Origin of the sequence: Acinetobacter sp. YH16044 (genome assembly GCF_013417145.1) — a bacterium.
Classification (GTDB): Bacteria; Pseudomonadota; Gammaproteobacteria; order Pseudomonadales; family Moraxellaceae; genus Acinetobacter; species Acinetobacter amyesii.
This window is the reverse complement of record NZ_VPEK01000011.1, coordinates 57672-98199: the sequence shown is the minus strand read 5'-3', so window position 1 is coordinate 98199 and position 40528 is coordinate 57672. Positions and strand designations below refer to the sequence as shown.

The 40528-nt window shown below is 37.7% G+C and carries 39 protein-coding genes and 4 pseudogenes (1 of these 43 running past the window's edge); 27 read left to right on the top strand and 16 right to left on the bottom strand.

Features of this window, described 5'->3' with window-relative positions:
- Positions 1–129: 129 nt before the first annotated feature.
- Both FTV38_RS08835 and FTV38_RS08830 read right to left on the bottom strand, forming a co-directional pair.
- The gene (locus FTV38_RS08835) at positions 130–615 is read right to left on the bottom strand and encodes an IS630 family transposase (protein WP_104441633.1); all 486 of its coding nucleotides are present in this window, start codon (positions 613–615) and stop codon (positions 130–132) included.
- Positions 616–662: 47 nt separating this feature from the next.
- Positions 663–968 carry an IS630 transposase-related protein gene (locus tag FTV38_RS08830; RefSeq protein WP_087547287.1) on the bottom strand — a complete coding sequence of 102 codons (306 nt, stop codon included), beginning with the start codon at positions 966–968 and terminating at the stop codon, positions 663–665.
- A 40-nt stretch (positions 969–1008) separates the two neighbouring features.
- On the opposite strand from FTV38_RS08830, the pseudogene FTV38_RS08825 reads away from it, so the two are divergent.
- A pseudogene (locus tag FTV38_RS08825) lies at positions 1009–1125 on the top strand (IS5/IS1182 family transposase); the annotation flags it as partial.
- A 93-nt stretch (positions 1126–1218) separates the two neighbouring features.
- Here FTV38_RS08825 and FTV38_RS08820 read toward each other — a convergent pair.
- On the bottom strand, positions 1219–1389 hold the full coding sequence (locus tag FTV38_RS08820) for a hypothetical protein (RefSeq protein ID WP_171262568.1): 171 nt from the start codon (positions 1387–1389) through the stop codon (positions 1219–1221).
- Between the two features lie 317 nt (positions 1390–1706).
- Entirely contained in the window at positions 1707–2081 is a 375-nt protein-coding gene (locus tag FTV38_RS08815) for a hypothetical protein (RefSeq protein ID WP_233944257.1), read from the bottom strand.
- Between the two features lie 564 nt (positions 2082–2645).
- Here FTV38_RS08815 and FTV38_RS08810 point away from each other — a divergent pair.
- Positions 2646–2993 (top strand): hypothetical protein, encoded by a 348-nt coding sequence (locus FTV38_RS08810; protein ID WP_168377460.1) that lies wholly within the window; start codon positions 2646–2648, stop codon positions 2991–2993.
- Between the two features lie 16 nt (positions 2994–3009).
- On the opposite strand, the pseudogene FTV38_RS18070 reads toward FTV38_RS08810, so the two are convergent.
- Positions 3010–3365 (bottom strand): annotated as a pseudogene (locus FTV38_RS18070) (site-specific integrase); the annotation flags it as partial.
- 103 nt (positions 3366–3468) lie between these two features.
- Here FTV38_RS18070 and dusB point away from each other — a divergent pair.
- Positions 3469–4515, top strand: coding sequence for a tRNA dihydrouridine synthase DusB (dusB, locus tag FTV38_RS08805; RefSeq protein WP_180022264.1), 1047 nt, complete (start codon positions 3469–3471; stop codon positions 4513–4515).
- Positions 4516–4735: 220 nt separating this feature from the next.
- Here dusB and FTV38_RS08800 read toward each other — a convergent pair whose 3' ends face one another.
- Positions 4736–5779 (bottom strand): nitronate monooxygenase family protein, encoded by a 1044-nt coding sequence (locus FTV38_RS08800; RefSeq protein WP_111883795.1) that lies wholly within the window; start codon positions 5777–5779, stop codon positions 4736–4738.
- 215 nt (positions 5780–5994) lie between these two features.
- Between FTV38_RS08800 and FTV38_RS08795 the strand changes: the two genes are divergently transcribed.
- The 3 genes from FTV38_RS08795 to FTV38_RS08785 all read left to right on the top strand — a co-directional run bounded on the left by FTV38_RS08795 (position 5995) and on the right by FTV38_RS08785 (position 8630).
- Positions 5995–7254, top strand: coding sequence for a putative DNA modification/repair radical SAM protein (locus FTV38_RS08795; RefSeq protein ID WP_180022263.1), 1260 nt, complete (start codon positions 5995–5997; stop codon positions 7252–7254).
- 9 nt (positions 7255–7263) lie between these two features.
- Positions 7264–8043 carry a TIGR03915 family putative DNA repair protein gene (locus FTV38_RS08790; protein WP_180022262.1) on the top strand — a complete coding sequence of 260 codons (780 nt, stop codon included), beginning with the start codon at positions 7264–7266 and terminating at the stop codon, positions 8041–8043.
- Between the two features lie 65 nt (positions 8044–8108).
- Positions 8109–8630: a hypothetical protein gene (locus FTV38_RS08785; RefSeq protein WP_180022261.1), complete on the top strand. Its 522-nt coding sequence runs from the start codon at positions 8109–8111 to the stop codon at positions 8628–8630.
- Between the two features lie 39 nt (positions 8631–8669).
- Here the strand turns inward: FTV38_RS08785 and FTV38_RS08780 are convergent, their stop codons facing one another.
- From FTV38_RS08780 to metK, 5 genes are all read right to left on the bottom strand, one after another.
- Entirely contained in the window at positions 8670–9881 is a 1212-nt protein-coding gene (locus FTV38_RS08780; RefSeq protein WP_180022260.1) for a YeeE/YedE family protein, read from the bottom strand.
- 135 nt (positions 9882–10016) lie between these two features.
- Positions 10017–10718, bottom strand: a complete 702-nt coding sequence (locus FTV38_RS08775) for a VIT family protein (protein ID WP_168377647.1) — start codon at positions 10716–10718, stop codon at positions 10017–10019.
- A gap of 146 nt (positions 10719–10864) precedes the next feature.
- The gene (locus FTV38_RS08770; RefSeq protein WP_078188782.1) at positions 10865–11209 is read right to left on the bottom strand and encodes a hypothetical protein; all 345 of its coding nucleotides are present in this window, start codon (positions 11207–11209) and stop codon (positions 10865–10867) included.
- A gap of 151 nt (positions 11210–11360) precedes the next feature.
- Entirely contained in the window at positions 11361–11801 is a 441-nt protein-coding gene (locus tag FTV38_RS08765) for an SMI1/KNR4 family protein (RefSeq protein WP_180022259.1), read from the bottom strand.
- Positions 11802–11970: 169 nt separating this feature from the next.
- Positions 11971–13137, bottom strand: coding sequence for a methionine adenosyltransferase (gene metK, locus FTV38_RS08760; RefSeq protein ID WP_078188779.1), 1167 nt, complete (start codon positions 13135–13137; stop codon positions 11971–11973).
- A 444-nt stretch (positions 13138–13581) separates the two neighbouring features.
- Here metK and FTV38_RS18395 point away from each other — a divergent pair.
- The 5 genes and pseudogenes from FTV38_RS18395 to FTV38_RS08740 all read left to right on the top strand — a co-directional run.
- Positions 13582–13678: pseudogene (locus FTV38_RS18395) on the top strand (prepilin-type N-terminal cleavage/methylation domain-containing protein); the annotation flags it as partial.
- Positions 13651–14007: a pilin gene (locus FTV38_RS08755; protein WP_373887010.1), complete on the top strand. Its 357-nt coding sequence runs from the start codon at positions 13651–13653 to the stop codon at positions 14005–14007. The pseudogene FTV38_RS18395 and the gene FTV38_RS08755, both read left to right, overlap by 28 nt.
- Before the next feature lie 482 nt (positions 14008–14489).
- Complete coding sequence (gene tkt / locus FTV38_RS08750; RefSeq protein ID WP_180022257.1) at positions 14490–16478, top strand: transketolase; 1989 nt, start codon at positions 14490–14492, stop codon at positions 16476–16478.
- A 182-nt stretch (positions 16479–16660) separates the two neighbouring features.
- Positions 16661–16876 (top strand): hypothetical protein, encoded by a 216-nt coding sequence (locus tag FTV38_RS08745; RefSeq protein WP_078188774.1) that lies wholly within the window; start codon positions 16661–16663, stop codon positions 16874–16876.
- Positions 16877–17053: 177 nt separating this feature from the next.
- Positions 17054–17506 carry a GNAT family N-acetyltransferase gene (locus FTV38_RS08740; RefSeq protein WP_180022265.1) on the top strand — a complete coding sequence of 151 codons (453 nt, stop codon included), beginning with the start codon at positions 17054–17056 and terminating at the stop codon, positions 17504–17506.
- A 52-nt stretch (positions 17507–17558) separates the two neighbouring features.
- Here FTV38_RS08740 and FTV38_RS18060 read toward each other — a convergent pair whose 3' ends face one another.
- The gene (locus tag FTV38_RS18060) at positions 17559–18074 is read right to left on the bottom strand and encodes a nuclear transport factor 2 family protein (protein ID WP_252725773.1); all 516 of its coding nucleotides are present in this window, start codon (positions 18072–18074) and stop codon (positions 17559–17561) included.
- A gap of 293 nt (positions 18075–18367) precedes the next feature.
- Between FTV38_RS18060 and FTV38_RS08730 the strand changes: the two genes are divergently transcribed.
- Positions 18368–18964 carry a YceI family protein gene (locus FTV38_RS08730; RefSeq protein WP_078188771.1) on the top strand — a complete coding sequence of 199 codons (597 nt, stop codon included), beginning with the start codon at positions 18368–18370 and terminating at the stop codon, positions 18962–18964.
- Between the two features lie 79 nt (positions 18965–19043).
- Here FTV38_RS08730 and FTV38_RS08725 read toward each other — a convergent pair whose 3' ends face one another.
- Positions 19044–19673 carry a LysE family transporter gene (locus FTV38_RS08725; RefSeq protein WP_180022256.1) on the bottom strand — a complete coding sequence of 210 codons (630 nt, stop codon included), beginning with the start codon at positions 19671–19673 and terminating at the stop codon, positions 19044–19046.
- 66 nt (positions 19674–19739) lie between these two features.
- The gene (locus FTV38_RS08720) at positions 19740–20447 is read right to left on the bottom strand and encodes a glutamine amidotransferase (protein ID WP_180022255.1); all 708 of its coding nucleotides are present in this window, start codon (positions 20445–20447) and stop codon (positions 19740–19742) included.
- Between the two features lie 419 nt (positions 20448–20866).
- On the opposite strand from FTV38_RS08720, the gene FTV38_RS08715 reads away from it, so the two are divergent.
- On the top strand, positions 20867–21142 hold the full coding sequence (locus FTV38_RS08715) for a hypothetical protein (protein ID WP_078193570.1): 276 nt from the start codon (positions 20867–20869) through the stop codon (positions 21140–21142).
- A gap of 86 nt (positions 21143–21228) precedes the next feature.
- Here the strand turns inward: FTV38_RS08715 and FTV38_RS08710 are convergent, their stop codons facing one another.
- Positions 21229–23322: a TonB-dependent siderophore receptor gene (locus tag FTV38_RS08710; RefSeq protein WP_180022254.1), complete on the bottom strand. Its 2094-nt coding sequence runs from the start codon at positions 23320–23322 to the stop codon at positions 21229–21231.
- Positions 23323–24488: 1166 nt separating this feature from the next.
- Here FTV38_RS08710 and FTV38_RS08705 point away from each other — a divergent pair.
- The 14 genes and pseudogenes from FTV38_RS08705 (at position 24489) to FTV38_RS18385 (ending at position 38996) form a co-directional block, all read left to right on the top strand.
- Positions 24489–24884 (top strand): transposase, encoded by a 396-nt coding sequence (locus FTV38_RS08705; protein ID WP_180022253.1) that lies wholly within the window; start codon positions 24489–24491, stop codon positions 24882–24884.
- A gap of 52 nt (positions 24885–24936) precedes the next feature.
- Positions 24937–25248 (top strand): IS66 family insertion sequence element accessory protein TnpB, encoded by a 312-nt coding sequence (gene tnpB, locus FTV38_RS08700; protein ID WP_257228754.1) that lies wholly within the window; start codon positions 24937–24939, stop codon positions 25246–25248.
- Positions 25249–25322: 74 nt separating this feature from the next.
- Positions 25323–25813 (top strand): annotated as a pseudogene (locus FTV38_RS08695) (IS66 family transposase); the annotation flags it as partial.
- A gap of 247 nt (positions 25814–26060) precedes the next feature.
- Positions 26061–26672, top strand: coding sequence for a hypothetical protein (locus tag FTV38_RS08690; RefSeq protein WP_180022251.1), 612 nt, complete (start codon positions 26061–26063; stop codon positions 26670–26672).
- A 20-nt stretch (positions 26673–26692) separates the two neighbouring features.
- Positions 26693–28336 (top strand): dynamin family protein, encoded by a 1644-nt coding sequence (locus tag FTV38_RS08685; protein WP_180022250.1) that lies wholly within the window; start codon positions 26693–26695, stop codon positions 28334–28336.
- Positions 28337–28345: 9 nt separating this feature from the next.
- Positions 28346–29995, top strand: coding sequence for a dynamin family protein (locus FTV38_RS08680; RefSeq protein ID WP_180022249.1), 1650 nt, complete (start codon positions 28346–28348; stop codon positions 29993–29995).
- A gap of 2 nt (positions 29996–29997) precedes the next feature.
- Positions 29998–31413, top strand: coding sequence for a dynamin family protein (locus tag FTV38_RS08675; protein ID WP_180022248.1), 1416 nt, complete (start codon positions 29998–30000; stop codon positions 31411–31413).
- 11 nt (positions 31414–31424) lie between these two features.
- Complete coding sequence (locus tag FTV38_RS08670) at positions 31425–32936, top strand: hypothetical protein (protein ID WP_180022247.1); 1512 nt, start codon at positions 31425–31427, stop codon at positions 32934–32936.
- 129 nt (positions 32937–33065) lie between these two features.
- Entirely contained in the window at positions 33066–35198 is a 2133-nt protein-coding gene (locus FTV38_RS08665) for a dynamin family protein (RefSeq protein WP_180022246.1), read from the top strand.
- 63 nt (positions 35199–35261) lie between these two features.
- Positions 35262–36227, top strand: a complete 966-nt coding sequence (locus FTV38_RS08660; protein ID WP_180022245.1) for an AAA family ATPase — start codon at positions 35262–35264, stop codon at positions 36225–36227.
- A 28-nt stretch (positions 36228–36255) separates the two neighbouring features.
- Entirely contained in the window at positions 36256–36855 is a 600-nt protein-coding gene (locus FTV38_RS08655; RefSeq protein WP_180022244.1) for a hypothetical protein, read from the top strand.
- A gap of 9 nt (positions 36856–36864) precedes the next feature.
- The gene (locus FTV38_RS08650; protein ID WP_180022243.1) at positions 36865–38289 is read left to right on the top strand and encodes a VWA domain-containing protein; all 1425 of its coding nucleotides are present in this window, start codon (positions 36865–36867) and stop codon (positions 38287–38289) included.
- Between the two features lie 117 nt (positions 38290–38406).
- A complete protein-coding gene (locus FTV38_RS18390) occupies positions 38407–38793 on the top strand; it encodes a transposase (protein ID WP_180022242.1) in 387 nt (128 codons plus the stop codon).
- Between the two features lie 14 nt (positions 38794–38807).
- Positions 38808–38996, top strand: a complete 189-nt coding sequence (locus FTV38_RS18385; RefSeq protein ID WP_180022241.1) for a hypothetical protein — start codon at positions 38808–38810, stop codon at positions 38994–38996.
- A gap of 36 nt (positions 38997–39032) precedes the next feature.
- Here FTV38_RS18385 and FTV38_RS08635 read toward each other — a convergent pair whose 3' ends face one another.
- Positions 39033–40528, bottom strand: partial view of a tyrosine-type recombinase/integrase gene (locus tag FTV38_RS08635; RefSeq protein ID WP_180022240.1) — the 3' portion only. The gene runs 1489 nt beyond the window's last position; 1496 of the gene's 2985 nt are visible here — the last part of the coding sequence; its start codon lies beyond the right edge, outside the window — the gene reads right to left on this strand; it ends in the stop codon at positions 39033–39035.

Below are 40528 nucleotides of genomic sequence, written 5' to 3'. Positions count from 1 at the left end.
GGAATTTATACAGTGTATCCAAATAGCTTGTTGCCATTAAAAGCAAAGAAGCGCTGTAAACTGGATTCCGAACTAAAAATCTATAATCAGGAAATCAATAAAAGAAGAATTGGAATTGAGCATGTATAGCTAAATACCAAATAAATCATTACAGTAATCTTTAAATAATTTATCAATATCTTTAACTCTAAACTTAGTTCGAATCGCCTTGACTCGTGACCACATATTTTCTATTGGATTTAAATCTGGACTATATTTAGGAAGCCACACAATGTAATGGCCTGCACAACGTATCAACTCCTGAAGTCTTTTCCCTTTGTGAAAGGTCGCATTGTCCATAATCAAAACACTGCTTTCTTTCAACTTAGGTAATAAATCCTGTTCAATCCAACATTCAAATACTTCTGTATTCACAGAACAATTAAACACACCAACTGTCAACAATCTATTTTCAATGATTGCACCGATCGCATTACTCCAATTCTTCAACTGCCAGTTAAATTCACCTTCAGCACGTGTTCCTTGAAGGCTATAACTATGAGTTCTGGTACTTTCACTTTGAAAACCACTTTCATCTATGTAAATCAGAGGCAATTTCCCTTCTAAACACTCTATGAGATTTTGAAATTGCTGACGTTGATTTTGATCTGCTTTAGGATGCTTTAACGTCTTTTTTTACGCGATATTCCTGCGGCATGTAACGCATTAAATACCGCATGAGTGCTTACTCCTAAACGTTCAGCTCGCTCATACTGATAATCATCAGGATATTGTTCAACATCCTTCAATATTTGCTCTCTGCTAATTTTAGCTGGACGGCCAGGAATAGGTTTGTTTGTAGTGGACTTTTTCCAGTTCTGAATCGTCTGTATACAGATGTTAAAATGCTGTGCTGCTTTTCGCACAGACATTTCGTCTCGAATCATAATTTCTATGACTTTATCTTTAAAATCTTTTGAATATCCCATATCTCTATTGTTCTATAGTTTTTAGGATTTGGCTATATTTGGCAGTTTGAAAACCTTCAAAATTCTTGCTGAGCGATATCGCAATCGAGGCAAAAGACTAGCATTAAGATTCAATCTAATTGCTGGAATTTATAACTTGGAGCTGAGTGAAAAATGACTTATGAAAGAAATCTATTGAAAGCTGCGACAGATCTAAAATGTCTGTGAATTTAAAAACCCACAATCTGTGGGCTTTTAAATTTTTGCTCAATTATTTTGCAACAGCTTCAGAAGCAGGAGCCGCTTCAGTTGCATCTTGAGCAACTTCAGTTGTTTGAGCTTCAGATGCAGCAGCTTCAACTTTTTGTTCTTCAGCAGCAAATGTAGTTGCAGCAGCAGCAGAGATAAGTGTAGCGAAAAGTACTTTGTTTAAAGTTTTCATGATTCAATCTTCAGTCTATTTTTTTGGAAAAAACAACTTAATGTATTAATCATGATAAAAGTGTAATTAAAATGAGTTGTTATGTGTCTAGATTGTGAACATTTGCGAAAAACTTATCAAAATAAATCAATAGTTTGAAATCCATTACAAAATAATATGTGTCATTCAAATATCGTTTAATATTTTAAAGACTTTAAAAAAAGAAAAACCCGAATAAATCGGGAAGTGTATTTTACGTTGTTATTACAGCGAAACTTACACACTTTTCGCTTAATAACAATTTATCGCACAATTATGACGCCATGATGAAAGGGAGATTATTCAGCAGGGCATGCAATTTTGAGTTTTTCTTTGTAATAGTCCTGTGCGATCTTCAAATCATTTAACATTTTATCTTGAGTATAGTCTTTGGCTGCGAGTTTGAGCATGGCAGGCATGTAGTTAGTTTTATATTCATGAGGGTAGTCATGACATAAGACTTGGGTTTTTTCCTTGATTGATGTGCTTGGAGCATCTAAAACATCAAGGTATTGACTGATTTGCGCATCTGACTGCTCAAATTGTTGAGTCGCTTGTTCCGTTGTTAAATCAGCGTTTTGGCTTTCAGCTGCAGCCACCTCGTCATTCGGTTGTTGGCAGGCAGTCAGAAAAGTAGCGAAAAATATAAAAGAGAGAATTTTCAATTTTTTCATAAAGTTTAACTCACTGATGTGAATTTATAGATTTAAGTTTTCAATGATTTTAGCAGTATCCCTCTATAGTAACACCTGTACAGGCATATCTGCTGAAAGTCTGATGTTGAATCGATAGTGTGTTAACTACATGGCTGATGCATAAGTTTCAACGACTCTTAAGCAAAAGCGTAGAAATTTTTGTTTGGAATTACTAAACTATCGCATTGCAAATTTTCCGTCCAATTCCGAAGCTTCAAATTCCTCAATTCAATCGTTGAACGATGTTGATATTCATTGTCATCATTCAATTGCATAATCATTGCCATGAAACGTTTTTACGCTCAACTGATTTTGCGAACATAGATTTGAATTTAGCATTGTTGAATGTGGCTTCGAAGATTTCGAATCTGGTTCAGGCATCATTTGCTAAATATAGCTAGAGGTTAAAACATTGAGTCAACATCCTGTCATTCAAGAATTATTCGATCGTCCCATCGAGAGAAAACTGTGGGTGGCACCTATGGCAGGTGGGTTAGATTACGTTACTATTTACAATAACATCCAATTTAACGAGCATCAAAAGTGCATTATCTAACCAAAATTATTAACGGAATAACAATTTGCTTCCTAGCATCAGTGAACTGCTATGCTAAAGATGAACCATCAAATGCTCATAATGTAATTGAATTTAAATGGTACGAAGCCAAAAATAATTACAACAGAATAATCAGAGAGTCTAGAGAAGCCAAAAGGAATGATAGTGATTGTGAGGAAAAACTGGATAGCTGTGATAAAGATATGAAAAGCTATCTTTATTACCGGAAACCATTAGCTGCCGCAAAAGCTCGCTTAGATGCAGCTGAAAGCAAGCTATATGAGAAAATGTCATTAGAATTTGATGCAGATAATGTTGGTGTTCAGAAAGATTAATACTTTTATAAGAAGCGGCGTAATCAGAAAAGTCTTGTCGCGTTAAATAATAGATATTCTTTTCAGAAATATCTAAACTAGCGATATGCTGTAGTGCTCCTGTTTTTGTCCTAGCAAAACTGTCCGCCTCATCCAAATACTGAAATATGAATTCTCTGAGTGTTTTTGCTTAAGTTGCACCTCAGGGTTCAACATTTTTTCAGGGTGCAATTCAATTTCTGCCTCTGCGCGTTTAATCCACTCATCAGCCAAAGACTTTTAGCTAAATGTTTTGGATTGCTTGAATTCTGGGTAGCCTTGAAGTTGTACGCGGACTTGAGCTCTATACCGAGTTGTACCGTCTTTTGTTTGTCGCTTAGTGACTGTACCTATAAATTTGCAACATTGAAATTTCGTGGTGCAAATAGGTTGCAACTAAAGAGCATTAAAAGTCAATACGAAGCGACTAAACGAAGTTAAACGAGGTTAAAAGATTTTGAGTAAAAACAATGTCATTCAAGAATTATTCGATCGTCCCATCGAGAGAAAACTGTGGGTGGCACCTATGGCAGGGGTTACAGATCGCCCATTTCGTACACTTTGCAAATACTTTGGCGCAGGTCATGCTGTCAGTGAAATGATGACGGCAGATAAGACCTTACGCATGAGTAAAAAGAGTCTTTATCGTGCCAATTTTGATGGTGAGATAGCACCTATCTCAGCTCAAATTGCAGGATCAGATCCAGCTGAACTGGCTGAAGCCGCTCGCTATCAAGTGGCAAATGGTGCACAAATTGTCGACATTAATATGGGATGTCCGGCGAAGAAAGTCTGTAATAAATTGGCAGGTTCCGCGCTGCTCAAAGATGAAGACTTGGTGGCTCGCATTTTAGATGCTGTGGTTGATGCAGTTGATGTGCCCGTGACCTTAAAAACCCGTTTGGGCTATCTCAATGGTCATGAAAACATTATGCGCGTTGCGAAACGCGCCGAAGAAGCTGGCATTGCTGCATTGGCACTTCATGGTCGTACACGTGAAGATATGTATCTGAATACGGCGCGTTATAGCTTAATTAAAGATGTGAAATCGTTGATCAATATTCCTGTGATTGCCAATGGTGATATTGATACACCTGAAAAAGCCAAATATGTATTGGATTATACTGGTGCCGATGCAGTCATGATTGGCCGTGCAGCTCAAGGTCGCCCATGGATATTCCGTGAAATAGGACATTACCTGACGACGGGTGAGCATATGGCGGCACCAAGTATTATGGAAGTCCGTGACGTATTGCTCGGACATTTATCTGAGTTATATGGTTTTTATGGTGAATATTCAGGTTGTCGAATTTCACGTAAACATATTGCTTGGTATACCAAAGGTTTACGCTCTAGTAATGAGTTCCGCCAAAATATGTATAAAGTTGAATCTACAGCAGATCAATATAAAGTCGTCGAGAACTATTTTAATCACTTACTCGATCATGGTCAGATCATGAGTGATGTTCAAGTTGATCAGGTCAATTTGCTTGAAACCAAGTAACTTAAAGTCAAACGAAATAGATCTGTGCAATGTGATACAAAGTAAGTCGATTTAAGCTAGTTAGATTTATTTGAAATAGATTTAACTAACTTTATTCAAATGATCTAAAACAAATATTTAAATTGTGCATCGATGACAGCCTAAATTGCACATAAAAAGCCCTCAATGTTGAGGGCTTTTTATTAGGCATTCATGTTTGAATGACCCGTTGAGCGAGGTCTTAGTTAAAGCGCATTTCTAAAACCAATTGATTGATCAAGTCGGGTGCTTCCAATTCACGTATTTGAGAGACATTAGTTCCTGCCCAAAATGCACCATATTCATGTACGCCATGCTTGCTGGCTGCTGCATGTAATTGTTTGCCTAAATCATAGCTATATGGGTAAGCCGGAACGGTTGGGCGAGTCGGCGTATCAATATCTGTGTGCCAGTTATTGATAATGCCACGTGCAGGCCGGCCTGAAATACTTGATGTAATCTGCGTGATGGGCGCATCAAATAGTGCTTTGCGATAAGCCTCATTTGCATTTGATGTTTTGCATTGCACAAAAGCAGTGCCCAGTTGAACAGCATCTGCACCCAACTCCATAATTTGATAGGCCTGATGTCCATTCATAATGCCACCAGCTGCAACAACGGGGCATTGAATATGGCGTTTCAAGAGCTGAACTAAGTCACGAGTTTTAACGCTGCTATCGAAGTTTTCATTGAAAATGCCACGGTGACCACCAGCTTCAATACCTTGAGCAATCACGATATCAATACCCGCAGCTTCAATCAGTTTAGCTTCTGCTAAATTGGTTGCAGAAACTAGAGTCAAAATACCCGCTTGTTTTAAGGCCTGAATTTGATGTGGGTGCGGAATGCCAAAATGAAAACTCACCGCTTTGGGGCGCGTTTCCAGTAAGAGGTTTAGAAAATGGTCATTATCTTTAAAGCTTGGATAAATACAGTTCAGTGCTTCTGGAGCTTCTGCATTATATTGAGCAAAGCGTGATTTAAATTGCATGATCCATTTGGCAGCAACTTGTTCATCGAGTTCTACTGTGTCATGACAAAAAAAATTGACCTGAAAAGGTTGTTCAGTAAGTTCTTGAGTTTGTAATATTTGCTGACGTGCATTCTCAACACTGCTTGCACCTAAACCCAGTGAACCAAGTCCACCTTGATTTGACACCTCTGCAGCAAGCTCAGGTGTAGAAACACCTGCCATCGGGGCAAGAAATATAGGGTGTTTGATGCCAAGTTTTTCTAATAAAGTCATGTGCATACTCCAATCACTCTAATTACTTTGCCCAAGCGAGTGAAATTAAGCAAATAATATTCGTTATTTCATATCGAAATGGCCTGGAGCCTGCACCAATGCTGTGCTTAAAATTAAGCGACACCTCATGTCGTATTGATGATGTATGACCCGACTTTTGAGGTTGATCCTATTAAAATTAATGCTCTGATCATTTTAAGTTTTAAAACTCTCCCATGTCTGAACGTATCCGTGAAAAACTGCAAATTTTAGCCGATGCTGCCAAATATGATGTCTCATGTTCTTCGAGTGGTAGCAAGCGCCAAAATAAAGACAAAGGTTTAGGTAATACTGGAAACGGTATTTGCCATAGCTATACCGAAGATGGCCGCTGCGTATCATTGTTAAAAATTCTATTTTCCAATGTCTGTATTTTTGACTGTGCATATTGTGTGTCCCGTCGGAGTAACGACGTAAAGCGTGCAGCATTTACGGTACAGGAAGTGGTCGATTTGACCATGAATTTTTATCGTCGGAACTATATTGAGGGGCTGTTTTTAAGTTCGGGGATTTTTAAATCGGCGGATTACACCATGGAACGCATGTTGCAAGTGGTGAAAAAGCTGCGTCTAGAAGAAAATTTTAATGGTTATATTCATCTGAAGACCATTCCGGGGGCATCTCAGGAAATCATCACCGAAGCAGGTTTATATGTCGACCGTATGAGCATTAATTTGGAAATGCCGACAGAAGATGGTTTAAAAAAATTTGCACCTGAAAAAAGCCATGTTGAAGTTCAAAAGGATTTAGGTATCGTTCGAGATCGTTTGATTCAATTCAAAGATGAACGAAAAATAATACGCACAGTACCTAAATTTGTACCCGCTGGACAAACGACGCAAATGGTGGTGGGCGCACATCAAGAGTCTGACCGTGATGTCATACTGATGGCAGACCGTCATTACAAAGAGTTTAAGCTCAAGCGTGTGTATTATTCAGGTTATATTCCAATTAACGAAGCGGAGCGTGCGCTGCCAGCTGTGGGATCAGCACCTCCTTTATTACGAGAAAATCGGTTGTATCAAAGTGATTGGTTGATGCGTTTTTATGGGTTTGAAGCGACGGAATTGGTCGATGAAGAGCATCCAAATTTAGAATTGGATATTGACCCTAAATTAGCGTGGGCACTGCGTCATCCCGAGCAATTTCCCGTGGATATCAATCGTGCTGAATATCAAATGATCTTACGTGTGCCGGGTATTGGTGTACGTTCTGCTCAAAAAATTGTTCAAGCACGACGTTTTGGGAAAATCCATATCGACCAATTAAAACGTATGGGTATTTCCTACAACAGAGCACAACATTTTATACGCTGTGAAGATTCTCCAAAATTTATTCGAGATCAACAGCCACATCAAATACGTCAGCAGATCTTGCAAAGTGGCCAGTCGAAATATACGCAGCAAATTTCTCCACAATTGAACTTAGGTTTTTAGGATACAGTCGTGAGTATTTATGTCTTTGATGGCACGATGACAGGATTGTTAAGTTGTGTTTTTCGGGCCTTTCAATTTAAGCAATTTGACATTCAGATTTGTACAGATGGGCAAGTGCAGGCAGGTCTTTTCGCCGAAGTCATTGATGTGGCTAGTCACGATGAACAAGCACAGCGGGTATGGCAAGGATTAAAGCTTAAAGCATCTGAAAGTGCTTTGAAGCAGTTTTATTATGCGTTTTTATCCGAGCAGCAGCAGGCTTTTCAACATTGTTTTAATTTTGCGATTTATGCGTTCCAGCAACAGCGTGATGTGTCTAAAAACTATGGTCATGCTGATGTATTAGGGATGAGTCAGTGGGCGAAGCAAGTGGGGCGTGAAAAGCACCGAATGGAAGCTTTTGTGCGTTTTAAAAAATGTCAGGATGGCTTGTTTATCAGTTTAGTCTCACCTGACTTTAATGTATTGCCTTTGATCGAACGGCATTTCAAATCACGCTATCAAGATCAACGTTGGTTGATTTACGATGAAAAACGCAGCTACGGCATTTACTATGATCTACAGCAGGTGCATCAAGCGGATATGGATGCCACAACCATAGATGGGCAAATACAGTCAGGCCATAGTCAATCTTTCAATATCGAACTGGATGATGAGGAAGTTTTATATGATCAGCTTTGGAAAGATTATTTTAGAAGTGTCAATATTGAAGCCCGACGTAATATGAAATTACATGTGCAGTATGTGCCACGTCGTTATTGGCGTTATCTGAATGAAAAAGCGATTTAGGTGCGAATCATCTAGTTGTTTTCGGGCATAATGATCGAGCTTTTGATTGTTTAAGTGAGACTTTGATGAAATTATTTCTTGTTACAACCGTTCTGACGGCAATGACGCTCACGGCGTGTTCTGCAAATGAACAAGAAAAGAAAACATTCAATCCGCAAAGTTATCAAGTTGCCGATACAGCGGGATTACAACAACGCTTTGAACAATTAAATCAGACTCTAGCAGCTGATTTTAGCCAACTAAAAAAAGTAGAAAGTATGGCTTTTTCAGATCAATCCGCTTTAGATGTTCAGAACTTAAAAACTTTAAATCAGCATTTTGTTGCCAATACCGCTTTAAAAAGCTCCAAAATTGCCTATTGCGAAGTAATGAATCATTATTTTTCTGAAATGTATCATCTCGGACATGTGAACTTAGCCTTGGTGAAAGACGTTAAACTGCCAAATGCCGCAAACGAAGATTTGAGTCAGGTATTTGCGAATACAGACCAATTTTATGATTTTATTATCAACCGCTATACCACATACAAGCATGCACAAGAAACCATGCAATATGGTTGTAATCTAAAAGCTGCACTAGCAGATTAAAAAAAGCCCCTCATTTGAGGGGCTTTTTATTTACAGAAATTAGCAGCCTGTTAATTTTTCAGGTTGTGGACGTTCGCCAGGGAAGAAGATTGGGCGTAATTTGACGCCGATACCGTTCCCAATGAAGGCAAATACTAACCATAACCAGCCATGCAAACTACCTGAAGCAATACCGCTGAAATACGCTCCAATGTTACAGCCGTATGCTAAACGTGCGCCATAACCTAACATCAAACCACCGATAACCGCCGCTAGCAGTGAGCGTTTTGGGATATTAAAGTTCGGTGCAAATTTGCCTGCTAGGCTCGCTGCGAGTAATGCACCGAGCATGATGCCGAAATTCATCATCGACGTGATATCAAACCATAATGATTCGGTCAGTGCTTTGGCATTCGCAGGTTGCTGCCAATATGCCCAAGATGCAACATCGATCCCCATGATACTTGCTGATTTTGCTGCCCAAACAGCTAAGGCAGAGGTCACGCCCCAAGGACGGCCTGCAAGTGCGAGTGTGGCAAAGTTTAGTAAAGTCAGGATAATTCCGCCCCAAACCAATGGCCATGGACCACGTAGAAAGCGTTTCCAGCCGTGTTGGTTAGCTTGCGGCTCAACTTCAAGCTGACCATGGCGTTTCTTTTCAAAGTAAACTGTTGCTGCTGCAATGATTGCAAAAACTACAAAGTTTAATGCCAGTGCAGGAACTACACCAAAGCTTTTGACTAAAGAAATCGGCTCAAAGTGGGGAAGGTCAAACCACCATTGAATATGTGAAGTTGCAATCAGTGAACCTGTACAGAAAAAGATCAACGTTACAATCATACGTGCGCTACCAGCGCCCACAGTGTACAGTGTACCTGATGCACAGCCTCCGCCGACTTGCATACCAATACCAAAAATAAAGGCACCGATCATCACGGACATTGAAACAGGATTAACGTTACCTTTGACTGGGTTGCCAAATAATTCACCCGCACCTAAGGCAGGGAAAAAAAGTAATACAGCCAAAGCCAACATGATCATTTGTGCACGCAAGCCACGACCACGACGCTCTTTAATAAAGACACGCCAACTCGAGGTAAAACCAAAAGAAGCATGATAAAGCGTCATACCCAAAGCACCACCAATTAAAAATAGCAATGCTTGGTTAACGCCCACAACCAGATAAGCACCAAGGGTGCCTAAAATTAATAAAACAAAAGCCACCCAAATCGATACATTGGATCGATTGGCTGGCGCAGCAATTACAGACATGGAGAAAAAAGCTTAAAAAATGTAGCTCTATTTTACGGTTTTTATATATTGTAAAAATGAATATTGTTGAAAAATCACACAATCATTGCTGCGTATAAATGATTTAACATATATGAAAAACTGATAAAGCGAGCGTTAAACTGGATTTACATTAAATAAAGAACCAATCCAACTAGAAAAAAGCATGGCTGCAATGCCCCAAAGCGCAACACGTAGACTGCCTTTCAACATAGAAGTGCCTGCTGCATAACTGGCTAAGGCACCGAGGAGTGCTAGGGAAATCACGCCAACGGCCATAACGGTTTTTTCAATATGCATGTTAGCACTGATCAAAATCGCAACCATCGGAAATAGTGCACCAATTGAAAATGCTAAAGCCGATGAGAGTGCTGCTTGAACGGGTTTTGCTGCGGTATTGTCATGGATTCCAATTTCATCTCGCGCATGGGCTTCTAGTGCATCATGGGCAGTTAATTGGACTGCAACTTCATGGGCTAGGGTTGGCTCTAACCCACGATTTACATAAATTTGAGTCAGCTCTTTAAGCTCCATTTCTGGGTTACGTTGTAATTCTTTATGCTCCATGTGAAGATCTGCTTTTTCGACGTCTTCTTGAGATTTCACAGAGATATATTCGCCCGCAGCCATAGAGGTTGCACCAGAGATGAGTCCTGCAATACAGGTAATGAGTAAGGTATGGCTAGAAGCACCACTTGCGGCCATGCCCATAATTAAACTGGTGACGGAAATAATGCCATCATTTGCACCGAGTACAGATGCACGTAGCCAACCAGTACGTTCCATAAAATGTTTTTCGGTATGATGTGAATAAGACATTCTTTTCTCTAAATTTGTTATATATATGACGTCATAAGATTGACCTGACGTCAGTTAAATTTCAAGTTAAAAATGGATTGAAACAACACGCTGAACAAAAGACAAATATAAAAAAAGCACCCGAAGGTGCTTTTTTTATAAAATGCTTATTGTTGAGCTTTTTCTTTCACGTTTGCTGCACCTTGCTCAACAGCACCTGCTGTTGCAGCAGTCGCGTCTTTAGCTGCTTCTTTTGCATTGTGTGCAGCAGCTTCAGCATTTTCTGCTGCATTATCAGCTGCTGTCGCAGTTGCAGTTGCAGCATTATCAACAGCAGTAGCTGTCGCAGTTGCTGCTTCTGAAGTTGCATCAGCAATGTCATGGCCTGCTTGGTCAGCAGCGTTTTCTAGGTGTTCACCAGTTGTTGCACCTGTTTCTGGCGCTTTGTCTTTATTACAGCCAACAAGTGCAACAGTTGCAGCCAAACCTAAAGCAACAAGTAATTTATTCATTTTGATCTTTCCTTTTTTTGTTATGCCCGTAGCATGGGCTGAATTTATATTAGCTGAAAAAATATTCAAAAATCGATCAAAAATTGTTGATTTAGTGTAATTTTATCCAGCATATTTTGTAGTTTAAAAGCCTTTATATCTACTTATAGCGTTAAGGGTTTTGTCTAAATAATTCTTCAATTGAAGTCACAAGTAGATAGATAAATTCACTGTCTTCATGGCGCCATAAATATATTTCTTCCCCCAATTGTGTATCGTCTACCGTACGCATCAATAAATAATCGCCATCGCCGTTATGTGCAATGGCAATGCTGTTTTCAGGGAAGTCTTCAATTTTACTTATAGTTTGATGTTCTGCGGCTAGATGGTTCGTTGTGCGTTTTATTCTTTTCACATCGCTGGTGTCCTGGAAGGGGAAGAGCCACCATGCTTCGATATCATCACCATCTTCAAATTCATCCGCACTAGAAAAGCTAATGCCGAATTCGCCACCATTTTCAATTTGCATTTTGGCTTTATATTTTTCTGGAAACTTAAATCCTAATTGTTCTTCAGTTGCAGTAATAAATTTTAAGTCTAATGGAAAGGGCATGATATTGTTCTTAAATTATTTTGGTGTTTTATGAAGAAGCTAGGCGTAAATTTTAGTCAATATTTTTTACACTCGTTATTTTTATCCTAGATGTTTTAGTTATGGACATATGGGGCATAAAAAAGCCTGCAATTAATGCAGGCTTTTTTGAGAAATTAATCTATTAAGATTAAAGACCAGCAGATGCTTTAAGCGCTTCCACTTTGTCAGTTTTTTCCCATGTGAATGCGGTATCAGAACCTTCACGACCAAAGTGACCATACGCAGCAGTTTGTTGGTACATCGGTTGGATCAAGTTCAACATACGAGTAATACCGTATGGACGTAAGTCAAAGTGTTCACGTACAAGTGCAATAATCAAATCTTCAGATACTTTTGCAGTATTGAATGTGTTGATCGAGATAGATGTTGGTTCTGCAACACCAATCGCATAAGACACTTGAATTTCACATTTGTCAGCTAGACCAGCAGCCACAATGTTTTTAGCAACATAACGACCTGCATAAGCAGCAGAACGGTCAACTTTTGATGGATCTTTACCAGAGAACGCACCACCACCGTGACGAGCCATACCACCGTAAGTATCTACAATGATTTTACGGCCTGTTAAACCACAGTCACCTACAGGGCCGCCAATCACGAACATACCTGTTGGGTTGATATGGAATTTAGTGTCTGCATGGAACATTTCAGCAGGAATCACTTTTTTCACAATTTCTTCAATTACCGCTTCTTTCAATTGAGCTTGAGTAATTTTTGGATCGTGCTGAGTTGAAAGTACAACTGCGTCTAAGCGAACTGGCATGCCATTTTCATAAGCAAATGTTACTTGGCTTTTTGCATCAGGACGTAACCAAGCAAGTTTGCCTTGTTTACGTAGTTCAGCTTGTTTTTCCATTAAGCGATGCGCATATGAAATAGGTGCTGGCATAAGCACATCAGTTTCACGGCTTGCATAACCAAACATTAAACCTTGGTCGCCCGCACCTTGATCTTCTGGTTTTTGACGGTCAACACCCTGAGCAATTTCAGGTGATTGCTTACCGATCATGTTGATCACGGCACAAGTTGAACCATCAAAGCCAAGATCTGAATGATGGTATCCGATACCATTTACGGTATTACGAACAATCGCTTCAAAGTCAACATTTGCAGTTGTTGTGATTTCACCGGCAAGTACAACCGCACCCGTTTTTACAAGCGTTTCACAAGCAACCCGTGCATATGGGTCTTCTTTTAAGATTGCATCCAAAATAGCATCACTGATTTGGTCAGCCATTTTATCCGGATGGCCTTCGCTTACAGATTCCGAGGTAAATACAGCGTACTCGCGCATAAGTCCTATCACAGTTAAATTTAAAGACGCAATATGTTACATCGAGAAAGCGTTTAGGACTAGCTCAACATGACCAAATTGGATGAAATTAATTCATTTCAATGACTTTTTAATTGATATAGGCATCTAAAAAATTGATATGAGCTATGGATTTCTCAATTTAATTTTTTATGATGAGATAAAACAGAGATATTGGGCATTGGCGCAAGCAACAATGTGATTAGGCGTTAAAATGCCTAAATTGTTTTTTTAAGTGAATCAATTATAAGAAAAAATCAAATCCGTATCCCGAGATTTATCAATGATGAATGTCATGAACTGTCAGAATATGACTGTTCATGACAATTAATCGTTTAATTTGAAAAATAAAACACAATAAATGCGGGCTTTTGAGACTTGGTATGCAAATTGCCTATTTGTCATTACGTTGAATGGGGAAACGTAATGAAACAGTCTGGTTTTACACTCATTGAAATTATGATCGTGGTGGCAATCATCGGTATTTTGGCTGCAATTGCTACTGTATCTTACAATGGCTATGTCGCTCGGGCGCAAGTAGCTGAAGTATTAACAATGATTTCACGCTATAAAATTAAATTGATGGAAAATTATTCAGAGGAACAAAGCTGTGTAGATTTGAATACAGCGCTGAATGAAAGTATCAGTACCAAATATATTGCGAGTAGTGACATTACTGATGTGGCAGGAACGTGTTCAGTGGTTTTTACGTTTAAATCAACAGATGTCAATTTTGCTCTTCGCTCAAAGCAGATCTATTTTAGTATTCCAGATGGTTTAAATGGTGCTTGGAATTGTCAATCGGATGATATTTCGCAGCGAAATTTACCTGCTACATGTCGTAGTATATAAATATTGGTCGTGGTATATAAATATTGAATGTGAAACCGTGAGTATATTGGATAAGTGCTGATTTTACAGGGATGATTACGACGTTTGAGTTACCCAAACCATAGTGGGTTTAATTATTGAAAGTATTTCATATTTCAAATGGTCATTTATTTAGACAAGCTTTGACTACTACTTTTATTTGCAATTGCCTTTCGATGTAGCGGACTTTTATCAGTTATGAAGCGGTTGCTTTCTCTGCCAAACTCTAAATATGCATTGCGCTGTCATTGACTCGCCATATAAAAGCATCACTGTATACAAAATAAACGACATGCATAGGCTTGAAATTGAGCAATAAGCGCCCAAAATACAGGTGGTGCAGGAATAATTAGCGAAAATTTGCCCCTGAGGCTTTACCCATTCCGCTTTTTTTAAGACAATATGCGCATCTTTGAATTCTTATTCATCTTACTCTTTTAAACCATTTGTTTGGACTCTGACCTATGACAACCCCGCTTAACGAACGTCGTATTGCAAACGCAATTCGTGTATTGGCAATGGATGCTGTGCAAAAAGCAAATTCAGGACATCCAGGTGCTCCAATGGGGATGGCAGATATTGCTGATGTGGTATGGCGTGAATTCCTCAACCACAACCCTGCAAACCCACAATGGGCAAACCGTGACCGTTTCGTATTGTCAAACGGCCATGGCTCTATGTTGCAATATGCGTTATTGCACTTAACAGGTTATGACCTGTCTATTGAAGATTTAAAATCTTTCCGTCAATTGCATTCTAAAACTCCAGGCCACCCAGAATTGGGCTATGCACCGGGTATCGAAACAACCACAGGTCCATTGGGTCAAGGTATTGCAAACGCTGTAGGTTTTGCACTAGCTGAAAAAACTTTAGCGGCTCAATTCAACAAAGAAGACATCACAGTTGTAGATCACAACACTTACTGTTTCTTAGGTGATGGCTGTTTAATGGAAGGTGTTTCTCACGAAGCATGTTCATTGGCTGGTACTTTGGGTCTAGGTAAATTAGTTGTTTACTACGATGACAACGGCATCTCGATTGACGGTGAAGTAGAAGGCTGGTTCTCTGACGACACAGAACAGCGTTTCTTGGCATACGGTTGGCAAGTACTGAAAGTTGACGGTCATGATGCAGATGCAATCCGTGCGGCAACTGTTGAAGCAAAAGCTGAAACTGCGAAACCAACCTTAATTATCTGTAAAACCATTATTGGTTTAGGTTCACCAAACAAACAAGGTAAAGAAGATTGCCACGGTGCGCCGCTTGGTAATGATGAAATCGCTTTAACTCGTGAAGCTTTGGGCTGGACAGAAGGTCCATTTGAAATTCCTGCTGATGTTTATGCAGCTTGGGATGCAAAAGCCAAAGGTACTGCTTCTGAATCTGCTTGGAACGACACATTTGCTGCTTATGCTGCTAAATATCCAACAGAAGCGGCTGAACTCAAACGTCGTCTTTCTGGTGAATTACCTGCTGACTTTGCTGCAAAAGCGGATGCTTATATTGCAGAAGTAAATGCAAAAGCTGAAACCATTGCAACTCGTAAAGCTAGCCAAAATGCCATTCAAGCATTTGCACCACAGCTTCCAGAAATTCTAGGTGGTTCTGCTGACCTTGCAGGTTCTAACCTGACTTTATGGAAAGGCGCAGAAGGCGTTGAATCTAACCCAGCGGGTAACTACGTTCATTACGGTGTACGTGAATTCGGTATGACTGCAATTGCGAACGGTGTAGCGCTGCATGGCGGTTTCGTTCCTTATGTAGCAACATTCCTGATGTTCATGGAATATGCACGTAATGCAGTACGCATGTCTGCATTGATGAAACAGCGTGTGATTCATGTGTATACACATGACTCAATTGGTCTAGGTGAAGATGGTCCTACACACCAACCTGTAGAGCAAATTGCATCTTTACGTGGTACACCAAATCTAAACACTTGGCGTCCATGTGACACTGTTGAAGCGTCTATTTCTTGGAAATCTGCATTGTTACGTAGCGAAGGCCCTACAGCGTTAATCTTCTCTCGTCAAAACTTGCCATTCCAAACTCGTACAGCAGATCAAATTGCTGACGTAGCGAAAGGCGGTTATGTACTTGCAAAAGAAAAAGGTGAGTTGAAAGCAATCATCATTGCAACAGGTTCAGAAGTTTCATTGGCAATGGATGCTTACGCACAGTTAGAAGGCGTACGTGTGGTTTCTATGCCATGTGCTGAAGAATTCGTAAAACAAGACGCTGCTTACCGTGAAGCGGTTCTTCCAGCTGCGATCCGCGCTCGTGTTGCGGTTGAAGCTGCGCATGTGGATTACTGGTGGAAATTTGTAGGTCTTGACGGCCGTGTAATCGGTATGACGACTTACGGTGAATCTGCTCCAGCAAAAGACTTGTACAAACACTTCGGTATCACAGCTGATGCTGTTGTTGCTGCAGTGAAAGAAATTACCGCTTAATCTGTAAAGATTAACCGTAAAAAAGACGCCCCAGAGAAGGGGCGTTTTTTATTGCAGAGATTAAATTTATTTTTAATTGTGAAATAACGATTTGTAACGAATGAATTAAAGCATTGGTTTAAAATTAATTCATTCATGCAGTATTCAGCCACGGGTGCAATGTTGCCCCAAGTGAGGAAACGATGAGCCTTTACGATCAGATAAATGATGAAATTGTACTGATGGATGCTGGTGAACAGAAATGGATAGGCACGGACTTAGAGCTTGAAGCCATGGTTGCAGTAGAATTGATGCTGCAAGATTTGCAAGAAGACAAAGTGATTAAGATTCGCCGTAAGAACCATGAAAAGCATACAGGCTTGAAGCAGGTTGACCGCATTTTGGTTGAGAAGCTATAAGCTAAATGGTTAAAAAGTCCGATTGTTCGGGCTTTTTATTTGCCTATCGTATTTATAAAACGGATAAGAAAAAGTCCATCCAATACTTATCAAGACTAAAAAAGAGCGCATTAAATACAGTGTTTTCAACACATGAAGCTTTATTTCAGTTATAAAAATCCAGTGCTCATTTAAAAGATATCGAACGTGCAAATACAGATTAAAAATTTAACAGAAATATCAAAAAACCAATGGCAGCCGCTTTGGGAGCTGTATTTAAAATTTTATAAAAGTCAGGTGGTAGATGCAATGACCGAGCGAACGTGGCACAGGTTACATGCTGCTGACTGCGAACATATGTATGGCTTTGCAGCTGTGATTGATCATCAAGTGGTTGGGATCGTGCATGTCATTGAACATGAGAGCTGCTGGACATTGCAGCCTTATGCCTATTTGCAGGACTTATATACCCTTGAGGATTATCGCGGGCAGGGCATTGGCAAGGCGCTGATCGCGAAAGTGAAAGAATATTGTGATCAGCGGCAGTGTGACCGTGTGTATTGGCTTACGCATCAGGACAATGAAACTGCGCAAAAGCTGTATGATCAAATCGCGAGAAAAACCGGATTTATCCAATACCGCTGTCATTAACTCAATGTAAAAGGCCATTCCAAATCAACAGCAGCTTTTGCGCATCTCAGTATTAAGCTGAAACTTTAAAGTTTTTAGCCGGGTCAGCATCTTGCTGAATGATCCATTCTCCACCTACGCGGAACGATGAGGCTGAGGCATAGGTATCTTCCATAAATTGGAAAAAGCTGATTAAACCGTTTTGAACTTTGGCTTTAATTGAAAAAGGCGAGGTGAAAGTATTTTTTGCATAGACTGAGGTGTAGGTGAATTGACCAAATACAGCTACAGTTTCATCCTCAGCGATCATATCGGTGATTTGAAAGTCGTCGATATTCCAGTAAGTGCCTACGTTGGCAAAGGTATAAATATAGATGGCTCTGCCTGTGCCAGACCCAGCCCATGGCTCAATTTGTTTCAGTTCTGGGTTGCTGAAGTTTAGGGAAACATACGCTGCGTCTTCGGCTACCAGTAGCTGAGTTGCATTTTCGACGAGTTCTTTTGAAGTATTCATAAGAAATGCCAAAACGACATCTTTGGGCGTTTTAGTATTTAAGGCTTTTTCAATAGCCAGCGATTGTTCTGTCATTTTTGGGTACTCAGATTTTTATGATGTCTAAAAATCTTAAGTGGATTTGTTTAGAAAACCTACGACTCAGATAGGTTGATGTTTCCTAAATTTAGGATAAATAACTCATGGATCAATTAAATTATTAATTATTTGAAATATATGGGAAATTTAATAATTGAGAGTGGTTGTAGATGCTGCTACAGATTTTACAAAACTATCGTTCTAAACATGCAACAAAACGTTTTATCTTTAAAGCTGTAATACGGTTAAAAACCTATAGACTTAATAGTATTCGATAGTGAGATAAAAACATGAACTTTAAAGCATTAACAATCGGTTTGGCGGTAGCATCAGTTACAACAATTTCTATGGCAAAACCTGTTGCCTATCAAATTGATCCTACTCATACAGCAACAGTATTTACTTGGAATCATTTTGGTTTCTCAACGCCTTCTGCAAACTTTAGTGACATTCAAGGGACAATTAATGTCGATAATGCAAAACCTGCAAATTCGTCTGTGAATGTGACGATTCCATTATCGAGCTTAAATACCAATGTCAAAGCATTAGATGATCATTTAAAAACAGCTGATTTCTTTGATGCTGAAAAATATCCAAATATCACGTTTAAAAGTACAAAAGTTCAAGCCATCAGCAAAACTAAATACAAAATTACGGGTGATTTAACAGTTAAAAATGTGACTAAACCAGTGGTATTGGATGCTGTATTGAACAAGCAAGCCGTTCACCCAATGACTAAGGCGGAAACGATTGGTTTCAATGCAACGACTTCTTTTGATCGTTCAGCATTTGGTGTCGGTGCATATGTACCAAATGTAGGCGACAAAATTACGGTAAATATTACGACTGAAGCGGCTGTGTCTACAGCAAAGGCAGCAGCGAAATAAGATTTAGCTCCCTCAGTTAAGTTAGGAAAGCACCCATTTGGGTGCTTTTTTATGTCTTGAAGATATTTAACTGGTGTGATCAATCGCTATTGAGCAGCAATAGGCAGCCAAAACTGATGAAGATTCCACCGGTAATTGCGTCAATTTTTTTACTAAATTTTTGATAGTAATGCGTAATTTTAGGTGCTGAGAATAAGACCGCAACCAATGCAAACCAAATCAGACTTTCAATAAAGACTAAAGCCAATAAAGAGCTCTGTTCGAAAATACTAACGTTTGCACTGATCCCAATGGAAAATACACTACTGAAATAAACCAATGCTTTAGGATTGGCCATATTGGTCAAGAAACCTTGAAATAACAGCGTCAAAGGCGATTTTTTCTGTACGGCTTGCTCGGTTGGTTTTGTTATTGTGCCGAGGTCTTTACTCCATGCAGACTTTAATAACTGAGAGCCTAAATATAAAAGATATAGGCCTCCCAAAATCATGAGGCATTGTTGTAACCAAGCCATTTTTTGAAATAGAAAATGTAAGCCAATTATTGCACAAATTGACCAAACTAAAATACTAAGTGAAATACCTAATGCGGCAAATAATGCATGTGATCTGGATTGTCGAATAGCACTTTGAGTGACAAAAAAGAAGTCTGGGCCTGGGCTGATGAGAGCAAAAAAGTGGATGAGCGCAATGCTGAGTAAGGGAGTCATTCTAATGGCTTATACGTTTTGAAGTGCAACCGTTATAAGCCATTTAGCTTTAAATTAATAGCTGTTTTAAAGCACAAGCTGTTGTAAGAATTGTTGCAAAATAAGGGGAGCAACACGTTCTAAATGAGGTGCATGTTGTTGGCTTTCCATGCGTAAATTTGGGATGTTAATTTGTGCTTTATGCAGTTCACATGTATGCCCAATTAGCCATTTTTCCATGGCCTGTGTTTCTGCTTCAATATGAAACTGTAGGGCTAAAATATTGGGCCCATAGCTAAACGCTTGATTTGGGTAAATTGCTGAGCTGGCGAGTAACTGTGCATTTGTAGGTAAATCAAAGGTATCACCATGCCAATGCAGTACAGGCACTTGATCTAATGGCGCTAAAATATTGTTAGTAATGGCATCAAGCTCCAAGGCACTCCAACCGATTTCTTTGCTATGACCTGCATAGACTTTCGCTCCCAATGCATGCGCAATGAGCTGAGCACCTAAGCAAATGCCTAAAGTCGGTAAATTACTCTCTAAACGTACTTTAAGTAAGTCTAGTTCTTTTTGTAGGAAAGGGTAGTCATTAGTTTCATAAACTCCGATCGGGCCGCCCAAAATGATGGTAAGCCCTGTATGTTGCATAGCTTTACTCAGGTCATCGACACCAGCTTCGAAGTATCTCACCCGATAACCCAATTGGTAAAATACATCTTCCAATGAACCCAAATCTTCAAATGCAAGGTGTTGAATGACGTAAATGGTTTCGTTTAATGCAGTACTCATAGGGATTTTTCAGGATTAAAATTTCAAAATAGAATGTAGCTTGAATTGTCGGAGATTAAAAAGGAAAACTGTAAATTTTTCACAATTGCGAAAAGAGATAAATATAGAAGTTGGCTGAAGCATATTGTTTTTTTCTTTGAATGATTAGGTTCGTTCGTTGAACTTAGCATTTAAAACCTTTGTACTGTGAAGTAAGGGATTCTCGAAAGGCTTTATTGGCAAAATTTATGAGAAAAAGTGCATGATATTTTGATAAAGCTTTGGTTTAGTATAAAAAAAAGATGAAAAACCAATGGAAAAGCGTTTAGAGATGCGTATGATGAAATCTTCGACAAACAACAGTTCATTTTTCTTTTAATATCATCACATAATTAGATAACTGATTTTAAAAGTAAAAAAATATAAGCCAGGGAACTTGTATGCAGTCAAAACATAATCGAGATGCCAGTCTCTTGCATGCGATACATAAAATTTTATTGAAGGAATGGGACCCGTTAGGGATTCGCCGTATTCCTGCTTTACGTGATGAATATGATGATTATTTGCCCAATATTTTTAAATTAATTCAAGAGGATTCTAGTGAATCAGAAATTTTTGAATATTTATGGTGGGTTGAGCAAAAGGTCTTAGAGAAAAAAGGGCAGAAGGAACATACCCTAAAAATTGCGAAAATGTTGAAGGCAATTGAGCGCTAGTTTGCGGTCGTGTACGCATAAAAAACCGATTCGTTGTCCGTATCGGTTTTTTATTTTAAATCTCTTAGAAGTCTCTTAGAAACGGTTTAGAATTTCTTTTCTAAGGTAAATATAAAGCTTGGAATTGCTTCATTGATACGAGATTGGTATAGCGCGCCAGAACTTTGTTCTTTTAACACTTCTTTATAATCTGAGCTGAGAATATTACGTGCATTCACCGATGCAGACCAATTTTGATCAAAGCGTTTAGTAAAACTCACATCCATATTGACGCGTTCATTGCTGGTGCGATTGTACGGTTCGTTACTCAGCGCACGTGTATATTCAGGGGTATAATTGAGGTTCACACTTGTTGCAATACGCCACGGTTGATAGTTATAAGATAAACCAGCACTTGCGGTATAAGGTGCAACATCACTTGCCAAACGATCAGAGCCGTCAGTTTCTTCAATTTTTGCACGTACAGTTGAAAGTTGAGCATTCAACATAAATGAATGACCATTCTCCGTTTGCTTCAGTGCATAACGTCCAGCAATTTCTATACCATAAGTAGTTGCACTGTCTTGGTTATAAGGACGTTCGACAAAACGGCAATCGGTATTTCCTGTTTCACAACGACCGCCTGTAGCATTTTCTGACAGGATCGATTTTTCGATATAGTCATTAATTTCTCGATAATAGGCAGTGATATTTACACCGCCAGCAGGGGTGTTATAGCCTAAGGTTGTTTCGTAAGCATTAATAGTTTCAGGTCGTAAGTCTGGATTACCACCACGATTAGGGTTGTTTAGTGTCCCAGCATCACTATCTGTAGAAACTGAAACCGTCGGCATCAATTGATTGCTACGTGGATTTTTAAAAGCCTGACTCAAATTGGTTTGGAGTGACCATTGGTCATTAAAGTCAAAACGGTGTGCTAATACAGGACTCAAATGCTGATTTTGATAATCCACTAAACCTGAACGATCAATCCACTCTTGGCGTACACCTAGAGTTAAGGTTTGGCGCGGCGTATATTTCCAACTTCCTTCAACATAAGCACCATACAATTGTTCATCTAAGGTGTCTGCAATATTGCTTTTAAGTTCATTACTACGTAGATCGGTACCAAATTTTATTTGGCGTTTTGAGTCGAACTTTCGGACACCGTCGTAGCCCAAGCCATATTCATTAATTTGTTCATCAATATACGATTGAGAATTTCTATACTCTGTTAATTCGGTTTCATTTTGCTGCTCGATTGATAAGCGAATTTTGTCTGAATTTCCTTGGTCTTTACGCTCATATCGCGTGTTGAGTCGAATGCTGTCATTTTTATCTTTTTGGACTTGGGAGCCACTTGTGCCTTCGCTTTCATTGTTGCGATAAAACATTTCAGCGACCAATTTTTGTTGATCATCAAGTTGATATTCAACACGTGGGGTGAGCATTTGCGACGTACGATTGGTGATGCGTTTTTGAGTTTTCGTTCCTGTTGCATCTTGTGTACGGGTGAGTGTATCTGAATCATTCCACATTTGGCTCCCAGATAAACTATAGATCCAAGGGTCTGATCGACCATCCATTTGAAAGTTTAAATTGGTGCGTTCTTCTTCACGTGTATTTGACTTTGTTAGACCATAACCAGCACGTACAGATCCACTCAAACGCGTGCCATTCAATGGTTCTTTTAAAATAATATTGATGACTGCAGATGAAGCAACAGAGCCTTGAGCGACGCTGGGTTGTTTTGTAATTTCAAGGCGTTCGATCATTTCCGGTGTAATGCTATCAACAACTGACATGCCACCACGAGGACCACCTTGTACAGGTTCACCATTGATTAAGAACACGGGTGCGCCACCACCACGAAAACGCATACCACCTGCACCACCACGTGGACCACCGCCAGCACCGGGAAGTTGAAATCCTGCAGCACGACGCAGCGCATCATTGATGGACTGATCGCCAAATTTCAACATTTCATCACGGCTTATGATGGTTTTTGCGACAGCACTGATATCTGGGTCTTTGGGCTTAGAGCTTACTGTTGGAACTTCAAATGTTAAAGCTTCCATTTGCTGAACTGCTGCAGATTCTTGGGGATTTTGGACTGTATCTGCGGCCCAAATTGATGTTGAGATTGTAAGTAATGCGTAACTTAAGCTGGTCAGTTTGAGTGTGGTGTACGCGCCGTGCATTATTTGGTTGTCCAAATGTAATTTTGGCAAAGAATAACGGAAAATTATGGAGAAAAATTGAGGAAAATAGCCGAGATGAGCATTTCATCAGATTATTTTTTAACAGGTAGGTGAAAGGTCGTGTGGCAATAGGGGAAGCCTTATTCGTTGGGGGAAAATTAAGGCCTATTAACGTCGCTACAATATAATAAATAACTGAGGTGACGCAGTAGCATCAGAAGCGTACTTTGCTTCAAATAATAAAGATACGCGGTAATGTCATGCGCAATTGTTTGAGACAGGACGACTTCTAATCAAAAATGTTTTTGCGATACGTTGAATAATTTGACGGTAGTGAACGAGTTTTGTTGGTGAGGTGCATTGCACCGCAAGATGGTTTCCTTGCGAAGCTTCGCATCTCATTTTGCCGAATGAAAAACAACGTTTCGTAAGAGTACCTCCAGCCGAAGGCTAATCTCTTTATTCAATCCCTAAATGTAAGACTTCGTCGAATAGACGTAAATATTATTTTAAAAATGCGAAATGACTTTTATGTGCATAACATGAGTAAATAAATCTAAAAATAAGCCTTTGAAGAAAAATTTAAACATAAAAAAACCCTCATCTTTCGATGAGGGTTTTTCGTATTCTGGAGCGGGAAAGGAGACTCGAACTCCCACCCCAACCTTGGCAAGGTCGCCGATATTCTTAATGTTAACTTACATTAAATGCAAGTATATGATATTATTTAATTTAATTATTTAGATGTAAGTACAAAATTGAGGTCAATATTGATGATATGAGATCAAGTTGGTCACAATTTTTCGATATTTTTTTTAAAACAAGCTACAGATATTTAGTATTTGATCAATTTTATTTAAAATGAAAGTTTACCAAGTGTTTAATAATTCATATTAAATTTTGTCTCAGCTTATAAAAAACGACAATCTAATTTTAATATATCATTTTAATTGATCATTCTCTTATAGTCTGTATAAGACATATATACTTTGATACTAGATCTCTTTCATAAATCAACAAACGATCTATCTCTTGCTGAATATTTGTACCGAAGAATTTTAAATATTCATGCCTAATTTGCGGTGCAAGTATCCGCTGCCCCCCACTTTTTCTAACTCATTAATACCGCGATAGTGTCCATTATCTATTAAATGGACATCATGTTTATGGCCTTAGGCACGCTTATAGATACTGAACAAACAACCAAGCTAACGCGTAGAATTTTTGCACCTGAGTTTAAACAACACTTGGGCGAGCTTTGCCAACAACCAGACACATTAGTGTCCAAAGTGGCAATGCAACATCAGATCAATGCAAATTTGTTGCATAAATGGATTCGCCAGTCCATATCAATGTCCCCAGTTCTAAAAAGCCTACCTCATCCTCAAACCGACTTTCTTCCCGTCATTCTTCACTCGACTCCAGTCAGACGAGAAGTACCTCCACCACCTGTACCAGAGAAGAAAGCTCTCGCTCATATCAGAATTCCACTGCATCAACAACAAGAATCCGCACAGGATCAGATGATTGAGATCGATTGGTCTATGGAATCAATCACTTAATTACTGGTGCTGATAGGGGGGTGACTCAATAATCCATATCGATGAAATCTGGTTGTGTACTCAACCGATGGATATGCGTGCAGGGATGGATACTGCCATGGCTCAGGTATTGAAAGCCTTTGGTTCGATCAAACCTCATTGTGCTTACCTGTTCTGTCATAAACGTGGTCATCGCATGAAAGAACTGGTACATGATGGACTGGGCATCTGGCTGTGTGTTCAGCGTCTAGAACAGGGTAAATTCCACTGGTTCCAGGTTCATCAAGGTGAAACCATCTCACTCAGTTCGGAACAATTACAAGCATTAATACAAGGCTTGCCTTGGCAGAGAATTGGACAAGTTCAAGTGGTCTCCATGCTCTAAACCAAGCCACTTGGTTCTGCTATTCTCCAAAGGTTCTATAGCATCGTATTTATGACTTCAGCCATACTATGCTCATGAATACGATGCCTGACTTAAGCCAACTGACCCATGAACAACTACTGAAATTCACCAGACAGTTGGCGATGCAGCATCAACAATTAGAAAAATCAAATCAGCAATTAGATGCCAAAGTTCAACATCTTGAAGTCACCAATCAACATCTATCCATTCTCAATCAAAAATACGAGCATCAGCTGGCACTGTTTAAAAACACAAATTCGGCAGTAAAAATGAACATCTCACCGCCAAACAAATCCATCTGTGGGATGAAGCGGTTGAAGAAGATATCGCAGCAGTCGAGCTGGAACTGGAACGGCTGAATGCAGATAAAACCGATGTAACGACACAGAAAGCCAAAGCTAATAAACCTAAACGTCGCTCATTGCCAACTCACTTACCTACGATTCGCATCGAGCATGAACCTGCATCAACGCAATGTGCTTGTGGATGCCAACTGTGTCGTATCGGTGAAGATGTCAGTGAAAAGTTGAATTTCAGACTGGCACATACGATGTTTGGAACTCATCTCGTTTAAAAGTAATAAGAGAAGTTCAGACCTATTTAAGCGAATCTGTAAATAAGTTTAGGTAATTGCTTTTCATAAATTAAAATTGATCGGTTTGGTAGTCACCAAGCTCAATATCAAAATTGCAAACACTTCGTCAAACTGTGACGCACTCGATAAAAGTCTCAGTTAAAAATATAGATAAAAAATATATACTTGAAATATAAAATTAAGATCTGAGATCGGAATGAGCCAAGAATCTTCTAAGGTCATCACTCGTCAATGGATGATTATTCAGTTTTTATTGAATAGTAAATATGTGAGTACCAATGAAATTGAAAAGCATCTACTCACTAAAGGTGTAGTTACAACCCAGCGTACTATTCAAAGGGATCTTAATCTATTGGAAACATTATTCCCTTTGGAGTGTCGCCGTGATTGTATGCCTTATAGTTGGCGATGGAAAAAAGTGGAACAGTCAGTCAAGGGGCTGAGTTTATCCCAAGCTTTGATTTTAATGCTTGTAGATGATCAGTTGAGTGATATTTTACCTGAGCATACACAGCAAGAATTATTGCCATTATTCCAAAAAGCAAGATTGATTACCTCTAATGCTGTTTATGACGAGGATGAAGCAAGCCTACTTGATATTTTAACTAAAGACCGAAAACGAACTCTTGGATTGGTGCAGTCTTCGATCACTCAGGAATTGGCTTTAGGGGTTACTCATAAAGTCACAAAAATTTATAAAGATATTTTTAATACTGAAGATCGTGAAATCAAGAAGTACTTAAAAACATTATGTACATTACTTGAATCACATGAAATGCCAGAATTGGCAAATGCTTTAAAAAATTAATTTTACTAGAGTTAAAAAAGATGTTTAAAACACAGCAAAATATACAAGCACATATTCCAGAACTTGAAACATTATTTCAAAAATATGATTTATCTGTTGAGCCACTTATTCAGCTAAAATCAAATGTTGAAAATTTTAAAGTTCGTGTGCCATTGATTGGGGCATTTAGTGCTGGCAAATCATCGTTAATTAATACCTTGATTCAGAAGAAGCTACTTTGTGTCGAAATCGACCCTGCTAGTAATTTAGCGACTGAAATTAGTTTTTCAGAAGATGAAGTTATTAAAGGCTTTAAAGCGAATAACTTTGTTAAAAATTTGACAGCACAAGAATTAAAAGACCAAGAGTTCTTAGATCTGATGCCTGATGGGCATATTGAAGTACAGCTCAACCAAGCATTTTTGCAATCTCTTCCTCATTTATGTTTAGCAGATTTACCAGGCTTAGACTCAAAATCTGATGCTCATATGCAAGCAATTCATCATTATTTAGGGCGTAGCCTGGCATATGTAATCACCGTAAGTAGTGAAGAAGGAACGTTAAAAGATAGTATTAAAAAGTTTCTACAAGAATTAGCACTGCATAAAGCACCTGTCGTAGTGATTATTACCAAAAATGATAAAAAAACACCTGAAGAAATAGTCGCGATTAAATCGCAAATTACTGAACAAGTAAGATCATTATTACCTGAAGGCAATTATTTAGATGTTGTGTCTGTATCTTCGAAAAAGAAAGATATCGCTGAAGCGGTTGAAACATTCCAAAAATTAGAGAACTTAAGTGAAACGAGATTTAAGGAGACGGTTGTACCGCAGTTCAATCGAATCCTTGATGATATCGCATCACATTTGACTATTCTTTTAAACCAAGAAGATCTGGATACAGAAGAATTGAAAGAAAAAAAACAGCAACTAATTGATGAGACAGAAAATTTTAAGCAAAAACTTTCTATTGAATATCAAAAGATGAAAGAGCAGGTTCCTTCAGTTTTAAATAATGTAGTTGATCATATTCGTAATCGTCTTTTAGGTGAGACAGATCAATATGCAACAGCGCTAATAGGTCAGAATAATATTGAGAGTGATTTAAGTTACAGTGTAAGAATGGCTTTAACTGAAGGTATGGATCGCTACTTCAAACCTTTGGTTGATAAATATATCCATCGTATAGAGACAGATTTACCTAGTCTTATCGTTAATCAAAATTTTCATTTTGAGCAAGAAAATACTGGTAGTGCTGTGTTTGATCTTGGGCTGACTGGAATTACAGGAATATTAACCTTTGTACTAAAGCGTTTTCCGTTAGCAGCGATGATCCTTCCTGTTGTTACATCTATATTTAAAGCATTTGTGTCTGACCATAATCGTGACCAACAAAGAGCAGAACAGAAAGAAGCAGCACGTGATCACGTGCGAGGAAAAATTATTCCGCAAGTGGTTGAGCAAGTGAAAAGCAATTTGGATTCTATTTTGCAAGAACAGCTTCATATCTTTAATCAGCAGGTAGAAGATCAAATCAATAATAAAGTCACGCAAGCTCAACATTCGATTTCTGTGTTAGAAGAACAACTTAAGAAAAATACTGAAGAAAGAGCGGTGCTACATGCAACATATCAAAGTGATTTAACAATCATTCAAAATATGCAACAACAATTAGAATCTTAAGGAATAAACATGAATAAGCATGTAGAAATTACTCAAATGTATGAAGATTTGAAGCAATATTTTAATAATAACTTAGGGCTTTTGAAAAAAGAGAATGTTTTAGCTCATGGTCAAATAGGTCTAGATTTTATCCATGAAATGGAGAATTTTTATAAGTTCTGTATGTTACCTGAACTTGCAGATAAGGTGATTGTTGGCGTTGGTGGCGCATTTAGTGCAGGAAAATCTAGTTTCTTAAATGGTATCTTAGGTCGAAAAGTTTTGAGCGTCGCGATTGATCCAACGACATCTATTCCAACTTATTTGATACATGGTGAGCAACAAAAAATTGAGGCTGTGCTTAAAAATTCGCAGCAATTAGATTTGAGTCTGGAACAATTCAAAAACTTAACGCACCATGCTGAACAAGAGTTACATGAATTAGCAGCAAATATTGATTTAATCTTGTTAACTCAACCTGAGCAGAGATGGCCAAATTTAGCATTTTTAGATACCCCAGGTTACAGTAATCATGAAGATATTGAGCAAGGTTTGTGTGATGCACATATCGCTAAAGTTCAGCTTAATGATGCACAGTGTTTAATTTGGTTGGTCTCAGCCGATCAAGGTGTTATTTCTCAAAGTGATATAAATTTTTTAAAAACAATTCGCTCAGATATTCCTAAATTAATTGTGATGAGTCGGGCTGATAAGAAATCACCTGAAGATTTAACAGAAATTAAAAAACTGACTCAATATACTTTAGCTCAGCATCAGATCGAGGCCATTGATGTATTGGTACTTTCTGCAAGGCAACCTGAAAAATTTGATCGTAAGTTACTGGATGGTTATCTCACTCAATGGAGCTTAAATAGCCAAGAATCTCGTATTATCGAAAACTTTAATCAGTATTTCGATGCAATGAAAAAGCATCTTGAAAATAAGGAGGGAGAAGTAGAGATAGAGCGATTTCAGAGAAAATTATTTGAAAAAATTTATCAATTGGCGGTTTATGCAAATATTGATCTTGAAGCGCAATGGCAAAAATACTTAGCTGTACAAGCCAAAATTGAGCAAGACAGGCAAGATAAGTTGATTGCATATCAGGCTGAACTGGAACGTGAAGCGTTAAAAATAGAAGAAGAGAAACGTCTACAACAAGCTAAGCTTGAGAAAGAAAGGGAAATACTAAAAGCCCAAGACCTGATGGCTAGAGCAGAGCAAATTAAGCAACAAGTACAAAAAACCGAGCGTCGTAGTTTGGAGCAAATTTTAGAAGATGCTCAAGATGAGATTAGTCGCCCTAGTGCTGGTATTTATGTCATTGATGATGTCTACAGTATCCGTAAAAAAACTGAAAAAGCCATTAAATCTTATGCTTATGAAGGTGATGGCGAGTATGGTAAATATAATGATGATCCTCTTGTACTCGTTGATACCACAACATTATTTAAAAATGCAGAGAATGGTCTGTATCTGACTTATTCCGAATTGTATTGTAAAGATATGCTGTCGAAACGCTTTGTGATTCGTTTAAGTGATATTCGAAGTATTCGTTTCGATAAGAGTGACTCTAAGCTCAGTATTAATGGTAAAGAAGTATTGTATGTGCCTCAAGATAATTTAAAAGCACCGATGGTAAATTTGGTAAAAGCATTAAAAACTTATATTGAGCAGTAATTATGACACTACAAAATTATAATTTCGATTTAGCTCAAAGATATCAATTGTTGGCTCAAGCATCTTATACAAAGACAAGTGATGCAGAGCATGTGCAATGGGTGAAAGAGTTAAAAAACTTGATTGAACGAGATTTAGTGCAATTGGCACTAGAGGGTTGTCCACCAAACTTCCCTGAAATATTAAAAATGTTCCAACTTGAATTGGATCGTTTCGAAGCATTTTGTACATTTCCCTATTTAGCACAGAAGAATGTAGTCGGTGTTGGTGGTGCATTTAGTGCTGGAAAGTCTAGTTTCCTGAATACATTACTAGGACGTAAAAAGTTGGTCGTACAAGTTGATCCGACAACATCTGTGCCAACCTATTTAATGTTAGGTGATCAAGATAAAAGTACAGCAATAAATATTTTCAATAGAGAAATTGATTTAAAAGAAGAAGATTTTCTTTCGTTAACGCATGAGGAATATGAGCAGTTTGGAAGTGAGATATCAGCCCTTCTGAAATCTGTAGTTATTCAGGATACTTCATTTAAATGGGGTGATTTAGCCTTATTGGATACGCCAGGATATAGTAATAGCGATGCAGGATTTAATTCTGAAAGGACAGATACCAAAGTAGCATTTAGCCAATTGAATACTGCACACTTTATTATTTGGGTGGTTTCAGCAGCTAATGGAACCATCAGCCATGAGGATCTAAATTTCCTAGGTGAACTTAATCCCTCAATACCGAAATTAATTGTGCTTAGCCGAGCAGATTTAAAAGTAAAAGAAGATTTAGAATCAATCAAAAGTTTAATTTTAGAGCTTACGCAAAAACGAGGAATTGAGATTATAGATGTGATCTTCAGTTCTTCTCGTAAAAAAAGGGAATTTCCTTTGGAGCAGGTTGAATATCTGTTGGATGAATGGAATAAAGTAAAACGTCCTATACTTTTTGCTCAACACTTTAAAAAGCTGTTTCTACAATATGAACGTTTTTTAGATGAACAACTACGTATTGCACAGATGCAAATCAATAGAATTCATCGAATAGAAACGCTCTCGGATCTTCCTGAAATACTCAATGATGTTGATTCACTTAAAATGATGATTCAGGAAAAATTCAAACAAATTTTATCGTCTAAGGAAACTTTAAGTGCGTTGCAGACGCATTTTTTTGATCAACTTAGCTGTATTGGTCAAAAAGTAGGTATACCTCTATTAGAGCCAGATGAGCTTGAATTAATAGAGGTTAGAGAGGTGGATTTAGTACCTATGCTAAAGGAAGTTTTAGTTGAGCAGGATATTGACCTTACTTTATGGCAGTCAAAATGGGACTTGCTTTCTATTGATATGTCTATCCCAAATATTAAGAAACTATTACGTCAAACACCAAAGAATACAAAACCAATTTGGTCTAATTTAATGGCTTAAGGAAAAATGAAATGAACTTGAATACGTATTTGCAACAGTTGGACTTAGCCAAATTAGATTTACAACCATTAAATGATCATTTCATTGCAGAGAGGTTAAACGAGCAAGAGAAAGAACTTTATCTAACAATGATTAGTTCGTTTATACTTTTAGATGAGCTAACAGAACCTAGAACACGCTTATTTCAACTGTATTTACATGCCTGTAAAACCGAACATCAACAAGGTAAAATTTTCAATCTGGCACAGAATATCTCTAAAGACCAAATCAAGGAGTTTATTCAGTTATGCTCTACTCAAGATTTAGTTAAATCTTTTCTTATTGATGCTTTTATTTTTTTGAGGTTGGATAGACCGCTTAATGATCAAAAAAATATTTTACTGAATGAATGGATAAGTTTATTTGAGTTGAAAGAAAGTGATTTAACCCAAATTCTTTATGTGGTTTGTCAAATATTAGGAATACAGCATAGCTATGAGATTCATTCTACATTTAGCCTAGACCATGCCAATTTATGGAAGGAATATCTGCTCCAAGAACTGACAAAAGACAAGTTGAAACAAGGTATTTCTCAAGGTTTTTGGATTGTAAAGCAGACGATTGATATTAATTTTAATTGTCAAATTAGTAATGCAAATTTATATTTTGAGAATGATTCGATCTTAAAATTTAATGAGGGTGTTAAAGTCGAATTCATCAAATCAAATTTTGAAAATCCGCTATTCAACTTTTATAAAGTTGATCACTTAAAAATTCATGAATGTAAAGTTATTGGCCAATATGATTCTGAGAAAAAATTAACAGTATTAAAAATCAATCAATTTGAAGATAACGATTCTTTTTGTGAAATAAAAAAATGTTATTTTGAAACACACAATTCTCAAACTTTATCCGTAATTAATAAATACAATTCTCTATTTTTTTTAAGAACAGGAAATAGAAATAAAAAGAAATTATTTATTGAAAAGTGTACTTTTGATAAGTGTGGTAATGAAAAATTAGTAGGTGGTGCATTATTTTTAAAAAATATTAATTTTAAGGTCAAAAAGACCGATATTTTTAATTGTAAAGCATTAGTTTCGGGTGGAATATATACATCTGACTTGTATCAGGACTCTTTGGAGGAGGTTCACTTCAAAAATTGTTTATCTTGCCTTTATCAAGATTCAACATCTTTAAAGAAATTAAATGAAATAGGTTTTAATGGTAGTGGTATTTTAATTGAAGATAGAGAAAGTTATAGCTCAGGTGAATTTATCCGCCTAATAAAGGGCTGTACATTTGAGAAATCAAACTTATTTATAGCATGTTATTCTTCTGGTAGAACATTTGAAAGATGTAATTTTATTGATAGCATTTTGGGGCTTAAAGATTATTATGATCAAGATCATGAAACAAAGCCATGTGAATTTCTAGTTATAAATAAAGAAATCGAGAGTGGATTTAAATATTTACCTAATTTTAAATTTGATCCATTACATGAAAAAACATTGGAGTTTCAGTTAGCGGATTTAAACAGCTAAGTAAAATTATAGTTGGCTAATTAATTACTACGTCAAACTATGACCTAGTCACCTTTTGTCTAGGTCTTTTTTTTATAAAATTAAGCTACAATTTTTTCCATAACTAATTGATATTAAAAAGAGCAGGGTATGTCAATTCAACAGCATTTAGAACAACTTTCTAACTTGTGTCAGAACTTACAGGTTTGGGAAAAAAGATTTGATAACAACGAAATTTCAAATGTTTTTCGTTTAAAAGAAACCTTACAACAAGATATTCAACGTTTTGAACAAGAGCAACAAACTTTAAACATTGCAATTATGGGGCAAGTGAAGGCTGGAAAAAGCAGTTTTTTAAATGCGTTGTTGTTTGATGGTAAGCCTGTTTTACCAACGGCTGCTACACCTAAAACAGCCAATCTCACCCGTATTAGCTATGGTGCTACACCTGCTTTAGAAATCGAATATTATTCGAAAGAAGAGTGGGCTGATTTAGATAATCTGGCTCAAGAAACTTATGAATCTGAGTCTGTCAAAGTAGCCAAAGAACTGGTTGAAATGGTTGATAAAGCAGGGCTTGATGTGAGTGTTGCTTTAGAACAACAACATCAACGCATTGAAGCCACTTCACTTGATGAGTTAATGCATATATTAAATCAGTATGCAGGCAATGATGGTCAATACACAGCATTAGTAAAAATGACGCGTCTGTATCTGCCTAATGAAGAATTGAAGGGTTTTGATGTTATTGATACTCCCGGAATGAATGATCCTGTCATTAGTCGAACACAAAAGACCAAAGAAGAAATGGCACGTTGTGATGTCGTATTCTTTTTATCACGAGCAAGTCAGTTTTTAGATCAGTCAGATATTGATTTATTGACTGAACAATTACCTCAGGGTGGTGTCGAACGCCTTTTCTTGATTGCAGGACAATATGACTCAGCGATTCTAGATGATGGTTTCAATCAAGAGAGCTTAGCGGATTGTGAAAGTAATTTGCAACGACGTTTAAATAAACGCGCAGTAAAAGAATTAGGCGATTTAGCTGACAAAAAGCGAAAAGCAGGTCATGAACATTTAGCAAATTTGCTAGAAAACTTAGTTAGTCCAATTGTTTCGAGTACTTTTGCACATGGTTTTGCTTCATGGGATTCTTCGACATGGGATGCTGCCATGCAACATGTATATAAGGAATTAAAAGAAACTGCAGAAAATGACTGGGACGGATATCAATTTACACAGCAGGATTGGCAACGTATTGCTAACTTTGAAACTTTAAAAGAAAAGTACCAAATAGCACGTATTGAAAAAAATCAGATTTTGGAATCAAAGAAACAAAGTCTGTTGCCTAAAGCGCAAGAAAAGCTTGATGAAACCTTAACTGATCTAAGAGAAACTGTTGAGAGTCGTATCATCCGTTTAAATACTCAAGATATTTCCCAACTGACTGAATTAGAGAGGCAGTTAGAACAACGTATACGAGCGATTTCATCTAAGCTTGAGCAACATATTGGTACTGAACTAATATCAATTCAAAAAGCGAGTAATAGCATTGCTCAGGAATTGCAAAAATCAATTCAGCAATATACTCAACTCACTACACGTACTGGTTCTGAAACACATGAAGAGGCTTATGAAGTCAGTACATCAAAATGGTATAACCCATTTAGTTGGGGTAGTTCAGAAACTCGCTATCGGACATACACAACAAATTATGAATATTTGTCTGCATCAGATGCGGTAGAGCAAATTGCACAATACGCTAGAAATTGTAAGGTTGATATCCAATATCACTTTAATGATTTAATTCGTCCTAGCCAATTAAAGCTAAATTTACGCCGAGCTTTGGTCAATGAGTTAAATACAGCTCAGGCAGATTTTGATGCCAACCAATTTAAAAATGTGTTAGATGCTGTTATCCGCCAGTTAGATTTACCTGAGTTAAAATTAGAGATTGGCGATCCGACGCGAAAAATTAGCCAAAACTTTAGCGGTCAAATTAGATCCAATAATGATATGCAAAAACTGAAGCAAGCCTTAAATCAATCTTTGCAGGAAGTTTTTAAATTACTGAATGAACAATTTAAAGCATCAGCAAAAAAAGTTGAGCTCAATTTGATTGATACGCAGAATCAACTTGCTCAGAAAATGACGCAAGGCTTAGAAAAAGAACTTGAGCAAATAAAGAAAGATTTTGCAGAAAAGCAGAAAGCTGTGCAAGAGTATGAAGCATTAAAAACGCTAATCACTGATGATGCTTTAACAAAAAAGATTGCCTAATTTGGCTAGGGAGAGCCGTTATATGCTCTTCCTGCATTTACTGTATATTGGATCCTATATTGAATGAATACATCCGAATTATTTAAAAAAATTAAGCGCATTCAAAGTCAACTAACACAGGGTTTAGTTGAACGAGAACAGACGATTAAGTTGACTTTACTTGCTGCTTTGGCGGGTGAGCATATTTTATTAATCGGGCCACCAGGTACAGGAAAAAGCTTAGTCTCCCGCAGATTACATCTCGTTTTTCAAGACACGCCCTATTTTGAACGGCTCTTGACCAAGTTTTCTGTACCTGAAGAACTGTTTGGTCCTCTGTCGATTCAGGCTTTAGAAAAAGACCAATACACACGTTTAACTCAAGGCTATTTGCCTCAAGCATCTATTGCATTTTTAGACGAAATTTTTAAAGCCAATAGTGCAATTTTAAATGCCTTACTGACTTTGTTAAATGAGCGTGAGTTTGATAATGGTGTAATCCGACAAAAAGTACCTTTGATTTCCGTCATTGGTGCAAGTAATGAATTACCTGAAGATGGTAATCTCAGTGCCCTATATGACCGGTTCCTGTTTCGACAATATGTTGAACCTGTGAGTAAATCTGGATTTAAGCAGTTATTGACGATGAAAGCGAGCGAGGAAGCGTTATCTGTTGAACAACTGTCGTATGATGAACTCAAATATATTCAACAACATGCTAAAAAGGTGGAGTTATCTGCTGAAGCATTACAGTTTTTAATAGAACTACGAAGATGGTGTGCTGAGAATCAGATTCAAGTATCAGATCGTCGTTGGCGTAAAATTGTGGGGATGCTACAAGTTTCAGCATATACCAATGGACAAAGTCAGGTCACGATTTGGGATTGTTGGTTGGTCCAGCATTGTATTTGGGAGAAGCCTGAACAAATAGAATTGGTAGCAGGGATGTATGAACAGTACTGTGGAAAGTCTGTGGTGAATCTGCAAAATTTACTGACTGTTGTTGATGTGTTAGAAAAAGAAATTTCTAATCAGGTTTCTGGATTCTGATTATAAAAAATAATTTAAGGAGTAAATAATGGGATGGTTTAATTCTTTAGAAAACAGTGCGGGGATGATATCCGCCAGTAGAACTTTTTCTTCCAAAGTATCCAATGAACAAGCGTTATCTACAGTTTCAAAAAAAACACAAAACATAGCTAAAAGATTATTAAAATACTATAGAAAAGAAAGTCATACTGTGGAGGTCTTACATGATATCCAAGATTTCATCGCCGTAATGAATAGAGATATCCGACCTAATGAAGATTCGATATTTAATGCGATTCTGCATGCATATACTACAAAAAATAATCAGTATCCTGAAAAGTTTGATACATATATTGCAACACAATATTTTAATAAAACTCATCAGAAGGAAGAGGACTTAGATAGAAAAAATTCAGAATGGTTAAATCAAAAAATTAATGAAGTTGAAAAACATCTTGAGCGTATCTCTGTAGTTAAGCTGCAGCTTACAAAGAATATTAAAGAGCTTGAAAGTCATGGAGAGGGCCACTTGTGGATTGATCATGAGTTTATTGAACCTGTGCTAGACACATTAAAAGATAGTCTTACGCAGGTCCAGGGCGTTGAAAATCGTATGCTGGCTTTGAAATTCACATATGAGTTTCTTTAAGGATAAAATATGGTCTCTGCTGATTATTTAGAAGATCAATACTCATTCTTAGATGAGTGTCCTGCTGAGCTTTTAGAAGAAGTGATTTGTTCAACTGTGGGCACGCTTGAACAGCGTAGTGACACCATGCAGCAATGGTATAAATACTTCATGATGGGGGAAATTCCTCCAAATCCTGAGTGGTTACCAAAGCATATTACTGATGTCGTTCAACAGCAAATTAAGCAGTCAGGCATTGCACCTTTTTTAAAAGACCAGCATGAATTGACAATTGAGTTCTTAAAACATGTCATCTTGCAATGGCAAGTCATCCAAACGGAATATCAAGAAAAACTGCAACAATGGTTGCAGGAGAAAATGGCGAATGCAAAACAAAGCAATGAGCCTTTTGATCCATCAACATTAGCGCAAAACTTTGATTTTGATTACGCAGGTGATCTTGTCATTCATCAGCAGTGGAATGAACGAATAGAAGCATGGAAACAGCTCAATAGCGTATTTGGTGATTTAAGCCAAATGCTGGGGCGGGATGTTGATATCACTAAAGGCATTCTTAAACATCAAAATTGGAAACATATCGAAAGATTGCAAGAGCTTTTGCAACGTATCTCTGAATTTAAAGAGATAGTAAATGCTTTAGGACGACTGCAAGAAAGTATAGAAAATGAAGATGAGCTAGAAAGTTTTTTTGAAAGTTTTTCTCGTGTGGTAGAGGAAATTCAGGAAAAGCTTGTTGATTATATTCCGGAAGAAATGTCTGGCATTGAGCGTAGTGGTAGCATTAATCGTATGTTACCTCAGGAAGCTTTATTTCTAGGCCATCCAAAACTGAAAATGTTATGGCATGCTAAACGCTATGAGCAAGCATTGTTAAGTTATCGAGTTCAAGGTATCGAGATTGAAAAGACTTGGGCGGATATCAGTGAAGAAGTTGAAGTTCAAAAAACAAAACCTAGATTTGATCGTGGACCTATTTTAGTGGTGATCGATACGTCTGGCTCAATGAGTGGCACGCCTGAAATTATTGCAAAGGCATTAACTTTACAGGCTGCTAAAATTGCACACGCAGAAAAAAGACCTTGTTATTTATATGCCTTTGGTGGGCAGGGGCAAAGAATTGAACATGATTTAAAGTTTACTCAAGATGGGATTGAAAAATTACTTGAGTTTTTGGGATATTCTTTCGGTGGTGGTAATGACATTGAAACCATTGAATATGCTGTGAAAAGACTAGAGCAAGAACAATGGAAAAAAGCTGATGTGATGATCGTGAGTGATGGGGAGTGGTCAGCATCATCTCATATTGAAGAAATTGTGAAACTCTCTACGGAGAAAGGAACACGTTTTCATGGAGTACAGGTTGGTGGTTATGGTCGAGGCTTAAAGCAGTTATGCAATAAGGTATACCATTTTAAGAATGGAAGTATGGTTTGAGCGAGTCCGGCAATCCCACCTAAAAATAACAGGTTGTAAAAGTTGTATTAACCCCCCAATTAAAACGGACACTCACAATTAAGACCTAGGCATAGAACTAGAGTTAAGGAGTGTCTTATGGAACGTATTGAAGTTATTACATCTGTTCAGCGTCGTAGACGTTATACAGGTCAAGAGAAAGCACAGTTTGTTGCTATGACCATGCAACCAGGATCATCTGTTTCTTCTGTTGCCAGACAGTATGGAATTACTCCAAGTTTGCTGTTTAAATGGAAGAAACTTATGCAAGATGGTGGAGTAACTGCCGTGGAAGCGAATGATCAAGTCGTGAGTGTTTCAGACTACAATTCATTATTAAAAAAAGTAAAACAGCTTGAACAAATGCTCGGTCGAAAGACCGTTGAAGCAGAAATTCTTAAAGATGCTTTAGAGATTGCACAAGCAAAAAAGTACATATCGCACATGCCCTTATTACCACCCGACGATACCCAACACAACAAATAGCACGAACACTCGGTGTGTCGCGATCGAACTTGTATCGTCGTTTGAAGCAACCGAATATGAAGTCTCGTTCGAGGTATAACAAGGCAGATGATCACATTCTACTTCCGATGATTCGGTATATTTGCGACCAACGACCAAGTAATGGCTATCGGCGTGTTACAGCGCATCTCAATCGAAATTTACGGTGGGTAGTCAAATATTGAAGCAGGTAAATCATAAGCGTATTTACCGCATCTGGGTTAAGTTTGATGTGTAATATTGGATTTAAAGTAAACAATTATTAAAAACCAAACCAACTTAAAGACCCCCAGCGCTTTACCCTCTGATATTTTGAATGAAAAGCTAATATTTTTACTATCCTCTGACATCGTGAAGTTTTTCGAGGTTAAATTTAAGTCTGATAAGACATGTCCAAACTCTTGTTTTAATTTCGAAGAGAGTTCCAAGTGAATATATTTTTTGGGAAATAAGTCCTTGATGAAGGATAGAAATTTTTTTAATTGGCGTTTTTCATTCACTGCGAATTTAAACTCGGAGGAATTAGGTTGCACCTTTTCAAGATAAATTTCGATAATTTGCATTAACTCTTTTTTATGGTTTTTATATGCAATGGCATAATTTTGTTCTGCATAACCAATGAGTTGCTGCTCAATCTGATTGGTTGGTAAACTGGTAATCAGCGCACTAGGATGCTTTCGCAAGAAGTCAGTAGTAAACAATTTAGATGATTTCTTTTGATTGATACAGGTCATTTTAAGCTGATTTGCTGTATCACGAATTTTCATTGCAACTTGCAGAGGAATGCTTTCCGGAAGTGATAGTTGCTCTTCATCGGAAGTTGAAAGTATATGATGTAATAACTTGAATGTAAGATCCGAATCACGTGCCCCAAGTTGAACAGTATAGGCTGCAGATATTTCTAACGCCTTATAATGATGATCATGTTGCTTATATGGATGAAGGGTTAACTGCTGATAAAGAAAATTATGAATCGCTCTTTGCTGTACGGGTAATGAATTATTTTCTCTATAGTTAAGTATGTTGAAATAGGCCTCTTTTGTTAGTGGGGTAGTGATTCGATTGAGTTGGTATGTAATGGCTATATGTGCAAGATGCAGATAACTGGAACAGGTGGTCGATGGGGTTAAGTGCCCAGCTAAATGCGCTAATGCGTACCAAGTTTGTTGTGTATTGCCATGTCTCAACAAAGCATAACGGATTCTGATTTGTTCATGAGCGGAATAATCAGTAAAGTGATTTGCAAGAGGAGATTCAGCTAGTACGAGATAGAGATGGTTAATTGCTGAATGTCTAAGGCTGTGGTAAGTGCAACGATGCTCAGGGTAAACAGAATCCAATATTGTTTTTAAGAATTCATTGACTTCATTTTCATGGGGTTCTTTGAAATTTTGTTTAATAAATAACGGTTGTTTCAAGGAATATTTATTTTCTAAAAGCTCACGCTTACGATTTTTAATATAAGTGATCAATGATTCAAGTTCTTCTGGTTTAAGAAGATGGTGCAAAGAAATTTTTCGGTATGCGGAATAGCTTTTTTGATTTTTATTTCGATGATTTCGGATACATAGAGTCAATTGATCCGCATTTATTTGAAAATCATGAACAAAAATATTTAAGGTCTCATTGATCCGCAATCCAACTCTAAACCCAAGGGTAAAGATATGTCTAAACATCGACTTATCTAAACGATGGAGTTCAGGCGTAGATTCGAGGT

Excerpts from the sequence above, each read along its gene's own strand:
- FTV38_RS08830 (WP_087547287.1), bottom strand. The coding sequence starts at position 968 with ATGGGATATTCAAAAGATTTTAAAGATAAAGTCATAGAAATTATGATT.
- FTV38_RS08820 (WP_171262568.1), bottom strand. The coding sequence starts at position 1,389 with ATGAAAACTTTAAACAAAGTACTTTTCGCTACACTTATCTCTGCTGCT.
- FTV38_RS08815 (WP_233944257.1), bottom strand. The coding sequence starts at position 2,081 with ATGAAAAAATTGAAAATTCTCTCTTTTATATTTTTCGCTACTTTTCTG.
- FTV38_RS08800 (WP_111883795.1), bottom strand. The coding sequence starts at position 5,779 with ATGACTTTATTAGAAAAACTTGGCATCAAACACCCTATATTTCTTGCC.
- FTV38_RS08795 (WP_180022263.1), top strand. The coding sequence starts at position 5,995 with ATGTCTGAACGTATCCGTGAAAAACTGCAAATTTTAGCCGATGCTGCC.
- FTV38_RS08785 (WP_180022261.1), top strand. The coding sequence starts at position 8,109 with ATGAAATTATTTCTTGTTACAACCGTTCTGACGGCAATGACGCTCACG.
- FTV38_RS08780 (WP_180022260.1), bottom strand. The coding sequence starts at position 9,881 with ATGTCTGTAATTGCTGCGCCAGCCAATCGATCCAATGTATCGATTTGG.
- FTV38_RS08775 (WP_168377647.1), bottom strand. The coding sequence starts at position 10,718 with ATGTCTTATTCACATCATACCGAAAAACATTTTATGGAACGTACTGGT.
- FTV38_RS08770 (WP_078188782.1), bottom strand. The coding sequence starts at position 11,209 with ATGAATAAATTACTTGTTGCTTTAGGTTTGGCTGCAACTGTTGCACTT.
- FTV38_RS08765 (WP_180022259.1), bottom strand. The coding sequence starts at position 11,801 with ATGCCCTTTCCATTAGACTTAAAATTTATTACTGCAACTGAAGAACAA.
- metK (WP_078188779.1), bottom strand. The coding sequence starts at position 13,137 with ATGCGCGAGTACGCTGTATTTACCTCGGAATCTGTAAGCGAAGGCCAT.
- tkt (WP_180022257.1), top strand. The coding sequence starts at position 14,490 with ATGACAACCCCGCTTAACGAACGTCGTATTGCAAACGCAATTCGTGTA.
- FTV38_RS08745 (WP_078188774.1), top strand. The coding sequence starts at position 16,661 with ATGAGCCTTTACGATCAGATAAATGATGAAATTGTACTGATGGATGCT.
- FTV38_RS18060 (WP_252725773.1), bottom strand. The coding sequence starts at position 18,074 with ATGACAGAACAATCGCTGGCTATTGAAAAAGCCTTAAATACTAAAACG.
- FTV38_RS08730 (WP_078188771.1), top strand. The coding sequence starts at position 18,368 with ATGAACTTTAAAGCATTAACAATCGGTTTGGCGGTAGCATCAGTTACA.
- FTV38_RS08725 (WP_180022256.1), bottom strand. The coding sequence starts at position 19,673 with ATGACTCCCTTACTCAGCATTGCGCTCATCCACTTTTTTGCTCTCATC.
- FTV38_RS08720 (WP_180022255.1), bottom strand. The coding sequence starts at position 20,447 with ATGAGTACTGCATTAAACGAAACCATTTACGTCATTCAACACCTTGCA.
- FTV38_RS08715 (WP_078193570.1), top strand. The coding sequence starts at position 20,867 with ATGCAGTCAAAACATAATCGAGATGCCAGTCTCTTGCATGCGATACAT.
- FTV38_RS08710 (WP_180022254.1), bottom strand. The coding sequence starts at position 23,322 with ATGCACGGCGCGTACACCACACTCAAACTGACCAGCTTAAGTTACGCA.
- FTV38_RS08705 (WP_180022253.1), top strand. The coding sequence starts at position 24,489 with ATGGCCTTAGGCACGCTTATAGATACTGAACAAACAACCAAGCTAACG.
- FTV38_RS08690 (WP_180022251.1), top strand. The coding sequence starts at position 26,061 with ATGAGCCAAGAATCTTCTAAGGTCATCACTCGTCAATGGATGATTATT.
- FTV38_RS08685 (WP_180022250.1), top strand. The coding sequence starts at position 26,693 with ATGTTTAAAACACAGCAAAATATACAAGCACATATTCCAGAACTTGAA.
- FTV38_RS08680 (WP_180022249.1), top strand. The coding sequence starts at position 28,346 with ATGAATAAGCATGTAGAAATTACTCAAATGTATGAAGATTTGAAGCAA.
- FTV38_RS08675 (WP_180022248.1), top strand. The coding sequence starts at position 29,998 with ATGACACTACAAAATTATAATTTCGATTTAGCTCAAAGATATCAATTG.
- FTV38_RS08670 (WP_180022247.1), top strand. The coding sequence starts at position 31,425 with ATGAACTTGAATACGTATTTGCAACAGTTGGACTTAGCCAAATTAGAT.
- FTV38_RS08665 (WP_180022246.1), top strand. The coding sequence starts at position 33,066 with ATGTCAATTCAACAGCATTTAGAACAACTTTCTAACTTGTGTCAGAAC.
- FTV38_RS08660 (WP_180022245.1), top strand. The coding sequence starts at position 35,262 with ATGAATACATCCGAATTATTTAAAAAAATTAAGCGCATTCAAAGTCAA.
- FTV38_RS08655 (WP_180022244.1), top strand. The coding sequence starts at position 36,256 with ATGGGATGGTTTAATTCTTTAGAAAACAGTGCGGGGATGATATCCGCC.
- FTV38_RS08650 (WP_180022243.1), top strand. The coding sequence starts at position 36,865 with ATGGTCTCTGCTGATTATTTAGAAGATCAATACTCATTCTTAGATGAG.
- FTV38_RS18390 (WP_180022242.1), top strand. The coding sequence starts at position 38,407 with ATGGAACGTATTGAAGTTATTACATCTGTTCAGCGTCGTAGACGTTAT.